The sequence below is a fragment of the Pilosibacter rotomagensis genome, from assembly GCF_045062245.2.
Classification (GTDB): domain Bacteria; phylum Bacillota; class Clostridia; order Lachnospirales; family Lachnospiraceae; genus Pilosibacter.
The window spans coordinates 900,172-957,842 of sequence record NZ_CM170323.1 but is presented as its reverse complement, the minus strand read 5'-3'; the positions used below and the strand labels follow the sequence as shown (position 1 = coordinate 957,842).

Here is a 57,671-nt window from a genome sequence, read left to right as displayed (position 1 = left end):
GCGCACAAGGTCACTTCGACCGAGCGTATATCCGGCCAGGTCCCTTACGATCTGCATAACCTGCTCCTGGTAGACGATACAGCCGTAGGTCGGCTTTAAGATCGGCTCCAGCTGCGGGCAGGTGTAGGTGATGGATGCCGGGTCATTTTTTCCCTTTAAATACTTCGGGATGAAATCCATTGGACCCGGACGGTAGAGGGAGATTCCGGCGATGATATCTTCCAGTGTTGTCGGCTTCAGTTCCTTCATGAAGGTCTTGAAGCCGCCGCTTTCCAGCTGGAACACGCCCTCGTTCTTTCCGGTCCCGAGAGAATCCATGACTTTTTTATCATCATAATCGATGTGTTCCAGATCAAGTTTCACACCATAGTCTTTCTCGATCATCTTCACAGCATCCTGGATCACGGTGAGCGTGCGCAGTCCCAGGAAGTCCATCTTTAAAAGTCCCAGTTCTTCCAGCGTCGTCATTGTAAACTGGGTCACAATCGTTCCGTCGGCGCCTCGCGATAACGGGACGTACTCATCGATGGAGGTCCTTGAGATCACGACGCCAGCCGCGTGCATCGAGGTGTGGCGCGGGAGTCCTTCCAGCCGCTTACTCATATCGATGAGCTTTTTCACCTGCTCATCCGACTCATAGAGCGTCTTCAGCTCTGGATTCTTCTGCAGCGCCAGATCGAGCGTGATGTTGAGTTCTGCCGGCACCATCTTCGACACCTGGTCACACAGGCTGTACGGAAGGTCCATGACACGGCCCACATCGCGGATCACACCGCGGGCCGCCAGGGTACCGAAGGTCACGATCTGCGCCACCTGGTCTTTTCCGTACTTTTCCACGACATAGTCGATGACTTCCTGACGGCGCTCGTAGCAGAAATCCACGTCGATATCAGGCATGGAGACTCGTTCCGGGTTTAAGAAACGCTCAAAGAGAAGCTGGTAGCGGATCGGATCGATGTCCGTGATCTTTAAGCAGTATGCCACGATACTTCCCGCCGCGGAACCTCGTCCCGGTCCCACCGCGATCCCGTGGGATTTCGCGAAGTTGATGAAGTCCCACACGATCAGGAAGTAGTCCACATATCCCATGCTCTTGATGGTTCCGAGTTCATAGTCGAGGCGGGCTCGGAGTGTCCCGTCATCATCCGGGTAGCGCAGTGCAAATCCTTCATCGCAGAGGTGGTTTAAATAGCCCCAGGAATCGTATCCATCCGGCACATCAAACCGCGGCAGTTTTGTGACGCCGAACTCGATCTCCACGTTGCAGCGTTCCGCGATCTTATGGGTGTTCTCGATCGCTTCTGGGGCATACGGGAAGAGCTGCCGCATCTCCTCCTCGGATTTTACATAGTACTGTCCGCCCTCGTAGCGCATACGGTTCTCATCGGAGACTTTCTTTCCCGTCTGGATGCAGAGCAGGATGTCGTGGGCCTCCCAGTCATCGGCGTTGATATAGTGGCAGTCGTTTGTCGCCACTAACGGGATGTTCAGTTCTTTTGAGAGGCGCATGATCCCCTGGTTGACCTGGCGCTGCAGCGGGATACCGTGGTCCTGGAGTTCCAGGAAATAGTTTCCCTCACCGAAGATCTCCAGGTGACGTTTTGCCGCCTCCTTCGCCTCCTCGTAGAGTCCTTTTTCCAGATATCTCGGAACTTCACCGGCCAGGCAGGCGCTCAGCGCGATGATCCCTTCGTGATACTCCCGCATGACCTCCTCATCAATCCGCGGTTTGTAGTAGAAGCCGTCCACAAAGCCTTTGGAGACGATCTTCATCAGGTTCTGGTAACCGGTATTGTTTTCCGCAAGAAGGACCAGATGGTAATACCGGTCCTCACCGTGAACGGTCTCCCGGTCAAATCTCGATCCGGGGGAGACGTACACCTCGCAGCCGATGATCGGTTTGATCCCCGCCGCGCGGGCCGCACGGTAAAAATCGATCACACCGTACATGACACCGTGATCGGTGATCGCCATGCTGTCCATGCCGAGTTCCTTCGCCCGGGCCGCCAGCTCTCCGATTTTACTGGATCCGTCCAGAAGACTGTACTCTGTATGGACGTGCAAGTGTGTAAATGCCATCTGTCTCCTCCGTTTCTTTCTCATTTATCAGAAAAAGACCGCCGCCCCGAAAGGCGGCAGTCCCGTTGTTTGAATATATTTTTTTACGGACTTATTCCTTAGTTATTACTCAGATATTTTTCAATATCGTTTACTGCTTTTTCTTCGTCCACTCCGTCCGCTGTCACGATCACCTGCTCGCCGACCGGAAGATCAAGGGTCATCATGCCCATAATGCTCTTCGCATTGATCTTTTTGTTATCGCTCTGGACGTAGATCGTGCTCTCGTAGCTGCTCGCAAGCTGTACTAACATTGCGATCGGACGAGCCTCCAGACCAGAAGCAAGTTCAATGGTTACCGTACGTTTTGTCATAATAATCCTCCTCAATTGCACAAAAGAATGGAAGTAACCAATTTCCATTCAGCTATCTGTCCCCTGGTCCCGCAATTTTTCCGCCATCTCACCAAGCTTTCTCAGGCGGTGATTGACACCGGATTTTCCAACCGGCGGTTCCAGGTCTTCGCCCAGTTCCTTCAGTGTCGCATCAGGTTTCAGAAGTCTTGCCCGCGCGATCTGCGCAAGACCATCCGGGAGACTTTCAAATCCCACCGTGTCGCGGATAAATTCGATATCCTCGATCTGTTTCACGGCAGCAGACACTGTCTTGTTAATATTTGCCGTCTCGCAGTTGACCTGGCGGTTTACATTTCCGCGCATTTCTTTTAAAATGCGGATGTTCTCCAGCTCCATCAGTGACAGATGGGCTTCCATCACATTCAGGATATCTACGATCTGGCTTCCCTCTTTAATATATACCACATAGTAGCGTTTGCGGATGACAATTTTTGCATCGATATCAAACGTCGCCATAATGGACTGGATCTGGCGCGCTTTGGGCTCTGTCGCGCAGACGATCTCAAAATGGTAAAACTTCTCCGGATCACTGATCGATCCTGATGCGAGAAAAGCGCCGCGCAAAAATGCCCTGCGGCAGCAGGGGTTCTGGACGACCACATTTCCCACCACAGAAAGATTCTCCCCAATCTCCCCGTCTTCCGATAGAAGTTTTGTGGCTTTCAATACACGGAGCGCGTCCTCATGCTGTTTGACACAGACTGAATAGATCCTGTTTTTCCCAAGATGCGCGTTCCTCCGTATAGAAATGTCAGTTTCTATATTAAATGTTTTTCTCAATAATGTAAAGCACTTTCTGGCAACCGTCACATTTTCTGTATGGATCTTGATGCTGTAATGATCGTCTCCGGAGATCTGGATCCGACCGCAAAGACTTAAGATCGCTGCGATCTCAGCGATCTGGCAGTGCCTTGCTGCGCTCATATGCCTGGAAAGTTCTTCCTTGATCCTGGAAGAGAAAGACATGACTACTTTCCTCCATCCTTCCCCGCGTCTCTGTGTTCCAGCCGGATCTCATACCGCCCGGACTCCGTCAGACGCTTAAATACTTCTCCTGCGATCGTCACCGAACGATGACGTCCGCCGGTGCACCCGATCGCGATCACAAGCTGCGTTTTTCCTTCCTGTTCATACTTCGGGATCACAAATTCCAGAAGGTCATTCAGTTTCTTCAGGAATTCTTCCCCGGTACCGCCCTGCATCACATAGTCCTGCACCGCTTTTTCTGTTCCCGTGTGAAACCGCAGTTCTTCCACATAGTAAGGATTCGGGAGGAACCGCACATCAAACACGAGGTCCGCGTCCGCCGGGATCCCGTATTTGAAGCCGAAGCTCAGGACCGTGATAAACATGCTGCTGTGTCCGTCGTTTCCCCGGTAAAGATTCTCCAGCTCATGGCGCAGCTCCTTTGTCAGAAGTCTGCTGGTGTCGATGACCTGGTCGGCCTCTTTTTTCAGGAAAGCGAGTTTTTCCCGCTCCAGCTCGATCCCTTTTTCCACGCGCCCCGTCCTTGAGAGCGGATGGCTCCGTCTCGTCTCCTTAAAACGCTTGATCAGGACTTCATCGGAGGAGTCCAGAAACAGGATCGAGAACGGATATTTGTTCTCTCTCCATTTCCGGATGATCGTCTCAAGATACGGCAGTTCCTCACCGCTGCGCACGTCTACCCCTAGGGCGATATCCTGTTTTTCGCTCTGTCCGTTCATGACCAGCTCCGCAAATTTTTCGATCAGAAGGACCGGCAGGTTGTCGGCACAGTAAAATCCCATGTCTTCCAGTGTTTTTAATGCCGTTGTCTTTCCGGCTCCCGACATTCCGGTCACGATTACAAGTCTCAACGAGATCTTCCTCCCTGTATTCTTAGAAAGCTGCTGTACACAGAATCTGCGAACGCAACTATATCCCGCAGGATTTTCCATTCGGAAAACTCCTGCCCGTAAACTCTCCTAGAAATCCCCTAATAATTTTACTTCCATCTCCAGATCCACGCCGGAATTTTCCTTCACCCGTCGTTTCACCTCATTGCAGAGTTCCAGGATATCCGCCGCCGTTCCATGATCCTTATTGATCACGAAACCTGCGTGTTTTTCGGAAACTGCTGCGCCTCCGACAGAAAATCCCTTCAATCCGGCATCCTCGATCAGCTTTCCGGCAAAATATCCCTCCGGCCTCTTAAAGGTGCTTCCGGCGCTCGGATACTCTAACGGCTGTTTTTCTTTTCGCTTTGCCGCGAGTTCTTCCATCTTTTCCCGGATCGCGCCCGGATCCCCCGTTGTCAGGCTAAACGCTGCGCGCACTGCGAAGAGACCACGGCGCTCCAGCGCACTCGTTCTGTATCCGAGCTCCAGCTCCTCATTCTTCAGCCGCTTTACCATCCCGTACCGGTCCATCACGTCCGCCCACAAGAGCACGTTCTTCATCTCGGAACCATATGCACCCGCGTTCATCATGACTGCGCCGCCGACGGTCCCGGGAATGCCCGCCGCAAATTCCAGACCGGTAAGCTTCTCTCTCGCCGCCGTGTTCGCAAGCTTTGAGAGCATCACACCGGCTCCGGCGATGATACTGTTTTCGTTTTTCTGAACTTCCAGCTCTGTCAGCCGCTCCGTGCTGATGATCGTGCCGCGAAAACCTTTATCTCCCACGAGAAGGTTGCTCCCGTTTCCGACCATGTACCACGGCTTTCCGGACGCTTTACAGTCCAGAACTGCCTCGCGGAGTTCTTCCTCTGATTCCGGAATCATGAACCGGTCTGCCGGGCCGCCGACGCGGAACGATGTGTGCCGCGCCATCGGCTCATTTGTTCTGATTTCCATGAATGTTTCTCCTTCTTATATAATTCCACCTGCACTTTTATCCAGAGCAGGCTGTGCGATCATTCGCTGCGTTTCGCGATGTTCGCCTGCACGCGGTTGTAGAGTTCCTGGGCCGCATTGTATCCCATCTTTTTCTGACGGTAATTGACCGCCGCAGACTCTACGATGACTGCCAGGTTACGTCCTGGACGGACCGGAATGTTGTGGCAGATCACTTTATTTCCAAGGAATTCCGTGTACTGGTCTTCAAGACCGAGGCGGTCATATTCCTTATTCTTATCCCACTCTTCGAGTTTGATGACCATGTCGATGGACTGGGTGTCCTTGACGCTCTCGACGCCAAACAGGGTCTTTACATCGATGATGCCGATCCCGCGCACCTCGATCAGGTATCTTGTGATATCCGGGGCAGAGCCGACAAGTGTCTCGTCGCTGACCTTGCGGATCTCCACCACGTCGTCGCTGACGAGACGGTGACCTCGTTTGATCAGCTCCAGAGCCGCCTCACTCTTACCGATCCCGCTCTCACCTGTGATCAGGACGCCTTCGCCGAATACATCGACAAGAACTCCGTGGATACTGATGCACGGAGCAAGCTTTGCCTTTAACCAGCGGATGACCTCCGCCATCGTGTCGGATGTCGGTTTCGAGGAGAGAAGGCATGGAACACCGTAGTGGCTGCAGAGTTCTGTAACCTCCGGCTCCGGAATCTGATTTCTGCAAAATACGAGGCACGGGATCTTGCTGGAGATCAGCTTGTCATACATCGCAATCCTGCGCTCTCTGGAAAGTCCGGAGAGATATGCGATTTCCACATTTCCGATCATCTGCACGCGCTCGTTGTCAAAATGCGCGTAAAATCCGGTGAGCTGAAGCGCCGGACGATTGACATCCGGGTGGGAAACGACGATCTTTTCGGAATCCAGCTCCGGTGTCAGGTTTTTGAAATCCATTTTTTCTATTAATTCGGCTATGGTAACTCCGTACATGATGAAGTTCTCCTTTCTGTATCTGTCTGCTGACATACATAACCTGCGATTGTTCTTTTTGTTCCTGTTTTAACTCCAAACCGGCAGTCCCGCAGAGTCTGACGACTTCGCATCGTGCTGACTTTGAACACTTCTCTTCAGTCTTTTTCTCTCTGCGCACAGTTATCTTCATCCTATCATATCACGGGCAGAATGTCACGAAATTGTTACTTCTCACGGGTAGGAATTTTCTGAACTGAAAATTCCGTATGATACAGTTTTGGGGGCACGAAATTTTCATCTACTCTGAGATCTGAGGCATACGGTCTTTTTCACGGAAATACGTATACACACTCTCCGCCGCGCGCTTATTCATTCCCTCTGTACTCTCAAGTTCCTCCAGGGAGGCGTCCCGCACCGCTTCCAGTGACTTAAATCTCCGCATCAGCGCCTTTCTTCTCGCCGGACCGATCCCTTCAATATCATCCAGGATCGAATGGACCTGCGCTTTGCTTCGCAGACTCCTGTGATATTCGATCGCAAACCGGTGGGCCTCATCCTGGATCCTCGTCACAAGCTTGAATCCCTCGGAATGGCGGTCGATTGGGATCTCCACATTATTATAGTAGAGACCTCTCGTCCGGTGGTTGTCGTCCTTTACCATGCCGCAGACCGGGATATCGAGCCGCAGCTCATCGAGGACCTTCAGTGCGATATTCACCTGTCCGCGTCCGCCGTCCATGAGGATCAGATCCGGGAATCTCGTAAAGCTTCCGAATCTTCCGTCCAGTGCTTCCTCTCCGTCTTCCCGGTTCTTCCTTTCTTCTTCCAGCTCCTCCATCCCGTGGGTAAACCGGCGCGTCAGGACCTCCTCCATGGACGCGTAATCGTTCGGGCCCTGGACCGTCCTGATCTTAAATTTCCGGTAGTCATTCCTCTTCGGTCTTCCATCCTCAAACACCACCATGGAGCCGACCGACTCAAACCCGCTGATGTTGGAGATATCGTAGGCCTCCATCCGGCGGACTTTTCCAAGTCCCAGCCACTCGCCCACCTGGTTCATGGCGCCGATGGTCCGGAGCTCCTCCCGCTTGATCTTATCTTTATCCTGATCGAGCACAAGCTTCGCGTTCTTCTCTGCAAGCTCCACCAGGCGCTCTTTCTGCCCTTTTTTCGGGACCAGGAATTTTACCGCCTGTCCGCGGCGCTTCGTGAGCCATTCCGCGATCAGGTCCATCTCCGGGAACTTTTCCTGAACCCAGATTTCTCTCGGGATAAACGGAGTTCCCGCGTAGAACTGCTTTACGAAGCTTCCGATGATCTGATAATTATTGTCCGCCGTAGACGCGGAGACACGGAAATGTTCCCGTCCGATCATCTTTCCGTCGCGGACAAAGAATACCTGGACCACCGCATCCGCCTCATCCCGCGCCATGGCGATCACATCGCGGTCCTCCATGCTCTGGCTCGTGATCTTCTGCTTCTGGGCGACCTGCTTCACACTGTTTAAGAGTTCCCGGTACTCGATGGCCTGCTCATACTCCATCGCATCGGAGGACGCCATCATCTTCTCCTCCAGCATCGTCAAGACCGGCGTATATTTTCCGTCCAGGAACTCGATGACCTCGGAGACGGACTTTTTATATTCTGCCTCGGAGATATAGCCCTGGCAGGGTGCCGAGCACTGTTTAATGTGGTAATTCAGACACGGGCGGTCCTTTCCGATATCTTTCGGAAGGTTCCTGCTACATGTCCGGATCTTCCAGAGCTTGTGGATCAGATCGATCGTGTCCTTTACCGCCCCGGCGCTGGTGTACGGTCCGAAATACCGGCATTTGTCCTTCTTCATCGTTCTGGAGAACAGGACTCTCGGGAACGGCTCGTCCGTCGTGACCTTGATATAAGGATACGTCTTGTCATCCTTTAACATCGTATTATAACGAGGTCTGTGTTCCTTGATCAGGTTGCACTCCAGAACGAGTGCCTCCAGCTCCGAATCTGTGATGATGTACTCAAACCGGGCGATCCTCGAGACCATCTTTTCGATCTTCGCAGTCTTGTTGCGGCTGCTCTGGAAATACTGGCGCACACGGTTCTTTAAGCTGATCGCTTTTCCTACATATATGATCTCATCGTGCTTATCATGCATGAGATAAACTCCCGGCGATGCTGGGAGTTTTTTCAGCTCTTCTTCTATATTAAAGGTCGGGCGCTCATAAGAATTTTCCTTTTCTGTCAACGCAATCTCTCCCCGTCAAACTTTCTGATCATCGCCAGGTGGCGCTTGATGAACATGATCTGAGACAAGCTATCATCACAGCCAGCCGGCGGATTGATGTCCAGGACCAGACAGATGTCATCGAGTTCCTTCCGGGTCGCATGCGCGGAAAGCTTCGTCAGACATTCCAGCATCCGGTCGTAATTCTTCTCGTCCATCGCATCAAAGAAGTCCAGAAGATCCTGGCTGACCGTCGGTTCTTCCTCCGGCGCCTGTCCGGCTGTCATCTGCACGTTCCTGCTTTCGCTGGCCGCTGCTGACTGTTTCGCTGCCGGATTTTTTGCGTCCTGATCAATGGTTTTCGCATCATTTTTTTCCGGCTGGGCATTTTCAGGAGCTGATTTCGTTCCGGACTGACCTGCATCTTTCGGTTTCACGAGACGTACTCTCTCAAACCTGTATTTCTGGGCCGCATCCGGGTATTTCTCCCGGTCGACCTCCTCTAAAAACATCGATAACGGGCGCACCCACACCTTGAAATCCCCGTACAGAGCCTGGTAGACGACCATCTCCTCCCCGGTCTCCGAGTGGGTTGCGACCGCAATGATCTGGTATAACTTATTTTTAAAGTGCCGGTAGAATTCTCCCGGCACTGGTGTTTTACGAATCTGTTCCATTTTTTGTTCTCCATTCTGCCGGGTCCGGCCGCCCCTTTCAGGACGGTGTCTCCTTTGGCATAAGGTTCTATGACTTTACTCTCTGCTCTGTCAGGCCGACAGGCGTTTTTCAGACGCCGGCCGGTCCAGACATAAAGTTTTGTGACTATATTTTTCGATTTCTGCTGTATGTTGCAGAATTTTCAGTTTAGGAAATTTCTGCCCGCGTACAATAACATACTTTTCTATTGCTGCGCGGTTTCTGCCGCGGACTCAGCCTCAGAAGTCCCGTCTGCATCTTCACCCGCTGTCTCGCCTTCTTCAGAAGTTTCTGTCGAAACTTCCGCCGCAGCCGCGCTGCTTCCGTCCGCAGAAAGTCCCTCTAAGTGGTATTTATTCGCAGCGCTCCACAGCATCCATTCCTCATATCCGGCATCCTGCACGGCGCGGACTTCCTCTGCGACCTCAGCGGCCCCGTAGGTGATATAATTGCCCTCTCCGAGGTATGTCGCCGTAAAGTCCTGAAGCCACGGGCGCACAATCGCCTGGCGGCTCTCATGGTTATCGGCTCTCGACGCGTCCAGCAGGACTTTTCCGGACTTCTGGAGCGCTCCGAAGATCGTCTTATAAGGTTCCATGTCCGGATGCTCCAGCCCGAAGTTTCCGGAGCTGTAGTGGGACGGATAGATCATCGGACAGATATAATCGAGGATCTTCGCCATCTCCGTATAATCCTGGCCGACAGCGCTGGAATCCACTCCGCTCCCGATGATCGTGCCGAACACATCTGCCGACACGAAAAGTCCCTGGGATGCGAGATTTTCATATAAATAATTGGCACACTCCAGGATCGTATCCGTCTTGGAACGTCCCCGGATCACCGCATCATCGTAGACGACCTGTCCGGCCGATGCCTCATTCGGGAATCTCAGATAATCGAACTGGACCTCATCAAAGCCAAGTTCCTTCGCCTCATTCCCAACTTCCAGAAGATAATCCCAGACTTCGTGGCGATACGGATCCACCCAGGCCATCCCCTGGCGATCCCGGTACAGACTTCCGTCCGGCAGTGTCAGACTCCACTCCGGCTTCTTCTCCGCAAGGTAAGAATCCCGGAAAGCCGCAACTCTCGCGATCACATAGAGATCCCGTTCCTTCAGGCTTTCGATCAGGCTTTTCATATCACGGACGTAAGGAATGCTGGCACCGATCTCATTCACGGTCGCAGCGCTCACCGGGCATGTGATCCTCCCCTGGTCCTCCTTAAAGTCGATGACCACCGCGTTGATCCCAGCCGCCAGGGCGCCGTCCAGAACTCCGTTTAAGACTTCCTCATTTCCGGCCACAGGACCTGTGATGTAGATGCCGCGGACTTTCTTCGCCTCACGCCCGGGAAGCGCCGGGTTCGAGGAATCCACGATCCGCACGGAGATTGTTTTGTTCTTATCTTCTCCGGCATCCTCGATCACCAGGACACCGCTGGTCTCCTGCGCACGCTCCGCTTCCGCTGTTGTCTCTGCCGCCTCTGTCTCCTCCGCTGCCGGTCTTCCGCATGCTGATAACAGCAGGATCCCCGCCATGGAGAACGCAAATAGCATTTTTTTCATATTTGTCCTTCCTGTTCTTCTCCCATAGTTATCATCATCATAGCATAAGTATATGGATTTTGGAAAGAAAAATTAAAAAACTACTGTTCAAAATGATGTTTTTGGTGGATAATAGATAGACGGGTACAATAAAACAATATGAAACCGATCCAGACGTCCACCCCATGACGGCTTTGTCCGCCCGGATGTCTTTCAGGAATGCCCTGAACCGGATCTTTTCATTTATCATGATTAAGAGGAGAAGAGAACAAATGATTAAGCAGGGTTTCGACAACGATAAATACCTCGCCATGCAGTCTGACCATATCCGTGAGAGAATCAGCAAATTCGGCGATAAATTATATCTGGAGTTCGGCGGCAAGCTGTATGATGATTACCATGCATCCCGCGTGCTTCCGGGTTTTGAACCGGACAGCAAACTCCGCATGCTGATGCAGCTCGCTGACCAGGCGGAGATCGTCATCGCGATCAACGCCGCTGATATCACAAAGAACAAAGTGCGCTACGATCTGGGCATTACATACGACCTCGACGTGCTGCGCCTGATCCGAGTATTCACCGACCGCGGACTCTATGTCAGCAGCGTCGTGATCACCCGCTACGTTGACACACCGGCGATCCAGCAGTTCAAACACAAACTGGAAAAGCTCGGTCTTAAAGTTTACCGCCACTACGAGATTGACGGCTACCCGAGCAATATCCCGCTCATCGTCAGCGATGAAGGTTACGGAAAGAACGATTATGTCGAGACAACACGTCCGCTCGTCGTTGTCACAGCTCCGGGACCGGGAAGCGGAAAGATGGCAACCTGCCTTTCCCAGCTCTACCATGAAAACAAACGCGGCGTAAAGGCCGGATACGCAAAATTCGAGACTTTCCCGATCTGGAACCTCCCGTTAAAGCATCCGGTAAACTTAGCTTACGAGGCCGCTACCGCTGACTTAAACGACGTAAACATGATCGATCCGTTCCATCTGGAAGCTTACGGAAAGACTACCGTCAACTACAACCGTGACGTTGAGATCTATCCGGTGCTGAGCGCGATCTTTGAAGGGATCTTCGGCGAATGCCCGTACAAGTCCCCGACCGATATGGGCGTCAACATGGCTGGACTCTGCATCTTTGATGATGATGCGTGCCGGGAAGCTTCCTGCCAGGAGATCATCCGCCGCTACTACCAGGCGCTTGAAAAAGTCGTAAAAGACGATTCCTGCCAGAACGAAGCATACAAGATCGAGCTCATCATGAAGCAGGCAAAGATCTCCCCGAATGACCGCCCGGTTGTTCCGGCTGCCATCGAACTTGCGAAGGAAACCGGCGCTCCGGCAGCTGCAATGGAGCTTCCGAACGGAAAGATCGTTCTTGGAAAGACAAAGGAACTCCTCGGTGCTTCCGCAGCTGTTCTCTTAAACGCTGTGAAAGAACTCGGCGGGATCGACCACTCCATCGACCTGATCTCCCCGGAATCCATCGCTCCGATCCAGGAGTTAAAGGTCCGCTATCTCGGCGGCGTCAACCCGAGACTGCACACTGACGAGGTGCTGATCGCACTCTCCACCTGTGCCGCTACTGATGACAACGCCCGGATCGCGTTAGAGCAGCTCCCGAAACTCCGCGGCTGCCAGGTCCACACGACCGTTATGCTCTCCAATGTTGATAAAAATATCTTTAAGAAACTCGGCATCGATGTTACATGCGAGCCGGTTCAGGAAGATAAGAAGATCGGGTAAAAGAATTACATTCCAATGATAAATCCATTGTTCCGGGGGACGAGCATCCGCACAGACCATTTATCACATTCATAAATTACATCTGAGATGCGCTTGCAGCTACTCCCACAAAAAGTTTATCTGGCTGAGACAAAATCCGCCATTCTGCCATGAAATTAGTTTTCATGACGGAATGACGGATTTTTTACTCTTTTTCCTTACTTCGCAGCCTGGCACTTCTCGTACGCAAACAATGCCGCACCGAGTGCTCCGCAGAGCTGCGCCTCATCGCAGATATAGAGTTTCGCGCCGAGTTTCTCCTCCAGCGCCTCAACGATTCCCTGGTTCTGCGCAACGCCGCCGGTCATCATGTACTCGCCAGGATTGTTCTGTCCGAGGCGGGCCGCCAGCGCGCCGACCTTGGAAGCAACGGACACATTCAGACCGTGAATGATATCTGCCACATCTTTATTCTGTGCCACGAGCGATACGACCTCCGACTCTGCGAACACGGTACACATACTGGAGATCACCACATTGTTCTTCCATTTCAGACCTCTCGTGCTCATCTCCTCCAGGGAAAGTCCCAGTGTTCTCGCCATCATCTCCAGGAAACGTCCCGTTCCGGCCGCACATTTATCGTTCATCAGGAAGTTCTTGACCGCGCCGTTCTCATCGATGCTGATCGCCTTGATGTCCTGTCCGCCGATGTCGATGACAGTGCGGACATTCGGATTCAGATAATGGGCGCCTTTCGCATGGCAGGTGATCTCCGTGATGCTGTCGTCACCACTGTCGATGTAGGCACGTCCGTATCCTGTCGTATCAATGCGGACGATCTCTTCCTTTTTAATTCCCGCTTTCTCCACGGCCAGCTCCAGGCTCTTCTCCGCGCTCATGGTCGCTCCGCCGCCGGTCGGGATGATCATCGTGGACTTGATCTTTCCGTCCTGATCCAGGATCACAACATCGGTACTTGTGGATCCGCTGTCAATTCCCGCTACATAATAAACTCCTGATGCCATCTTCTCTCTTGCCTCCTCGCTGATTCCTTTTCCCGGGTCCATGTCCTCCGAACCTTCGATCGTCTCCGAGAATGCCTGGATCCTCGTCAGAAGCTGTCCGGCACTCTGGCTCGTAAAGTCCGTCTCGATCTTCAAAAGCGGGACTTTGATGTTTTTCTTGATGCTCGCGTACTCAAATCCATAGTAATCGCAGAATTTGATCGTGTGATAAATGATCCCCTTTAAATTTGGGTCCAGATAGAGAGCTGTTCTCCTTGAACTCTGGTTCATGCGGAAGCACGGCATCTGCCCCAAAAGTCCGTCCGCATAGGCGAGGAACATCGCGTCCTCATCCATCTTTTCCAGTTCCTCCGGAGTCACTGTCAACCGTCTTCCTCCGGTACAGGTGAGGTTATCCACATCCATCCGGATGTTTTCCCGGATCATGTCTTCCAGGACACCGCTGACACGCACGCCGAGAACGCCAATATATGGTTTCGTCTCTGTGCGAAGTTTCGCGAAAGAATGGAAAAATGCAGCTTTATCAAATGTTTTCCCGGAATACTTCTCATACGCCTCTTTCAGGCGGCGGATCGCTGCCGCAAACTTTTCCTTCTCGCACTCATTGTCGTCATGCGGGAGATCCAGCATATACAGAAATTTGCATTTTCCTGTGCTCGCAGCGATATCGTACACGCGGCGCATGGAGTCACAGCAGTTCACCATGACAAGCTCATCCGCTTTTCCCTGCAGAACTGCCTGGATCACGGATTTTCCGAATCCGCAGAGATTTGCATGGGCGATCTGGTCCGACATCTCGAAGTTCTCCGGCATCTCCTCCAGGACCGCGCATGTTTCCCCGAAGCCCGCAAACAGCTCGATCGGGGTGTATTTACAGACATAATGTATCATGAAATTTTCTCCTTTTTGTAATCAATTCGTTTTTTGCAAGTCAAAGGATGTTCGCAATCCTCTTTCGCTGCTTGTCTGATCTTGTCAAATGTGTGTTTCATTCAGAATCGATTACTCACTTTTCGCCTTCTCCAACATTTCAATGAATGCCTGAAGTCTCGTTGAAACCTGACCGTCGCTGGTGTTGGCCGGATTGCATCCGTCCCCGTCGAGGATCATGGTCGGCAGTCCGTCTTTCTCCAGGGAGCTCTTGATCAGGCTCGACGCGCCGATCGTTCCCTTGCATCCCCAGTGGGCAAACAGGATCGCGCCGTCCACATCCGTCTCCTTTGCGAGGTTCTTTGCGGCCTCGATCCTCTGGTTCACATTCCCGTTATAGATGCAGTTTACCATCTTCTCCGCCATCGCCTCGTACGGATCCTCATGATGCATCTCCTGGAATCCATCGGCGATGAAATCGCAGGCGCGGATGTGCATCTTCTGATTGTAGTTGAATACTTCCTTCACCGGCTCCTGCAAAAACGGCATGATGTGCATCCAGAGAACATGGAGTCCTTCGCCCTTCGGGGCTTTCTTCACATCCTCAAGGAGAAGTTTCGTGTATTTCACTGCCTCTTCCGATCCGGCCATCAGATGGCACATGAAGAGTGCATACAATTCATTCGTCAGGGATGTGACAGGATCGTGGACCTTTCTCAGGGCAAGCTGCGCCCGATAGTTTTCAGATGCCTTCCTGCTGTTCGCGACCGCCTTTGCGACTGCTTCCTCCGTGATCTTCTTTCCTGTCACTTCCTCCAGGAATCCCTTCAGCTTTCTCAGCTGGTCCGCAACATATTTTACGGAGTCCTCATTTTTCTCATACGGAACATCGATATAAAAGCCCTCGCATCCGAAATTATCTTTCAGATACGGAAATGTCATCATGTTGCCGTCACACGCAAGGTTCGTGTAGACCGTGCATTTCGGTTTCGGGAGAAGTCCGCTGAGCGCCGCTCCGAGGAACACCCTATGGTACGAGCACATGGTCTCGGGGAATCCCTCTTCCTCCGTTCTTCTCAAAAATGCCTGCTCACATTTCGTTCCGGCGATAAAGCAGGACAGCGCCTCCACCGAGTACGGGGTAAGGCCTGCTGCCGCCACGAGCTCGCCCGGGACAAAAATGCTGACCATCGCCGCCTGCTCCGGTTTTGCAAGCGCTTCAATGATGTTCTTCATGACAATCTTCGCCACATACTGTCCGGATTCCGGCAGTGCGCGGTCCGGGAAAAGCTGCAGCTTTTTCTCCTGCATGCGGTAACCGGTGAGGAGGAGTCGCCGTGCTTTCTCCGGATCCTTCATGGCCTCTGTTCCCACGATATTTCCGAATTTGTCTACGATATTCATTGTAGTTCACTTCCTTTGATGTCTTGTTGTGCGGGTCCTGAATCTTACCCGCTGTCTTTTATCTGATGAACTGCATTTTGCAGAACATTCATAATCCGCTCACTTTGCGTAACTGTTACCATTTTGTTAATAAAAATGACTGCTTATTCATGTTTTATCGAGGCTGGGAATTCAGGGATCCGGCATCTGTAAACCGATATCGGATCCCCGGATTTTGAGCCCTGATATTTTATTATAGTCATTTTTTTCGAAAAGTAAAGATTTTCGAACGATTGGGGACTGCGTGAAGTCCATGTAGCAGGATTTTCAGAAAAAGGATTGATTTTTTCCAGTGATATACTTAGAATAAAAAGCGAAGCTGTTTCGGTTCCTCTGTGTGGAACGCGAGGCAGCTATATTCATGTGAAAAAGAATTTTATTTTTACCTTCAGGAGAACCTCATTATGAATCAGAAAACAAAATATACACTCCGCACCTGCCTCGGCGCAGCCTTCGCAGCACTGCTCATCAACCCGTTGGCCTCCTATGCAGGAACATGGTCCAATCAGGGAGGACCGAACCAGTGGAAATACGATCTCGGAGACGGCTCCTACGCCGCAGACGGCTGGTACTGGATCGATTCCGACCAGGACGGCATGGAAGAATGCTACTACTTTGATAAAAAAGGCCAGCTGCTGGCCGGAACAAGAACTCCGGACGGCTTCCAGGTCGATTCCGATGGCCGCTGGACTGTAAACGGCATGGTGAAACAGCGGGAGACTCCGCCGGAGGACCTTACGACCGGGATTCATGAGACGGCTGACGGTCTGATCTACCGGAATGAGAGCGGTGAGCTCACGAAAAATGGCTGGCAGAATGCAAACAACAACTGGTACTACTTTGATTCCGACGGATATGCCGTCAAGAGCTGGCAGTATATCGATGGATACAAATTTTATTTTGACGAAACTTCCTGCTCACTGATCCAGGATCTTGAAGGAATTCTCGCCGCACCGTCCTTCCGGATCACTGTTGACCGTTCCCGCTGCCAGGTTACCGTATATGCACCGGATGGAGACAACGGTTACATTATCCCGTACCGCACCTTTATCTGCTCCCCGGGAAAATCGAGCACTCCGACTCCGGTCGGAACCTTTAAACTCACGAACAAGTACCGCTGGCATGCTCTGGTAGAATCCACTTACGGACAGTACTGCTCAAGACTCGGAAATACCAGCATTCTTTTCCACAGCGTTCCTGGAAAGACCACCAGCATCTATAATATTCCGGCAGAGGAATACAACAAACTCGGGGAACCTGCATCCCACGGCTGCATCCGCATGACCGTAGCTGACTGCAAATGGATCTACGATCACTGCGCATCCGGAACAGTCGTCACCGTTGGCGACAACCTCGCCGCCCCGTTTGAGCGCCCGGCGGCAGAAAAGATCCCGGCTGAGCAGAACTGGGATCCGACGGATCCGGATGTTGAGAAGTAAGTGAGGGAAAACAAGAACCTGGCAGCCGCCAGGTTCTTTCTCGATTATATGTTTATATGAGGATTCCATTGCAGTGGTCGATCTCATGCTGAATGATCTGCGCTGTCCACTCGGAATATTTTCCATGCCTCTTGACGAAATTCTGGTCCAGATAATCCACCTCGATCTCCTGGTACCTCGTGCATGGTCTCACACCGCTCAGCGAAAGACATCCCTCTTCCGTCTCATACGGTCCACTCTTCTTCGTGATCACCGGATTGATCATTGCAAACTGAAACGGTCCCACTGCCACAACAATAATATTCTTCTTCACCCCGATCATATTCGCCGCCATCCCGACACACCGGTCCAGATTCGCCCGCAGGGTGTCTAAAAGGTCTGTCACCACCTGCTTATCGGCTTCGGTCGCGTCCACAGACTTCTGCCTGAGGAACATGGGGTCATGAATGATCTTTTTTACCATATGTTTTTCCTTTCTTATTACGATTCACGATTAGCTGTTCCGCAGAGTCTGATCTACATACTAACAGCTGGCTACACTATACCATCCTTTATCGTTTTCCATATCGAGTATACCATTCTGCCTCTCATCGAGTTACAGTACATGGTCACTCCTTTCCCATGCACCACAACAGGATTTTGCAGATGAAAACCCGTTTCAATAACTAATCCAAAAACTTTAATAATCCCTCACACCCGGCCGTCACATCCCGCCAGGTATCATCAAAATTCCCCGTATACCACGGGTCCGCCACATCCGGCACCTTGTCCAGGTTCCGCTTTCCTGCTTTAAGCTCCTTCCAGCCGTCCCCGGCAAATTCCAGCATCTTATAGATCTTCTTCTCCGGATCACCGCCCGCGATCTGTGTTATATTCCGGATATTTGCCTGATCCATCCCGATCAGATAATCGAATTTCCGGTAATCCTCCCTCTCCATACATCTCGCAGTCTTCCCCGCGCAGGAGATGCCTGCCGCTGCCAGCTTCTTTCTCGTTCCGGGATGTACCGGGTTTCCGGTCTCCTCATAGGAGGTCGCCGCGGATTCGATATAAAATTCAGCGGAAAGGTTGTGTTTTGCCACGAGGTCTTTAAAGTAGAACTCGGCGAGTGGGCTTCGGCAGATGTTGCCGAGGCAGATAAATAATACTTTTATCATAGTTTTGTTTCTCCTTGATTTACCCCGGGATGCCCTGTTTTGTGAGGGATTTCGGGGATTATGGTGATATGCTCTGAAATTACAGATTGTGGCAAATCAGAGCAAGATTGAGCAAGTTGTTACTACCTGTTAGTAGTAAATTTGGTAGTAAAATGGGGTTATATTACTACTAAGGATATTTAATTTTCATTTGTGGCTTACGCTCTTTATCTTGAATTTTTTGATGTGTTCCATCAATTATAATCGCAAATTCTTCTGTCTGATTATAAGCCCTACATAATTTGTGCAAGAGCCTATTGCTCAATTAACTGCATTTAATGCGAATGAACCTGTTGCTTTCTTTGAATTTCCGAAACACTGTTTCAGGAACCCATGTCTTAACTAATAATATATTTTGTACCCTTGCCTTTTCCTTCCACTGTGATCACACCTTTTTGACACATTTCTTTCAGCAGCTTTGTTGTCTTTGATTTACCAAAAGGTACATACGGTGCAACTTCGCTGATCGGCTTCAGCATCGTCTTGCTCAAAAGCTTATAAACTACAATTTCATCTTCTGTCAGATCAGCATTTTTTTCAAATATCGGAAGCACAATTTTTATAGCATTTTCCGAAACTTCAAAATCCGGTTTTATCAAAGCTTCCGCATAGAGTTGTTTTATTCTTGTACTTCCCGTTCCAAATATCTCTACAAATCCTAATCTATAAAATACATTGGCAAGATTTCTATTTCTTAAAACATAAAGCTTTCCAGACAGATATTCTTCCTCTGTGATTCCGGACGGTAATCCACCAGGAGAAACAATATCGATTCGATCATCAAACATCGAAACTCTGATTTGTGAATCCACATCCCATACTCTATGAATCAGAGCATTGGCGATTGCTTCTCGAAAAGCAGCTTCCGGTATTTTCTCCATTTTCTTTCGATCAGCACCTTGTATTACTTCGTATTGATAATAGTCTCTGAATACCTCGATTGCCTTTTCATATACCTCTAAAACCGATATATTTTCAAAGGTTGATCTCTTTTGAATGATACTGATGTTTTCTCCGAATTTGACAATATCAATTCCGGGGAAATGATTTTTATCTGCCAAAAGTCCTGCCGCATTATTGAATCCATTTACATCGTCATATAAGTTCAATGTTTTCAGCGTATCCTTATCAAAATTTTCAATCCGGACAGTTTCTTTCAGTTTACGATGTAAAATTTCAAAGGACAGTTCCTGATCTTTGCAAGGCAATTCTTCAAATCGAATGTTCTTTCCATCCAGTACCAGCCTTGAAAACTCCAGAGTGTCTACTTCTATCGTTGCTGTATCATTCCGCTTGTAGGCTTTCGATTTATATAGATACGGCTTCTGAAGTCCACTTTTCACAGTAAGTTTTATCGTCTGGTCATTATTCTGTATTTCAAGCGTATAGTCCGGCTGCGGTGTAATGTTGTCATTGATTTTATTTTCAATATCCAGACAAGCTTGCTTGACATCCGGCAAACCTTTTATATTTCCATCATCATCTACACCAAAAAGAATAGTTCCGCCATCATAATTTGAAAAGGCACTGACTGTTTTTAAAAACGTGTTCGTAATCGTTTCCTTGAACTCCAATATTCTTGTTTCACGCATATCAATCGCCTCCATTTTGCTCTTATTGAATATATTATATGCAGAAATACGCAAAAAAGCAATCGTATTTTTTTACGATTGCTTTTTTGATTGTCTTGTATTCACCCTTACTTTTATTTTGCCGTTTTTTTGTCATCCTTGTAGATTGATGTCATTAAATCACTAATTTCCCCCCATCCTGTTTTTATTTCTCAAAAACTATGATACAATCATTAGAAATAGCCGACAAAATCCAAGGAGGAAATCAACGTGGAGAAAAAACGGATTCGGGACTTCGGAATTGTACCCGGAAGAGTGAAAACAGGAAAAAGAAATGCGATTACGGATGTACCTGGTGTACTGGTAGGACACTGTACTGTGAACACGGAAGAAAATCATACCGGTGTGACTGTGATCGTCCCTGGACCGGATAATGCATTTGCAAATCACTATACGGCGGCAGCCTATGTCCACAATGGCTTTGGGAAAAGTGCCGGTCTGGTACAGGTAGAAGAGCTTGGGACTCTTGAAACACCGATTGCCCTTACAAATACGTTAAATGTCGGAAAGGTTTGGGATGCACTTGCCGGTATCGTGATCGAACAGTGTCAGAACGATGGGCTGGAACCCATGAGCATCAATCCGGTCGTTGGCGAGTGTAATGACTGCCGGATCAACCAGATCCAGAAACGTGCAGTTGGTGAAAAAGAAGTGCGGCAGGCTTTTGAGGCTGCTGCCGAGGAATTCGAAGAAGGGGATGTCGGTGCCGGTGCCGGTACCATCTGCTACGGCATGAAGGGTGGAATCGGCTCTGCATCCCGCGTGATCTGTATTGGCGAAAAGGAATACACCATCGGCGTTCTGGTTCAGTCAAACTTTGGTGCAACCGAAGATTTTGTACTGAACGGAGAGGCTGTTGGTCCAAAAATCCTGGAATGGAAGCAGGAAAAGAATGATATGGCTGCATCCGAAGAAGATAAAGGTTCGATCATGAGTATTCTGGCTACCGATCTCCCATTGACAAGCCGTCAGCTCAAACGGATTCTGAAAAGAACAGGAGTTGGCATCGCACGAACCGGCGGTTATACGGGACATGGAAGCGGAGAAGTCATGATCGGCTTTACAACCGCAAACCGGATCCCGTCCGGTCGTGAGGAGGAACTGCTCCAGATATCAGCAATTCCGGAGCATGTGATCAACCGGGCTTTTCTTGCTGCGGCGGAAGCTGAACAGGAAGCGATCCTAAATTCCATGACGGCTGCAAAACAGACACGCGGAAGAGAGGGGGAGCTGTATTACAGCCTTGCAGAATATCTTAACGACAGGGAAGTCGAAACCTCAAAATAGACTTGAAGCACCATTTCCGGCATATCACCGGTTCTGGTGCTTCTTTCTTTTGACATGCTTTGCATAAGAAAGCTATCTATGCTTCCAACATCTTGTCTCCATTTCGTGCACCTCCGTTACCAGTATCATAACAGAAAACCGATACTACGGAAAGCAACGCGCTGTTTCCTACTCCTCAGCCTCCACATCAAACATACTTATCTGTTCCATCTTGAAGTCCGATAATACCATCCTTTTGGGATCATCGCCTTTCACGTGGGTCACGTCAACTCTCTGCACTCCATTTCGGATGCTGGATTCGATGAGTTTCAGTACATAGATGTTGTCAAACCGGTTATAGATGGAATCGCCTCCGAGCCCAGAAAGGCAGATCAGCTGCGTATTCGTCTTTTTCGCCATCTCGATCAACGGTTTCAGAAGATGTTCCGCGTTTGTCTGCGCAAACGGGTTGTCCATGATTAGGACCTTTCCTTCCTCGCCGGAATTAAAGATGTCGGTCTCATCCCGCCTCATATAGCTTAAGAGACAGGTCAGGATCACAAATGCGGACAGGAAACCTTCGCCGCCGGAGTTTGCCGATACCTCGGACCAGGAGATCGCAACCTCCCGTTCCGCCTCGATTTTATACAACCGGATCTTCACATTCTGGATTCCTACGATGTCATCATACAGCTTTTTCGTCGTGATCACCCGTCCCAGGAACTCCGTCAGATTTTCATTCTTCTCGATCGTCTCGATTCCCATTTTCACCACATGTTCAAAATAATCATGCAGCTTCAGGCGGAAATGCTCTTTTTCCGTCTCCCAGTCCGGTACCTGGATTCGCAGCATTTTGAGGCTTCTGCCGCGCACAGAGATCGTAGAATTTTTGTCAATCATGCCGATATTCGCATTGATCTGCTCAATGTATTCCAGGAACATCATTTCCAGATTTTTCTGCTCATCATCGATATGCGCAAGGTCGATCTTCAGTTTTTCCAGCTGATTTTCGTATGCCTGGCGGTTCAGCTCAAACTGACAGGACAGATTCTGCGGACTGGCAGTCTGCGAGAGCAGGCTGTCAAACGTTTTCCTGAAATAATCATCCGCGTACTCTTTACCGGACGCAATCTCGCGGATCATTTCTGACATGCTGAGTCTGCATTGATCCAGAGCTTTGGAAATCTCCGCCATTTTTCTGCGAATCTCTTTCTGATACGTTTTAACAGCCTCGATCTCCGCATTTCGGATATCCGGAATCTGTGCCTGGATGGCAGTCAAGGCATCCTCTTGCCCCTCTTCTGTCTGCGTGAGCATTTTAGCTTCCGGAAGCATCTCATCCTCATATTCCGCTACAACCGCAACCTGTGCAGACAGCTGGATATTTCTCTCCTGAAGACGCGACTGCTTCTGCAGCTCTGTCCTGAGATCATATTCTTGTAAATTCCAGCGTTCTTCAAAGTTTATGTCTGTAATCGTCTTTCGATCGACCGGCTGATCAAATCCCGTTTCCTTTTTCAGGTTTTTCATATTGGTCTCGATCTGATGTTTCAAAACACCCAGTTGTTCTCCCAGACTGACATTCTTTTCAACTGCCTGATTCAGCTCTTTTTCTGTCTGCTTTTTCTGACATTTCCAGCTGTCATACTGTTCTTCCGGGCAGATCAGTTCCCGGTACTCCTCCTCCGGAATCCGGCTGTCCTCATTTTTCTTTTGAATATCTTTCTTTTTCCCCTGGATTCTTCCGATCCAGTCATTCTGCGCTTTTCGAAGTTCATCGACACTATCCGATATTTCTTTCGTCAGTGCATAATATCTCGCTTCCAGTTCTGCCGGATCCGCAGATTCCTGACCGGTACGTTCATGATTTCCGGCTGTTTCAGCAAAAGTTTCAAATTTTTCTTTTTGTTTCTGCACACGGTCGATCTGCTCCGAAATTTCCTTCACCAGCGCCCGGAGTCCAATCTCCTGTTCCTGAAGCTCTATCATTCTGATCTTAAGAGCACTTTCTTTCGCCGTCAATTCTGTATTTTCCTTGTTCAGGCGTTCCAGACTCGTCCGCTCTGTCTCGTACTGCTCATATTTTTTGCAGAGAATATCAAACTGGTGCTTCTCCCTGTTCAGCTTATCGATCTGCCGTTTCACCGTCTCCGCAAGCTTTTTCGTCTCTTCTTTTTCTTCATCCAGTCTGCCCTGCTCCCGCCGGATCTCCTGGAGACGTTCTTTCACTGATTCACTCTCTTTTTTCTGATCCGTAATCTCTTTTTCTGTCTGCTGATACAAAGTGGTACTGAACGTCTGACTTTCAATTTTACTCCTGTAGTTTCGGTAAGTTTCCAGGTCCGATTCCTTGTCCCCGATTGACTTTTTCAGACTTTCAATCTTCCTCCTGATCGTCTCCAGAATCTTTTCCAGCTCCTCCCGATCAAGAAGATGTGTATTGAACATGACATAAAAATGCACATTTCCATAGACTGCAAATCTCGCATCCACAGATTGCCGCTCCTGTTCCAGTTCGTCTTTTATGATGATCGGGATCGGAAAGCTCGTATACAGTTCCTCCTCATTCTTTCTGAACCGTTCAAAATCCGCCCGCTCCATCACAACAGAATACGGAATAAACGGATTTTTCTTTACAAGCTCCGCATTCTCTGCCGCCGTCCGTCCGTTTTTCGTGAGCCATTCCATTCCGTATACCGGGTCGATTCCGTTCTGTTCCAGGTAGGTCCTGATATTTTCCGGAAGCTCTGTCGTTTTTCCTTCCTTCAGCTGCCGGAGCTGTTTCTCCTGAGCGGCTTTTTTCTGGATCAGACTGTCTCTTTCCATGTCCAGCTCTTTCATCTTTCCGTCCAGCTGATCCAGAATCAGATTTTTCTGATCCATATGGGCTTCATCCATGCCGACATACTTCATGATTCTCAGGCGTTCATTCTTCTGTTTCTCCAGATCCAGAAGTTTCTTAGAAAGACTGTCCAGCTGATGTGCGAGATCGTTGGCTTTTAAATTTCCATCCACTATTTCCCGGGAAAGTCTTTTTTGTGTCTGTTCCTGCTCGAGAAGTTTTCCGGCATATTTTGCCGATTCATTTTTCTTTTCCTGATGCCCTGCTTCCATTTCTTTCCGAAAAATCTCCAGTGCACCATCCACATAAAGACCTACGATATTTCGTCTCAGATCTGCACTGAATTCTCTGTTAAAGGTGTCTTCCACCTCATCAAAGCTTTTCACTCTTGAAGTCAATGCACCGATATCTACGCCTAATTTTCGGATCTTCTGCTCATTTTCACCGAATTCCTTCTCTACTTCCTTTTTCGTATTTTCAGTCTCGACACGATTTTCTTCTTCCCGCTTCTTCTGTTTCTCCAGCTTCTCTGCCTTCCCGGAATACAGCGCATACAGCTGACTTCCGATCTTTCCGATCTCATCCTTTGATTCTTCCGTCTTCTGTAAAAGCACCTGCAGCTTTGCATCTACCTCGGCCTTCTGACGTTCAAAATCCTTTAATTCCTGATAGAGCTTATGAAGATCATACCGGTCGATCTCCCGTGTCAACTGATTTTTCCGATAGGTCAGCTCTGTGATCGCCGTCTCCTGCTGCGTTCTCTTCGCAAGGAGTGCTGTCTTCCGGTCCTCATCAATGTAAATTCCATATGAGAGCTTCTCATAAACGATCCGTCTCTGTTCCCTTTTGATCTGGTCTATTTTCTCCTGTCCGGCAGCAATTTCCGTCTCCAGCCGCTTCAATTCTCTCTGCAGCGCCTTCACATAAAGGATCATCTCTGTTCTGAGAGCCGCTGCATCATGATCTTTCTGAACATAATCATCGATCTGGACTTTCAATGGCTTCGTGTCCTCAAAATACTGTTCAATGATCCCTTTCCGCTGAATTTTCGACTGATTACTCTTGTATTGTTCAATAAACTGGAACGCAAGTTTCCGGAACTCATCCGTCTTATTCTTTTCCTGGTTTAATTTATCTTCAATAGGGCGAAGGAACCAGTTTTCCACCAGATTCTTCTCATCTTTGGCATTCTGGAAAAGCTCTGAAAGTCCCGACTCCTTCTGGTTGACCTTTCGGATGATGCTCTCCCATTCTTTATTGTTGACCTGATACTCGCGAAGTTTATTAAAATACTGGCCTCTTCCATAGGAGCTGGTCATGTCATACAGCCGAAAGTTTCTCGACTCACTTTTACTGATCTCCTCCAACAGGTTTTTGCATTCAGAAAATCCCCTCAGGATCTTTTTGCTACCTTCCTGTCTGATGACCGGAAGATTCTCAATATCATAGCTGCAGGCTTTTGAATAATTGCCGGTAAAAGTGTACATTTCCAGCTCTTCCGCGTCATTGTCTTCCCGCTGGCTTTTCCTGACCATCATACCTGCCAGGAAACGATCGGCTTTATTATCCAGGATCCATTCTGTCATGATAAATGTCGGCCGGTTCGTCGTAAAATAGCTCTTAAACGGCCGGTCTCCGAAATCACGATATGAGCGGTTGACAAAAAGGCTCACAATCATCTGTACCAGCACGCTTTTTCCGCCGCCGTTTCTCAGGGAGATGAGTGTGTTCTGACCATTGAAGTCAAACATCTCGTCATCAATTTTGATGGTGTTATTGTTATAGTTCAGGTTTAAAATACGGATCCTCGCTATCTTACTCATATGTTTCCCCCAATGCCTCCATGATCCTTGCATAGTTTTCTTTATTCAGGATCTTATACTCCATCACGTTGTCCAGCTTTGCCGTCGTCTTGATCATCTCATCTTCCCGGACGAAAACGATCAACCCTTGCCGATCGAGAAACTCACAGATAATGCTCACATAGCCTTCCTTTGTATATTTTGACCGGCTTCCCGTTTCCGCGCTTTTTAAGGACTCATAGGCCTCGCTCATACTCTTGTAATCCAGGACATTTTCATACATTTCTGTGTAAAGATTTGTTCCATCCTGTTCCCGCTCCTGTTCAAGCGCAAGTCCTGCTTTCAGACGCTCCGATACGAGATTCTGCAGCTCCCCGAGTTTTAAAAATTCCCTGGATTTACTGGTACTTCCCTGTCCGTCATAAAATTCCACCAACAGCGTCAGGATTACGAACTGTGCCAGATAATAATCCCGGTCTGTGGCATTCGGTTTACATAATTCTTTTTTCAGGTCTGCCTTCGTAAAACCGAGGTATTTATTGTCGATATCCGGCATCAGATAGATCGTCGTCCCGTACCGCTCGATTCTGCAGTCTGCAATTTCCGCCTGATTTTTCACGAGATTCATGATCTCTTCATGTTCCACATACGCGCGGTACAGATCATTGACTCCCACATCCAGGTCACTCAGTGCCCCGTGGCACAAAAGATAATAAAATATTTTCTGGCTGTATGTGATCATCTCTGCTTCGTATGCCATCTTCTATCTCTCCTCATACCGGAATCCCACGTTGGAACATCTGAAATTTCTTCTGTTTCCGTTTTCATCCATTACATTCTTAAAGTACACATGCGCACTGTCTTCCATCGGGAAAATAAACATCTTTCCGATTTTCCGGAATTCCCGGTCTTCCATCAGACCAAGTAACATCTCATTCAGTACAAACCCATCTGACGCATCCATGAGATAATCCGATTGTTCATTTTGAAGTGCTCCGATATCGATTGTGCCCGCTGTCAGGAATTCGATGATCACCTCGCGAAAAATCTCTGCAGTCGGAAGAAGCTGTGTCCGTTCTTCTTCTGTACACACCGTATTTAAGATTTCCAGCGTCATTTCTTTATATTTGAGAAGCTGTTCCAGGATTCCCTTCACACAGCCCTCATATTTTTTCATCCGTTCTTTCCTGCGCTCTTCTTTCTCCCGGTTGTACTCCTCTTCATCAAAATCCAGCTCCACGGTCTCGTCTTCCACATCCGCTTTTTTTAACTTTTTCTGATATTCCAGCATTTTCTCCGGATTAAAGATCTTCCCCACCCGTCCGGTAAATAACGGACTAAAAATTTTATCAACATTTTTCAGGAGCGAGACATCTTTTAATACCTTATCATACACATCACTCCGGAACGGAAATCGCTGGACCAGTGTCATGTTCGAGTAATTTTCCAGCTCTTCATCATATAATTTCTTCAGATCAAAATGCTGACCGAGGATTCTCTGGTGTTCATCCAGAGTCTGCGTCAGATATCTTCCGATCACACGAAGATTGTTCAGGTTGCCCTTTTCTTTTTCCGTGAATGTTTCCGCATTCATCTGTTTTTCTTCAAATTCTTCAATTTTCTCGTCGATAAACTGCCTGTGAAGATTGAATTTTTCTCTTGTCTCGACTACAGTGTTGATGTTGTCCTCCACCAGCTGCCCATATTCTTCTACTGAATAAGCCAACGCATTTCTCCGAACCGACAGGATTGCCTCCTCGATCTTCTGGCTCTGTTTTCTAAGCTGACTGAAGATATTTTTGATATCTTCCACAGCCCTGTTATAATCTGCCTTTTCCAGATGCAGCTTAAAGAGCATTTCATGGACCGAAAGTTTCAGATTATTTTCCATTTCCATCGTGGAGAGCATCATATTGTAACCCTCGTCCGTCAGGTAATAGGATGTTCTTCTGACGCCACTCTCCAGATACACGACCTTGTTGTCGATATAACGGATGTTGATTTCCTTATATGTCCGTTTTTCATAGTCAAAAGCCTTAAAATACATGGAAGAACCGCTGTTTCCAAGGATATCCTCCACCATAAACCTCGCAAAGTCCCGACTCTGCTCAAAGCTCAGCTTTTTCGCATGGTACTCGTAACTGATGTCCTCCACGAACGCCGCAATATCGTCCATCGTGCAGTTTTCTTCCCGCAAAGAATACTCCATGATAAAAAGCAGCAGTGTAAACAACATATTCATCTGCTCATCCCGCGTCTCTATGCCGTAATCCTTCCACTGCTGCTTTCCAAAGCTATTGCTGCAGAGCAACGCATACCTCCCGACAAATTTCATTCGCTGCTCAAAATTCTTTAAAAAATCTTTCTCGATCATCTTTTATCACCAGTTTTGTTCATTTATCATAACCTTTCCGTATCTCTTCTGTCGGTTGGCTACCAGTCATGCTCATTTAGAATTTCCTGTGGAATATATTTTCCTGCTGACAGGATTTCATGGATCTGTCTCCTTCTCTCCTCATCAAACACATCCAGAAATACCGTTCCAATATTCGAATTCTGCTTTTCCTTCATGTCAGGAAGAGCTGAAAAACCAATCTGAAGCTCCTTATCCAGCATCGCCTCGTATGCTTTCCGGAAAAGTTGGATCATTCTGGCACTGCCATTTCCCTGCCTGTCCCATTGGTACTCTTTCTGCTCCAGAAGATGTTCATAGATCAGAATCCCCTCATAATCAAGATCTCCGAAATAGAACAATTCATTATCCCCAAGGAAATAGGATTCTGCCCCATTCACATAATCCGCAAACGTCTTCCAGATTCCTTTTCCTGCCCCGTAGATCACAGTACCAAACTGTTTTCCAAGGATCCGGTCATGCCCCGCATTCATACAGCGCCGGATATCAAAAAATGTGTCTTTATTCTCCACGATCAGAATGTTCTGAGGGGTCTGTTTGGACCGGGAATAATAAGAGAGCGGCTCAGAAGTCTCATAAAATGCCAGCTGTTCCCGACTGATCCCAATTTTCCTGCAAAATTCGAGACCGCCCTCTCTCTGGAAAAACTTTTCCCGACGGAAGATCTCGAAGCTCCGCTCATTCATCGTCTCCTCGGTATCAAGCAGTTTGGAATGATCTTTCAGATAATCACTCAGAATCTGAAGTTTCTCCTTGTCCGTCTCATAGCATTCCGGATGGTTCCTGTAATAGGAAGTATTGATCAGAGGATGATACTTATACTTCAGTTCCTCATAGATATCCGTATAATCCGGTTTGTCTTCATATTTCCAGAAGCTGAGCGGAAGCGCCGGTCTCCGGCCGTTGCTCTTCGCATTTTTCATCGGAACAAGCTCGTCTCTCCTAATCAGCTCCATCACATATGTATAGAATTTCTGATAGTCTTCCGACTCCGGATACTCATTGAGCAGGTCCTGCAGGTATACTTTGTGTTTCTTCATTCAGAGATTCCTTTGCATTTTTCTTTCCATATTTTCTGAATCCATCACCATCTGCCCGATCGGGTTATCCGCAGATTCGCAGGATCCTATGGATATTTTCCATATGTTTGACTTTCTGTACCTCTTTGAGACACAGTATATCACATTAGGTGTCCTATAATTTGGTCTTGCATATCGAAAGCAAAAAAATTTATCAGATTTCTTTCTCCATCCACTTCTCAATCTTCCCCACAACTCCAAGATCCGCCGGCAGCCAATCCACGCTGTATGGCTGCCCTGCAGCATTCTTCTCTAGTCCCTACAACTGATCATACTTCGCAGACTTCCCCCGCGCCTTTTCCACCGGATACTTTTTCTCATTCATCCCCATTTTCATATTCACGATCTCATCTGCATCCAGCCCCAGCTTGTCTAAAAGGTTCTGTGAGTAGACGATCACATCTGCCAGCTCTTCTTTCACATGCTGAAGATCATACTCCTCATCACTCCACTGAAAGCATTCCAGAAGTTCTGCTGCCTCAATGACAATGGATTTTGCCAGATTGGCAGCAGAATGGAACTGGTTCCAGTCGCGGTCATCGGTGAATTTTCGGATCCTGTCTATGGTTTCCTGTCTCATTGTATTGCTCCTCTATTTTCGATTGTGCACGCAGCTCCCTTAATCCTCCAGCCTCGGTCCGATCTCCTTCGGGATCGGGCATTCGTAGATGCCGTTTGTCTCGGCCAGCCATTCGTCGTGGGCTTTCTTTAAGATTTCCGGGCTTTCCATGGTCTTTAAGGCAGCCAATGCTATGGCCTCACCCGCATTTAACATTGCCTTGTGGGCGATCTCCGTGTTGCCGTGTGCGGTCATCTGCCAGGTGTGGGCGGCAGTGCCGAGAGTCGCTGTCGCCGTGGTACACATCGCCGTTGGGATCACATAGCTGGCATCGCCGACGTCGGTGGAACCCGCCTGGACCTTTCCAGTCCATACAAGCGGAGAGATCCGGGTGTGGAGCGGGCGGGCTTCGATCTCATCCAGATGATCTGCACCGAAGAGTTTCCGCAGGGACGCTCGCTTTGCCTCCAGTTCCTCCAGCGTCGCGGTCTCATGGAAGAATCTGGATGCCAGCGCAAAATCCGCCTCATCGTAAGCCGGAGCGCCGATCTCCTCCATGGACTCATGAAGAACTTCCGAGAGTACATGGTTCGGGATGTAATCGGAAAGACCTGCATAGAGCTCATATGTCATCTCAGTCCCTGTCATCTTTGCGGCGCCTTCTGCCACATCAACCACACGCCTGTAGATTTCCTTTACCTGCCAGGACTTTGGCGCGCGGATGAAATAGTGGACGCGGCTGTGTCCCTGGACAACATTCGGGGCGATTCCTCCGACATCACGGTACGCGTAGTGGATCCTCGCGTCAGAGATGATATGTTCCCGAAGATAATTGACGCCGACGCTCATGAGTTCCGCCGCATCCAGCGCAGATCTTCCGAGTTCCGGAGCTGCCGCTGCATGGGAGGTCACACCTTTGAAGTTAAAGAAGACGCTGACATTCGCCAGAGTGGACTCCGACCAGATTTCGTTCTTATCGCCCGGATGCCAGGTGAACGCCGCATCCACGCCGTCAAAGATTCCCTCTCTTGCCATGATCGCCTTGCCGTCGCCTTTTTCCTCGCTCGGGCATCCAAAAAGGACCACGCTTCCCGCTTCCGGATGCTCCTCAAGATACGCTTTCACTGCAAGCGCTGCCGCCATGGCTCCCGCACCGAGCAGGTTGTGGCCGCAGCCATGTCCGTCCGGGTTCTCCCCTTCGGCTTTCTTTCTCATCGTGCAGCCGCCTTCCTGGGACAGCTCCGGAAGAGCGTCATATTCCGCTAAAAATCCGATCACCGGCTTTTCTGTTCCATATGTAGCTTTAAATGCCGTCGGCATGCCGCCGACTCCCATTTCCACCTGGAATCCTTCTTTTTTCAGAACATCCTCGTAGAGTTTTGCGGTCTTAAATTCATGAAAGCCTGTCTCCGCATAATCAAAAATTTTGTCACTCACCTCGACGATCAGGTCTTTTTTGTCCGCAACTGCTTTTAAAACAAATTCTTTTTTATCCATCGCTTCTGTCCGGAATCCGGATCTTCCTTTCATTATTTTTTTGTCTGACTGCTCTTCACGAGCAAAAATTTTTCAAGTCGTATTTCCATCTGTTGCAGCGGTAGCAGCAGACTTTACTGCTGACTTTCCACATCTCTCCTGTTTGACAGATTCATTGTTTTCGTATAGACTTAATTATACTATTTTTATGATTTTTTTACAACAAAGGAGCTACCTCCAAATGAACCTTCAAAACATGCAATATCTCCTCGAGATCTCCGACTCCGGCTCTCTATCGGCGGCCGCAAAGCGGCTGTCTGTGACCCAGCCGTACCTGAGTAAAGTTCTCCGTGAGACAGAAAAAGAATACGGGATCACGATCTTTACCCGCGGAAAAACAGGGATCATCCCGACGGAATCCGGACGTCTGTTTCTCGATATGAGCCGGGATCTCCTTGAACATGCAGAGCAGTTCCGCCAGACATTCCGGGAGCACCTGGACTCCTGCCGTCTTCGGATTGCTGCAGACTGCTGTTTTCCCGAGAATGATGCCCTGAGTAAGACGATCCATGCCTTTTCTGATCAGCACGATCGGACATTCCGCCTTTTTTACCGCGAGCTGGCAGGACACGAAGTCATCCGGGAACTCGATGCCGGACATGCAGATATCGGTTTCATCGTGTATCCGGAATCCCAAAACGAAAAGGTACAGGAGCTTCTGGCTCTTCACAGTCTGGAAGAACAGATCCTGTTTCACTCTTCCCTTCAGCTTTTCTGCCGGAATGCCCATCCGGTTCTGAAGGATCCAAATGCACTGACTCCGGAGCTTTTCGATCAATACAGTTTTGTTCTGCATTCCGCCGAAGCGGCATCCCAGATTTCTGCAGAAAGCAGCATTCTGAACGGAATCCAGTCTCTTATCCGTCAGGATCAGCTCTCCGGGATTACCTTTGTGAACAGCCGTGCTTCTTTTTACAGCATCATCGAGCAGACGGATTCTATCGGGATCGGCATTGCTCCGCTTCATGACCGTGAAAATTCCCCTGAGATCACCGCGCTTCCGGTTCCGAAGTGGTTGTGGCCCGAGAGCGGGCACGATCGTGAGCTTGTTGCTTCCTGCATCTTCCGCAATCGTGTACGCCTCTCCCCGGCAGCCCAGATGTACCTTGCTGAACTCTCCCGCCTGTAAAGGAAACAAAGCCTGGCACCTTCGCGTACCGGGTGCAGTCGTTTGCGATAAAAAAGCTCCCGAAAGAACCACATCATATCTATAACATGCGGTTCCCATCCGGGAGCTTTTCCTTTCTGCCCAAGTCTCACTGCTTTTCACAGCCAGATCCTCAGGCACTCGATCTTAATTGTTTCGCAGCATCTTCCCTGCGCTTATCCCCACACTATGGGATCTTACATCATCTTATCCACCATGCCCATCAGCTCATCACCGACGGCTTTGGACTTCGCCTCAGCATCATCAAGGGAGGTTCCCTTAACGCCATAGTAGAATTTGATCTTCGGCTCGGTTCCGGACGGACGGATGCAGAGCCATGCGCCGTCATTCATATCATAGTAGAGAACATTGGACTCCGGAAGACCAGTCTCTTTTACTTCGCCCGTCGCAACCTCTGTGATCGTGTTCTTCTTGTAATCACGGATAGAAGTTACCTCGTAACCGCCAAGTGCCTTCGGCGGGTTCTTGCGGAAGTTCTCCATAATTTCCTGGATCTTCGCAAGTCCCTCAATTCCTTTTAAGCCGATGGATTTTACGGTATCCTTATAGTAACCATACTTCTCGTACATTGCGACCATTGCATCCCATAAGGTCATGCCCTTTTCCTTGTAGTAAGCGGCAGCCTCACAGAGAGCGGCAGTTGCGGAGATCGCGTCCTTATCACGGGCATATGTGCCGATCAGGCAGCCATAGCTCTCCTCCATACCGAACATATAGGTTCCCTTGCCGGTTGTCTCTTCTTTTAAGATCTGCTGACCGATATACTTGAAGCCGGTCAGAACCTCGACAAGCTTGCAGCCATAGTGTTTCGCAACGGCGTCAACCAGATTTGTGGTAACGATGGACTTTACGACCTCGCCGTCAGATGGGATCTTTCCTGCTGCCTGTTTCTGGCTTAACACATAGTCACATAACAGGGAGCCGGACATATTTCCGGTAAGCGGGATATATTCACCGGACTTTGTATCTTTTACATAAACACCGAGACGGTCTGCATCCGGGTCCGTTGCAAGAACAAGGTCCGCGTTCTTCTCTTTTGCAAGCTTCAATCCGAGTTCAAATGCCTCGGCAGCTTCCGGATTCGGGTAGCTGACGGTCGGGAAATCTCCGTTCGGAAGTTCCTGCTCCGGCACAACATAGACATTCTCGAAGCCGATCTCTTTCATAACGCGGCGGGCCGGGATATTTCCGGTTCCGTGAAGCGGTGTGTAGACGATCGTGATGTCTTTCTGCATGCGGTTGATCGCTTCCTGATTTACGACCTGGGCTTTTACCTGGGCGATATATTTGTCATCGATCTCTTTTCCGATCACCTGGAATTTTCCGCTCTTTAACGCCTCTTCCTCGGTCGTCGTTTTCACGGTGGAGAGATCCTCGATCGCAAGAACTTCAGCCGTTACCCCTTTATCATGCGGCGGTGTGAACTGTGCGCCGTCCTCCCAGTATACCTTATATCCATTGTATTCCGGCGGGTTATGGCTCGCGGTGATGTTGATGCCGGCAATGCAGCCTAACTCACGGACTGCGAAGGACAGTTCCGGTGTCGGGCGCAGGGATTCGAATTTATACGCCTTGATGCCGTTTGCGGCGAGTGTCATTGCAGCCTCCATGGCAAATTCCGGGGACATATGACGGGAGTCAAACGCGATCGCAACGCCCTTGTCTGCTCCGCCCTGTTTGATAATATAGTTGGCAAGTCCCTGAGTCGCGCGGCGGACTGTATAGATATTCATACGGTTGATTCCGGCACCGATGATTCCGCGAAGTCCTGCGGTACCAAACTCCAGATCCATATAGAAACGTTCCTTGATTTCGTTTTCATCGTTCGCGATTGCGCGAAGCTCTTCTTTCGTCTTTTCGTCAAAGTACGGATTGGCAAGCCATTCCTGGTAGATCTTCATGTAATCCTTCATGTTTTGACTCCCCTCATGCATTATTTTCTTTTGGCAGAAACGGTAATTTCTGCCGCCTGCAATATAAATTTATTATATTACATCTTGGACGAAAAATAAAGTTGTTTCCGATCCGAAATGTGAAGGATCGGATCATGCATTCAGAATAAAATATATTTTTTTCTGATATGATCCATATCCATTCAATATCATAACTCTCAATAATCTACTTGTTTCATACCGAAAAAACTCCTATAATGAACATATATGGTATCGTTCATGTTTTACCGAAAATATTATATAGTGAGGGATTACATATGGAAAATTTTAAAAGTAAATTTGTGACTGCAGAAGCTGCCGTTGCGGCTGCTGTAAAAGACGGTGACTGGGTCGACTATGGATTCGGCGGCGGATATCCGGAGCTTCTTGACAAGGCGCTCGCCGCAAGAAAAGGTCATTTAAAAGATGTGAAAGTTCGCGGCGGTCTCGTGATCCGCCCGCGCATCGAAGTCGTTGAGGCTGATCCGGAACAGGAAAGCTTCTCCTACTACAGCTGGCATATCGGTGACTATGAACGGAAACTCCAGACCCGTGGTCTCGTAAAATTCATGCCTGTGGTACTCCGCCTTCTCCCGACGCTCTACCGCCAGCGCTATATCCGGACAGATGTTGCCTTCGTCCCGGTATCTGCCCCGGATGAGAACGGCTACTGCGGTCTCGGCATCTCAAACTTCGCATGGAGAACCATGTTTGAGAGTGCAAGAACTGTGATCTTTGAGATCAATGAACATTATCCGAAGCTTCAGGGTGTGGACGGTTCCCACCGTGTCCATCTCTCCGAGGCGGATTATATCGTAGAGGGCGAACATGAACCGCTTCCGGTAAGAACCTACAAAGCTCCGTCTGAGACAGATATCCAGATCGCAAAGCTCGTCGTAAACGAGATTCCGGACGGCGCGGTTCTATCTCTCGGCGTCGGCGGCGTTCCGTTCACTGTCGCGAACATGTTGGCGGAATCCGATCTCAGGGATCTCGGCTGCCATACCGGAACCATCAGTGATGCCTACTTAAACCTCTGGAAGGCGGGAAAGCTCACAAACGCAAAGAAAGAATTTGACACCGGTCTCTCCACATGGAACCTCGCAATGGGCTCCCAGGAGTTCTATGACTGGATCGCAGAAAATCCGAAGCTTTTCCATCCGGCTGACCTCGATTATGTCCATGATCCACAGCGCATCGGAACCATGAAGAACGTCATCAGCATCAACGGCGGCGTACAGCTTGACCTTATGGGACAGGAGAATGCAGAGTCCGCGGGAACCCGACAGCTCTCCGGCATCGGCGGTCAGATGGACTTCCTTGAGGGTGCCTACCGCTCCATCGGAGGAAAAGGATATATCTGCATCAACTCCGCGAGAAAGGCAAAGGACGGCACCTTAAAGTCCAACATCGTTCCGTTCATCCCGGGCGGCTCCACTGTCTCCGCACCGCGTACCATGATCCAGAGCGTTGCGACCGAGTATGGTATCGCAAATCTCTCCGGAAAGACCTTAAGAGAGCGCGCCGAGGCCATGATCGCGATCGCGCACCCGGATTTCAGGGATGAACTGGAGCAGTATGCGAAAGAGGCGTTTCACTAAAAAATAAAAAGTTCCATATTGAAAAAATCTGCGGCAGAATCCGATGATATTCCACTCACCGGATTTCTGCCGCAGATTTTATCTCATCCATATAAGACTCCTGCCTCATTGACAAGGATCTACCTAATCCATTACAGACGTTTTTTCTGTGTATCCTAAAACTTCTCATCCCTGCACAAGATGTCAAAATCCTGCATGAGTTGTACTTTCAGGACAGTAAAACTTTGTTATAATGGAACATATAGAAACGAGAGGAGGTTGTTGAGTATGAACATCCCATTCTGGTCCCTTGTCATGCGGTATTTTCTGGAATTTTTTTCAATGGTGCCCTGTGCGGTCCTCTGCTTTCTTCCGGTTCAGGACCGGCTCCGCATAAAACCGCTGAATATTTTTCTCACCGGTATCCCGCTCTCGATCCTCTGGGCTTTCGCCGGAGGCCTCGTCTGCGCAGACTTCGGGATTGCGAGAGACTTCTGGATCCTGCCGTCCTTTATCCTGTTTGCGGTATTCTTCCATCGGGTCTGTGATCTCGCCCTCTGGAAGCCGTTCAGTATCCTGATCGCCGTCTGCGCGGTCTTCTCCTGTATCACAAACCTGACACTCGTCGCAGATGCCCTCATTGACCGGACGAACACCTCCGGTCTGTTCACGCTTCCGGGCGCAGGGATCCACCTGCTGCTCTCCGTTCTCATCGTGGCCATCGTATGGTATCCGGCAACCCATGCCGCGAAATGGCTGGTGGACGATATCGAAATGGCGAAGACCTGGTATATATTCTGGGTATTCCCGGCGGCATTCTTCTTGCTGAACCGTCTGATCCGTCCGCGCTACTACGAGACGCTCTACACGAACCGGGTCATGAAGTTTTATCCGATTTTAATTCTGGCGCTTCTGACATTCCTCCTGCTCTTCTATTTTATGTTCTACCTGATGGCATCGGAGATGAACCAGAACACGAGACTTTTGAGGGAAAATGAGCTTTTGCAGCTCCAGAGCGCCCAGTACCGCAATCTCCAGCGCTCCATCGACGAGACGCGGATCGCCCGCCATGATCTCCGTCAGCATCTCACGGTGCTCTCGGGATACGCAGCGAACAAAGATCTTGACGCGATCTCAGACTATCTCGCGTCCTTCCGGAAACATATGATGCCGGAATGGCTGCCTGCTTACTGTGAAAATCAGGCTGTCAACGCGATCCTTAGCTACTACGCGCAGATTGCAGAAAACGCCGGAACTGCTCTGGAGATCCAGGCACAGATGGAAAAGGAAATACCGGTCCCGGAACCGGAATTCTGCGTGCTTTTGGGAAATTTACTGGAAAACGCGGTGGACGCATGTCGGGAAAACAATGAAAGCGGCGCGATCAAGGTCCACATCCGCCAGACCGGCACCTCCCTCATTGCCATCACAGTGGACAATCCTTGCCGGAAGCCGCCAGCTCTTGAAGGAAAGCGTTTTCTCTCCACAAAGCACAGTGGCCCCGGCATAGGCACCCAGTCTATCCGTCTCATCGCTGAACGGCACCATGGAGATGCACGTTTTGAATGGAAGAACGGGATGTTCTACGCATCGGTGATCTTAATTCCGTCTGCGGAGTCATGATAGAAATAGCAAAATGTTTCCGGGCAATTTCGATCGTTCACTGTAATTTTTCAAACTTTTTCTTGACTATCTTACATTAAAGCAGTAAAATGATATCGTAAAAAATCGAAATACGCGTAGACGAAGAATAGTAGGCTGCAGGATTCCCCACAGAGAGCCGTGGTTGCTGGGAGCACGGCGGGATGAAACAGTTCGAACTCGCTTCTGAGCGGTTCCGCTGAAATTGAACGGTAGGCGGAAACGGGTTCTCCCGTTACAGGGAAAGGGTATCCGGCCGGTACCCTGTAAAGCAGCGTCTTCTATGGACGAATCAGAGTGGTAACGCGGTGAAAATCATCGTCTCTTCATGCAGCAATGCATGGGGAGATTTTTTTTTCGCTTAAATATCGCATAAATGCCGGAAGTGAAGCGTATTATGGCTTCATTTCACACGAATTTCGATTGCAGAAAAAGGAGGTTCTAACATCATGATTGCAGTTGCATCTTTAATCGTTCTGATCGCGGTTATCGCCTTCAGCGCAGTCACAAAAAAGAATGCCGGCGTTGTCGGTCTTGTCGCGGCATACATTTTCTCCATCGCAGCGGCAAAATGCGGCACCGACATCAATGTCTCAAAAGTCGTGACCGGAAACTGGCCGACGAGCGTATTCTTTATCGTTCTCGCCACCACATTCCTCTTTGGTATCGCAACCTTAAACGGCACCACGCAGGCACTTTCCAGGAACATCGTATGCCTCGCAAGAGGAAACGCGAAGATTCTGCCGGTGATCTTCTTTCTCTTCGGCGCGATCATCTCCGCGGCAGGCGCAGGCGGACTGATCGTCGCAGTCATCATGCCGATTGCCCTGTTCGTCGCAGTTGAAAACGGAATCTCGGTTTTGATGATGAGTCTTGTCACCATGGGCGGTATTATGGTCGGAGGCCTGTCCCCCCTCGCCATCAACGGAATCGTGGCACAACAGCTCTCCGTGGAAAACAATATCATCGGTGAAAGCCTTTCCGGTTACCTTCCGCTCTGGGGCGCATACGCCACAACCATGACGCTCTTTTCCATCGGTGCCTACTTCCTGCTCGGAGGTCTTCACCCGAAAAAGATGGAAAACGCTGCGACACCGCACTTTACGGGATTTGATAAGAATCAGACTCTGACACTCGCCGCGATCCTCGTGGTCCTCATCGGCGTAATCTTTTTTGGACAGAATATCGGACTGATCTCCTTCGCGTGCGCGGGTGTTCTCTTAATGCTCGGCGCTGTCGACCAGAAAAAAGCCATCGCTGCTGTTCCGTGGAGCACGATCATCCTGATCTGCGGCATGTCCGTCCTGATCAGCGTTGTCAATACCTGCGGCGGCATCGCATTCTTATCTGACGGTCTTGAGAACATCATAGGCGAGAGAACTGCCCAGCCGATCATGATGGTACTCGGCGGACTTATGGGCGCTGTCTCCAGCGGTACCGGAGTCGTTATGCCGACCCTGATCCCGCTCTCCGCGGAGCTGAGCCAGACCTTAGGCATCTCCTCCATGAGCATCGTGATCGGTGTCATCGTCGGAACCAACGGCGTCGTCATCAGTCCGCTGTCCACGGTCGGCGGCATCTGTGTCGGCTGCGCGCCGGAGTCTGTTGATAAGGACAAGCTTTACAACCAGCTGCTGCTTGCAGCCATCAGCTTTATTGTGATGAGCGTTGTTCTTTCCTTTATCGGAGTGTTCCGGATCTTTGGTTAAAGCTTCCGCGTTCCGTTTTACGTATTATCCGTATAAACATGAAGATCCGCAGGTTCCCATTTTTAGGATCCTGCGGATCTTTTTTGTTCATGTCTTATTTTTCTTTTGTTTCAAGTCCATCCCATACACCGTCTTTGTCGACATAATATCCATCCGGTGTCCTGATTTCTCTGTACATGGAGCCAAGCGGCACAGCTCCGGATATCTTTGACAAGTAGTACCATTTTCCATTGATGAACTGCCATCCTGTGAGCATTGCTCCGCTCGCCGGATCGAGATAGTACCAATGCTGGTCTGACTCATCGTAATGCCAGCTTGTCTGCATTCCGGTGTTCTCGTCGATCAGATACCACTTTCCGCTGGCGTTATCCTGTGCCCATCCTCTCTTCAGATAGCCGTCAGAACCGAAAGCCCACCATTTTCCGTCTTTCTGAATCCAGCCCAGCTTTTCACCGTTCTGATCACTGGTCTTTTCTCCTGCCGGATAGGTGCCGTCCTTGAATTCGAACCACCAGCCCTTATTATCGCGTTTCCAAGTTCCCTGTGCATCGTTTTCGGAAGAGCTGCTGTTAGAAACATTCTTTCCGAAGTTCGTTGCCGCCGGATTCTTTGTGCTGCCGGAATTGTCGGAATCATCGGATCCGCTGCTTGCTCTGCGGACTGCATGAAGTGTTCCGTTCTCAAAGTGGATCTCGTAATTCTCAGATGTCAGGCCGGACGGCAGGATCGAGTAATCGCCCGCCGCGCTGTCTGGCGCGTATTCACAGGTAAACTTCAGGCTGCCGTTCAGCACATCCGCGGTATCTGTTCCTGCAAATCCTTCATAGAGGACTTTGTACTCCGGAATCGCATCTCCGACTGTGACATTCTGATCCACTGCTTTTACGCTGAGCGGTGCTTTTTTGATCTCAAAGGAGAATGTCTGGTTTCCAGCCTCATAGTTCTTTCCGGCTTCCGTATGAACTTCCACCGTGTACGTTCCGGCATTCATCGGCGCTTCCGTTAAGATCTCGCTGCCCTTTTTGATCGTCACGGTCATGTTTCCATCGCTGTCCGTCCATGCCTCCGGCGCGGTGTTTTTCGCGTCATAGACACGGTTTAACTGATCCAGATTCCGAAGTTCGAACTCCGGCTTCGCCTGGGATACGGTCAGTTTTCCTGGCTGATATGTGATCACATAGTTTCCATTTTCCGCTGTGAGGCCCGACGGAATAATCTCGTACTCATCCACATCGCTGCCGACCGCATACGCGCACTCGTAGGAAAGTGTTCCGCCGAGGACTTCTGTGTTTTCTCCGTTTACGAAACCTTCGAACGTGCTGCTGTATACCGGCGGTTCGTCCTTATAGGTCACGTTTCTTGATTCTGCCGTCACAGTGAGCTGTGCCGGGGTGATCGCAACGGTTGCGGAGCCGCTTATGGTGTCAAAGTTTTTCTTTGTCACAGTGTAGTATACGGTATAGCTGCCTGTGTTCTTGTATACAGGGCTTTCTGTGAGCGTGCAGTTATCTTCGGACTCACCGTAAAGGATCTCACCGTCTCCAGCGTTTCCGTTAAGAGTGATTTTGATTCCGTGGGACTGTCCGTCGTAGATTCCTGTATATCCGGCTGCGTCAACGCCTGTGATCGAGGCATTTTTGATCTTGATTTCAAAGCTGCCGGATACGGAATCATGGTTTGCTGCGGATGCAGTGTAGTATACCGTATAGGTGCCGGCATCGGTGAAGGCAGGAGCATTTTTTAATGCCTGCGTTTCGTCCGCGGCCTGTTCTGCTGTGAGACCATAGCGGAAGGTGATAGCCGTGCCACCGATCGTACTTCCTGTTGCCTCGACTTCTGGCTTCTGTTCCCTTCCATTGTAGGTCAATTCCATCATCTGCCGTACAGAAACGTTCTGAATTTTGGCATTTTCGATCTTTGCACCGCTGCAGGAGACATTGAAAAGCTCACTCGTTGTAAGTTCATAGCGATCCTCAAATTTGGAATCCAACGCAATGCTTGTAACATTCACAGTGTTTGTTCCAGCGTTCTCGGATGTCCATGTAAAGGTTCCCTTTGCCTCTAATGCCGCCGCATCCTCTGAGAGAATCGGTTTTCCGTCAGCAGAACTGAGCGTGAGCGTTCCCTCAGCCTTTGTATCTCCATCATAGGTCTTTGACTGAAGAGTGTTTACAGAAGGAACGAGCTGCGCTTTGGAGACTGTAAATGCGACCGGGGTGCTTTCCGCTTTCTTGTAATTCCGGCTCTGGCTTACGGTTGCCTTTACATACCAGAGTCCAGGTTTATTCTCTGCATTCCATTCCTTATATTCACCGTTTTCGGTACTACTGTAGGTGTATTTAATTTCTCCTGTGGTGTCCGCTGCCGTGAGCTCCGGCTTCGGTGTTTCTCCGTAGCGGATATCCGGGCATGTTACTGTGGAGATTGTGTTTGAAGCGCGATAGATCTTTAAATCTGTCCCTATGCGTACGGGATTTTCCTGCACTTCCACATTCTTTCCACCGCTACTGGTAATTCCCATATAATAAGTTACATATTCTTGATCCGGATCTGCATTGACCTCATAATGTCCTTCTGCATTTCTCGAAACCTTCTGGGTCAACTCTGCGTCACGATACAGTTCAAACCGGATTTCTCCATAACCTGTCACCGTATGTCCGCCAACGGAATAAGCATCCTTTATTCCCGGTTTAAGATAGTCCTCTTTATCGTTGCCATAGTTGATGCTTGTTACAGTCTGAAACCAGTCAGGATTGAACGTGGCTTTCTTGATCGTTATCTCTCCAATTCGTAAATTTGTAACACGTTCAACTCCATTTTCACTATTGGTGCTTACATAGATTCCATAGGTTCCTGCTGCCGCTGGGGCACCGATGAAATTATCCGCATCCTCTGCACCAACTTTTTCTTTATATCGAACTGCGTCAATGCCAAACATTCCGCCTTTTCCCTCTACCGGCTGTACCTTCACGTTATGCACGTCACCATTATTTGTATAGGTAAATTCGGTGTCTCCAACTATCTTGAAATCATCCTTTGTCAATGTACGCTTAAGAGTCATAAATTTGACTGTCTGCATTTCCGACACATCATTATTATCATTCTCTGCTACAAGATAATATGTATATGACGTATCAACAGAGAGATTATTCAATTCAATAGAAAATTTACCATTTTCTACATCTACTGTTGCAAAGCTCGCCTTACTATCCTCTTTCTTTGCTTCTGCTCTGAGCGCTTCTCCAGTGTATCCTTGATAATAAGGGTTGTTTGTATAGTATACTTTTGTTCCATCTGAAGTTCCCTTTATAGTCGCAGAATTCTCTTTGATATCATCAGATGATATTGCTGCGGCAAACTTAACCTGATATCCTGCGTAAAGTTCAATTTCAGGTATTTGACCTTGTGGATTTAACATATCTTCGACAAGTTGATTCACTGTTGCGCTTGTATCTGTCGCAGTACCATTTCTGTTTGACTTTTCTTTATATCTCCATACTGAAAAAGCTGCGCCTCCCGGTAACCCGATATTGCTTAAATAGCTTCGATGACTATTGTCAAGATTAAGAAGATATTCCTCGTAAAATGGATTACTTTCATCTTTTCCACTATAATATTTCACATGAACTGTATAAGGATTCGGTGCGCTGAATGCATAAATCTCAGTGGTTGTCGGATCTGCAGAGACCGGATTTGCGTTATAAACTACGCAGATTGGATTAGATCCGCCAGTCAGCTCAATATGTTTGATGAGATTCTGATAATTTGAGGTCGATGCCTTAAAAAGCTTCGCATTCGACTCTGTATCACCTCCGACCCACGGGAGATTGATTTGGATCTTTTCTTCTCCTGTTACCGTTGCCTCTGTAAAATTGATTTCATTTTTCACAGATACATTTTCAATCAACATGGAGGAAAATGGGAAATCTCCGATAACCGTGAAGTCTGCAGTTCCGCTGGTTCCTGTTTTTCCATTCGCCATATAAACATCCGGCTGATTCTCACCACCGGAAATTGTTCCGCCTGACAAGGTAATTTCATTAAGTTGGGTATGCTTTAAGCCATACTCTCCGCCTTTGATCGTTCCCCCTGTCATCTCGAACTTAGCATGGTCTTCCTGTAATCCGCTGCTTCCAAGTCTGTTTATATAAACAGCTGTGTTATTTGTTGACTCAATCCGTCCATTTTTAATTGTTACTGATACTCCACCAATTGCACTGATCGCATATCGATTTTGCGAAGAATAAGCTGACTGATCTACAATATGCGCATTACCATCTACAATCAGATCTGCAGAGGTCAATGTGATAACAGACTCATTCGCATTATCTGCATTCACAGTTCCAATAATCTCCCCACCTGTAATATGGATCGTACTTTTTGTCTCTCCATTGAAACCGCTGCAGTTAATTTCAGATTCCAAAGTTCCCGTTCCAACAACATTTACTTTTCCAGTGATCTTTCCCTTAAGCAGAACCGGTTTATCGTCAGCGTTGCCTGAATCTACTGTAATATCTCCATCAATTGGATTTTCTGTTCTTCCCACACTGATTTCTAACCCATCCGTTCCAGTGTTTCTTAATAGAATTTCATCTATAATTCCGGATACTGTAACTTGGGCTTTAGTGTACTTGACCGTCTCTACTTTCTCAGTCCCATCCTCAGTTTTGTCATACGTAATCGTAACCTGATACTTTTCCGGATCGGAAGGTAACTGGATTTCCGCACTTTTAATATTTCCTTCCGGAATCAAACTGGATTCAGCCTTTGGATCCATAATACGGATATAGTTGCCCACCGCTCTCGCTTCGTAACTCTGATACTTGTCCGCATATCCTACATTAGAATTATGATTGACAATGCTTAAATGAATCCCTTCGACTAACGTCTCCATGTTCCCGGATGAACCTTTGATCCAGTTTTTCAATGATGAACTGGCCTCCATTGCAAGGTCACTTACCACAAATTTGAATGAGTCATTTATCGTTTTTAAATCCACTGCGACAATAGTAGCACAAGATTTAGCACTGTAACCATAATATATCGATCCATGCGTATTTCCACCTGCAGCAGATATATCAATATTATCTGATAATGATAATTTTGTCTTATCTGACATTAAAATCGCAAAAGCTCTTCCCGATGAATTAGTGTTCTTGGCATAAATTTCTCCACCTCTGATAGAAACTTCTTCGCTTTCGCTAATTGCAGTAATCGTACTCGTATCATCTTTTATATTATTGAGTTGTCCCCCACATATATCTATATCTTTTATATGTGCCAGTTGTCCATTCCATGTACCGTCTTTTATTTTAATACTGCCTGTTCCACCGTTTCCTCTGGCATTTCCATTAATTGTTCCTTCTTTTAGAGAAATCACATCATTTTCATACATATAAAAGCCACCTACTGACTCAACAGTACCGCCACTTTGTTCAAAAATAACTGTAGACTCCGGAGCACTTGACCTGCCAATAACATACGACTTTGTTGTTATATCAGCCTCATTGTGTATAATAAATGTGTCATTTGAGCCAATAATAAATGCTTCAGCTGCACTCGTATATGTGCCTTTCAAAGTCAATTCGCAGCTTTCCGTAAGTGTCGGCGCTCCGCTACTAATATTGACATTATCAAAATTAATATTTATGTTCGTATCTGTACCGAAACTCAAAATCTTGTTGAACGCATCTGTCAGACTATTTAAGTTTTCTCCATCTTCTGTCAAGCTTCCGCCAACAACCTTAAACTTCCCATCTGTCTGGCTGATCGAATACGTCTCTTCCGTAACTGTCTCCGCATTCATCACACGCTTAGCCATTTTTCTCTTCGTCTCCGGGGTCTCTTTCCCATTCGATGCTGTCGCGGTCTCCTTCTCAAGGTCGGACTCGGTCGTCTCGTTTGAATCCACAGTTGTATCCCGCTTCTCGTCCGCATTGGACGCGCTGGCTGTCTCGGCCTCGATTTTTTTATTCTCTTCTTCCAGATTTTCTTCCAGCGCAGTTATTGTCTCCGCTTTCGCCATAATTCCCATATCACCATGATTGACCAGAAGGACTGCAATCAGGACTGCTGCTGACATACGTTCATACCATTTTCTCTTTCTCATATTCATTTCCCCCTTTATGACAGGTTCTTTCGGATTATACTTGCAAAATTTCAGATCATTCCACAGTTCGTAGTTGATTTTATTATACGTTTTTTCTGTTCCACCCGCAATTCTTTCTGCACAAGATGTCAAATTTCCGCATAAGATGTCGAAATCAGGAATGATTCTCAGGAAATAACTCCCGTTTTTTTCATGTATAAACTGTCCTGTTTTCGTGAATCATTTTTCTATGAAAACAAATTGCGGAGGTTTTTATCATGGCAGGATATAAGGTTGAGATCTGCGGGGTGAACACTTCGAAGCTCCCGCTTCTGACGAATGAGGAAAAAACAGATCTTTTCAGGCGGATCCAGAATGGTGATACAGACGCAAGAGAAACTTATATCAAGGGAAATTTAAGACTCGTCTTAAGCGTGATCCAGCGCTTTTCGAGCAGCAGTGAGAACGTGGATGACCTGTTCCAGATCGGGTGCATCGGCCTGATCAAAGCGATCGACAATTTCGATCTGTCGCAGAATGTAAAATTTTCCACGTATGCGGTTCCAATGATACTCGGCGAGGTAAGACGATACCTCAGGGACAACAATTCCATCCGGGTCAGCCGCTCACTCCGGGATACCGCCTACAAAGCGTTGTCAGCAAGAGAACTTCTCACAAAGAAAAATTTACGGGAACCGACGATCATGGAGATCGCCGATGAGGTCGGGATCAGCAAAGAAGAGATCACTTACGCAATGGACGCGATCCAGAGCCCTGTGAGCCTCTATGAACCTGTCTACACCGACGGCGGCGACCCGCTCTGCGTCATGGACCAGATCAGTGATAAAAAAAACAGGGAGGAAAACTGGGTCGAACAGCTCTCGCTGAGCGAGGCGATGAAACATCTTCCGACCAGAGAACGCCACATTATCGATATGCGCTTTTTTGAGGGGAAAACCCAGACCGAAGTTGCCTGCGAGATCGGGATCAGCCAGGCACAGGTGTCGAGACTTGAGAAGAATGCGCTGAAGTCTATGAGAAATTATCTGTGTTGAAATTCAGTTGGTATCATCTTTTTGCTTACCAGGAAGTTTCTTAGAAATTTCCTGGTAACTGAACAAGTGAAAAAACGCTTCTGAGAAGATTCCAACATGAGAATCTCCCTCAGAAGCGTTTTTTGCAATCTTCGCCTTTATTTCGCAGTCTCCCCGTATCTTGTCAGAAGTTCCATGTAAAAATCGATGCTGTCCGCCAACTCTTCTACTCCCGTAAACTCATTGGCTGCATGGACATGGTGGTCTTCTCTCGCATAGATTGTGGAAAAACGATAAACGCGGTCACTCATATCATAGACGAAGCGCGCATCCGTTCCTCCGAGCATCATCTCCGGGCACGGGATCACATCCCCATAGATCTTACCGCCGATCTCGACAAGCAGATCCTTCATTGCGCCGTCATACAGAGATGTCGGTGACGCATCGCTGCCCTTCAGTACACGAACCTCCACCTCATCCGGCACGATCTCTTCCAGATGTTTCTTTACGCTCTCAACCGTATCTCCTTCAAGGACACGGCTGTTCACAACAGCAGTCACCTTTGCAGGAAGAATATTCGCCTGGGCAGATCCGGAAAGCATCGTCGGAACAACCGTCGTGTGGAACATGGCATCCAGCGCCGGATCCTTTTTCAGATACGGAACCAGCTTTTCCAGATTCTCATCCGGGTTCTTTAACAGCTCCGCAAGTTCCGGATTCTCCTTCGCCATGTACGGGGCAAGAACTTCGAACCGGCGTCGGATCGTATCGGTCACACGGTACGGCATCGGATGTTCCTGGATCGCGATCAGTGCCTTCGCGATCATGGTCGTCGCGAAATTCTCACCCGGACGGCTGGAATGACCGCCCTTTGCTGTGTAGGAAAGTTCAAAATCGACGTAACCTTTTTCGCAGAGTCCGATCGTGCAGAGTGCCTTGTCATCGATCCCGTAGTCGCTTCCCGGGCGGACTCCGCCGCCTTCATCGAGAACAGCACCGAAGCGGACCCCGGCCCCTCTGAGGGTCTCCGCAGGGATCTTTCCGCCTGCGACCTCTTCCATATATCCGTAAGAAAGATACAGATCATAATCCGGCTCATAGCCTTTTTCCAGAAGTGCCTCAACAGCCTCCAGCTGCCCGATCAGATTGCTCTTACAGTCGCTGGAACCGCGTCCCCAGATCTTTCCATCTGCAATAGTTCCAGAATACGGCGGATATGTCCACTTTTCAGGGTCACCTTCCGGGACAACGTCCTGATGTGCCATAAGGAGAAGTGGAGCCGCTCCTGATTTCCCGGTTCCTTTCCAGTGGAAAAGAAGTCCTGCCTGATCCGTATGTTCCAGTGTCAGGTGTTTATGTACCAGCGGATATGTCTCCTTTAAATACTCATGAAATGCGTCAAATTTTGTATAATCTGTCAGTGAATTGTCTGCGTTGGATACCGTCGCAAAGCGCACCGCTCCTGCGAGATGCTCCGCACTGACCATTGGATCAAGCGTGTGTTTTTCCATGTGTCTCTTCTCCTTTTGCTGTCATTCGGGCTGTATGATGTTTCATGCAGCAGCCTGCTGTGTCTGTCAGCATTTATGCTGATCCGGGCTGTTTTCTTCACATCCCGCCGCTTTATTCTGCCTTTTTCTCCGCTTTCTCACTCATCGCTTTCGAATTTACGATCACGCGAAGGTGGGAACCTTCTCCGCATTTGCCCTTTTCATCGTTCACTTCGATGTCAAACCAGAGTTTTCTTCTCTCGATGCTGCGGAGTTTTGCAGTTGCTGTCACTTTCATACCGACCGGTGTCGGTGCAAGGTGGCGGCAGCGGATCTCCGCGCCGACGGTTGTCTGTCCTTCTTCAAGGTAAGACTTTGCGAGTTCCAGAGCCGCATCCTCCATCAGAGCTACCATATTCGGGGTGGAAAGGATCTTCGAACCGGCGCTGCCGATACGCTTTGCAGTCATATCATCAGTGACTGTCCATGTCAGGCTGTAGGTCGGAGCGTATAAATCTTCCTTATCCGCTAAGATCGCTGCAACTGCTGTGCATGCCGGGCAGTCACAGTACTTTGCGCCTTCTGACTTGATCTTTTTCGCGTGATCCTCAATCCCGGCTGCCTTCTCTGCACCGAAGACCTTCTGTCCGTCCTCAGATCCTGCGAATTTGATCAGCCAGTCGATCGGAATGATATCTGCCTCGATCTCAGCGATCAGCTTCTCTGCAGCCTCGTCCCGCTTCTCGGTATTGACTGCCTCCAGCCAGTTATTTCCTGCTTCTTTTGCCTCCGCACAGCAGGACGGCGCATTTACAAGCGCTTTTACTTTTTCGATCATTGCATCTGTCTTGCTCATCATTCTTTCCTCCGTTCGTTTTTAACTGTAAACCAGTCATGCCTTGAAATCAGCAATTCTGTTCCCATTTTATCGCAGGCTTTATAGAAATTCAATTATATTTTTTTGCATTTTCAGAATTTTCTTCATGAGTAAAAAAACTTTCGCAATTATTCAGTGGAATATAAACGAATGTATCCTGACAGATCCATATTATTCATCCGTCTGGCTGCATGCCTGAAGAAGATGTTCATGCTCGTACTTCTCTTTCGTCGCAAGTCCGCCGCGGATATGGCGCTCCGCCTTGTTGATATCCAGAACCACACGCGCCTGCGCCGCCAGAGACGGATCGATATGAATCAACCGGTCAGTCACGTCCTTATGCACCGTACTTTTCGAAATTCCAAACCGTTTTGCTGTCTGTCTCACCGTCGCATTCTCATCAATAATATAGTTCGCGATCTGAATCGCCCGCTCTTCAATATATTCCTTCATAGGGGTTGCCCCTCGATGATATTTTTACCATCTTATTACAGGAGATGAAAATTTATACGCGCGGATGTGTATCATTCCCCGGAATCTCCTGTTTCGAAAAAAACAAATGTGCAGACCCGAGAACTTTCCGTAAAGAACTCAGATCTGCACATACCTTTTCCGTCTGTATTATTCTTTCTTCTTACTTCACAACGATCTGGCAGCTTCTCATAGTCTCCAGAGCCGCCTCATGTCTTTCCCTCGTAACGCCTGCCGCACATGCGGAATCCACAAAGACCGGTGTCTCCGGAAGGAACGCTTTGATCAGGAGCGCGTTTGAAACCACACAGATATCCGTGCAGAGTCCCACAAGCTCGATGGACTCGATCGGTGTCTTCTTATTTCTCTCAAGAAGATCTTCCGCCAGCTCCGGACATCCGAAGGTAATTTTCTCGTAAGTCGCCGCGTCACGCTCTATGGCGATCTTCTCAAGCTCCGGGATCAGGTCCCAGCCGTCTGTCCCCTTAATACAGTGAGGAACCGGAAGAAAATGTCCCTCCTGAGTATCCATATAGTTCTCGAAATGTGTGTCCTTCGTAAAGATCACTTCCCCGTCAAACGTTTCCGCCTTTTTGACAACAGCCGGAACGATTGCCTCCGCATCCTTACTGCCGAGACTTCCATTCACAAAATCCTTCTGCATGTCCACAACAATCAAAATTTTTTCTGCCATAACTCCCTTTCCTTTCTCCGAATCCGGATCTATCTGATTCCGAGGATACCCCAGATCACCCGGCATGTCAAGCCATTTTCTCCCGACGATCCCCTGATCAAAAAATGCTTTCCGGGCATTCTCCCAAAAAGCATTTTCTTTCTTCCAATCTACTATTATGGAGATTTCTCACGGTTCACTGATTCTCCTGGCTGCCACCACAAACCGACCATCCTTCGTGTGATAACTGCATGTGGACAACATCAGGATCTGCTCCCCGTATTCCGGGATGATCCCCGTTTCATAGTCAGAATTTTCCTGAAGCCATGTGATCAGCTTCCCGTATTCCTCCTCTGAAAGATCCCCTCCGGACCGGTAATAGCGGAATCCTTCCTCATCTTCGTAGAGGACTCTGCTCTCCGCAGCTGCAAACACCTCATACTCCCGCACTTCACCATCCACAAAAAACTCAATGACCGGATGTTCCGTCTGCCATTTCTCCGACTTGTAGTCATCCAGGGTCCCAAACATGGAACCATTTTTCATGTTGTGTCCATACACGATCATACAGGTGCTGTCCTTATCCGACAACTGCCCAAGGAACGGGGTTCCACCCGACGAGCGGGATCCGTCAAACGCTCTATGCAGGTAATATTCCGGATCGGATGCTCTGCTCATTACCGGATAATCGATCCGCGTTCCCGGGATTTTCAGCCATCCGACATAGTCCGGGTTCTGCTCCGCCAGAGACGCATAACCGGCAGCCTCCCTCAGGAGTTCCTGTTTTTCTTCTGCCTCCGCCGGATTTTCCACTTCTGTCGTGTGATCATCCGCCGGATCCACGATGGAGTCCTCCTGTTCCGCAGTCTCCATATAGTCAGAAGCGGCTTCACTCAGTTTCCTGAATGCCGCCGCCTCCTTTCGTGCCTCGAAGATATCACGACCTGCCATATAGGCGGAGAAACAGAAGATCCCGCCGAAAATAAGGACTCCGATCCGATACCACAACGGATTTTTCTTTCTTTTCATTTCTTAGCTCCTCATGTTCTGATCCGCCTGCAGTCCTGGATATCCACGGCCCTGCAGACTCCTCACTCCTGTTCTTTTTTCCTGGTCATAAAGAGGATTCCCGCAGCCGAGATCCCCATCATCAGGAACCAGAAATTCCGGTGTGTTTCATCTCCCGTCTTTGGAGCATCCGGATCCGGTCTTCTTAATTTCTTCAAAACTGTAGCTGTCACGAAAGTTCTTTTTCGATCTTCTTTATAACAAATAAATAAGAAATTCCTGTAAATAAAGCTGCTGCGATCCATGCCGCCGGATCTGCGAAGCACGCCAGCGGATAACTCAGAAGCTGGATCGCCGCCATTGAGACCAGCAGTCTCGCGATCAGTTCCGACACACCGCCCATCATCGGGAGAAATCCGTAACCGCATCCCTGCATAATGTTGCGGAAAATAAAGATCGTGCAGAGCGGCAGGAAAAAGACCGCCGTCATGTAGCAGTATGTTTTTGCCCACGGCATCATAGCCCCAAGGTCTACGTCTCCTGTAAAGAAGAGCCCGAGACACGGCTTTAAGAGTGCGCACATCAGTGCCGCTGCGGCAACGGAGTAGACAAATTCCGCGAGGAGCGCAGATCGCACGCCTGACTTGATCCGCTTGACATCTCCGCTTCCATAATTCTGACCACCGTAGGTCGCCATCGTCTGTCCCATGGCGATCATGCCCTGGATCACAAGACTCTGGAGCTTCGCCGCAGCCGTATAGGCCGCAACCGCCACGGAGCCGAAGAGGTTGATGGCGGACTGCATGATCATAGTCCCCGATGCAGTGATCGCGAACTGAAACGCCATCGGGATCCCGGCCGCAAGCTGGTTTCTCGTGTCATTTCCGTGGATCTTCCAGTGTTCCCTATCAGGCTTTAAGGATGGAACCTTAACCCAGATATATCCCACGCAGAGCACCGCCGAGATCGCCTGGGACAGATTCGTCGCCCAGGCAGCCCCCGCTACGCCCATACCGCCTCGGATGATAAAAAGCAGATCCAGTCCCACGTTCAGACAGGCGGAAAATATCAGGAAAAACAGCGGGACCTGACTGTTTCCGACCGCACGCAGGTACGAAGAAAACAGGTTATAGAAAATATTCGCCGTAAGTCCAATGCTGATCCCCATAATATAGGTATAGGCATCACGAAAAATATCTGCCGGTGTGTTCATCAGATGGAGCAGCGGATTCATAATGCACACGCAGAACACCGTCATGATGATCGCTGCGATCACAGACAGGAGAATTCCGTTTGCCACACTGCGTTTCACGCCTCTGGCATCATTGGCACCATATCTCTGCGCAGTCAGGATCGAGAATCCTGCCGTGATCCCCTGTGCAAATCCCGTTGTCAGGAACATGATCGTTCCGGTTGAGCCGACCGCCGCCAGCGCTCCCGCGCCGACATATCTGCCCACGATGATCGTGTCCGCCATATTGTAAAGCTGCTGGAAAACATTTCCGATGACCAGCGGGATCGTAAACCGCAGGATCACCGGCAATGGTCTTCCCTTTGTCATATCAAGCTGCATGGTTGTTGGTCCTTTCCTCTTAATCATAGTTACATTTCCGGTTTTATCTGATACTATTTCCGCCAGATCATGCCTACGCATACAGTTGGAAATTTCTGCAGGCGACAGTCGCCAAGTTCTCGCGTAAGCGCGGACTTTGGCTCGTTGTTCGCGTAAAAAGAATATGCCTGGCTCTGTGAAAGCCAGGCATGGAACCTGTATTTTCCGCCTCCGGTCGATTCACCGGCGGTGTTTTGCTCAGGTCACTATTCTGATTTCTTATCGTTCTTTTTTTCATGGTCACGCCCGATCATTCGCAGAATGAAATCAACGGTACCGTCGATTCCATAGCTTGCGCTGTTGATACAGAGATCGTAGTTGTTCGCGTTTCCCCAGCTTCTTCCGGTATAGAAATTGTAATAATGCGCGTGTTTTTTGTCAAGTTTTTTCAGTAAATGGCGCGCTTTTTTCCGGTCTAATCCGGAGTTTACCTCGATCGCGCGGTGGATCCTCTGTTCGATCGGTGCAGTGATATAGATACTGATATGCGGAATGCCGTTGTTCGTTAAGATCGCATCGGCACAGCGGCCCATGATAATAAAGTCTTCCTTTTTCGCCATATCACAGATCAGGTCGCTCTGGTTGAAGAAGACGGCATCCTGACGGTTCAGGCCGTGGTAACGGCTGAAATATTTGATATGATCCTTCAGGGACATATGGGTCACTGCCTCAAACTCGCTCGCCGGGCTCTGCTGCAGTTCCTCAGAGACGTGGGCATATCCCGCCGCGTCACGGATCGTCTTATCTTTCTCCGCGTCGAGGCGTTTTAATACTGCCTCGAAAATATCGGCATCGTAATAGTTAATATGAAGCTTATCCGCAAGTTTGAAGCCGACATCGATTCCACCGCTTCCGTATGTCCAGCTGATGCAGATAATCAGGTGGTCGTCGTTGGAGAAACGGTTCGCTACGTTGAAACTGTTTAATTTCGCGAGGATCGGGTCGATCACATCGCCGCTGGCGAAGCTTGTCGGAAGACTCATGACCTCATTGAGGATGCGGTTGTACTCGGTCATACACATCGCGCGTTCTTCTTTATCCTCGATGGTGCGGGCCATGTTCGCGATCAGTCCAAGCTCGCTGCGGACCAAATGTCCCTGCGGTCTTGTTGTGAGGAGCTCCGTAAGTTCGTTGACGCAGCGCTCTCTGTCACGGTTGAATACACGTCCCAGGGAGGAACCAAGGTGGACATAGACCTCCGCGTCCAGATCGTAGATATGTTCTGCCAGTTCTTTGATTTCTTCTTTCGTTGCAGCCATATTTCCTCCCCCTTCCTATAAAAAGAATACCAGAGTATCCACAATGAATACCGGAACAAGAATTCCAAAGGACCAGATCAGATATCCGAAGAACGAAGGCATCCGGATACCGTTCTCATCCGCAATGGATTTGACCATAAAGTTCGGCGCGTTGCCGATATATGTATTCGCGCCCATAAATACGGCACCGCAGGAGATCGCTTCCAGCATCTTGACCGGAACGGTTCCGAGGGCCGTCACCATACCCTGTGTAAGTCCCAGAGCACCGGCTGTCGTGAGGAATACCAGGTAAGTCGGTGTATTGTCGAGGAAGCTCGATAACAGACCGGTTGCCCAGAACATTTCAAACGGTTTCGTGATTCCGAGCTCCGCACCGTTTGCTTTTAAGATCATAAGAGCCGGCTGCATCGTGATAAAGATACCAACGAACAGAACAGCAACCTCATGGATCGCTCCCCAGGTAAAGTGGTTCTCACGGCGGATGGAAACATTCGTCGTCTTAAAGGACAGGAATGCGGATACAAGGATGATCACGCACTCAATAATCGCCGGATAGGATAATGTAACTTCTCCGAATACATGGATCCCGAGAACATTTCCTGCGGCATCCTGAAACATCGGCATGGACGGCAGAGTACCGCTTAAGATAACGGCGATCACGATCATAATGATAAAGATCAGGTTGTGGCCGCCGCGGATCTTCACTTCAGTACCCGGTTTGCTGATATCCGGTTTTAAGCCTGCCGCGATATCTTTTCTGTATGCCTTCATATCAAAATGATAGAAGATGAACAGCAAGATGATCATATTGAAGATCAGGATCGGTAAAAGCTTTAAGCTCCAGAAAAACGGGACACCCCGCATGAATCCCATGAGCAGAGGCGGATCTCCGATCGGAGTCAGGCAGCCGCCCATATTGGACACCATAAAGATAAAGAAGATCACGATGTGGCGTCTTCTCTTTCTCCACGCGTTCATCTTGATGATCGGACGGATCATTAACATACTGGCTCCGGTGGTTCCGATCCAGCTGGATAACAGGGTTCCGAGTGCCAGAAGTCCCACATTGATCCTCGGGGAACCAGCGAGATCACCTGACAGGGTAATATTACCGGACACACAGAACAATCCGAAAAGAAGGACGATGAATGTCAGGTAGTCGTTTATGATACATTCCAGTGTCGTCTCCGCCGCCTTCGGCACACCGTACTTCACGGCGAACGGGATCAGGAACAGCAGGGACCAGAACACGACCGCGTGCGGCTGGTGCGCCTCCCACCACTCTGCTTTCACAAGCGGAAGGACCGCAATGCAGAGCAGGAGTCCTGCAAATGGAATACAAAGCCATAACGGCGTCTGTGCTGCCGCCCCGGCAGCCTCTGGTTCTGCCGCAAGCGCTGTAACTGCAGTCTGGTTTAAGACCGCCAGAAGTCCTGCGCAGAATGCAAATAATTTCTTCATGGGTAAACCTCCATGTAATCAGCTTTTATGAGCCATTACTCTTTTTTTCGCTCAACACGGCTACTGATTATAACAACTTTCCCGCACAAATACAAGTACGATTCTTCCAAATAATTGCCAAATTTCCGCTTAGAAAATCAGCATTTTTGCTAAAATGGAATATATTTCGTATTGTGAAATTTCAGACAATGGGATTTTATCTCATTTATTTTACAACGTTAAAGCATTGGCCTGGCAGACCGCCGCATTCCGTTATTCTGCGCCATGTACTGCTTTTTTCGCGGGTTTTCATGCCCTGCAAGAATGCCGTAAATGGTATTCTAAAAAAAGCAGCACGATTCTTTGATGGATGATCAGGTACCGAAGCTGCTTTTGTTTTATTAAATATATGTGTTTTATATATTTTTACTACACTAAGAAAAATTCCGTAATGAATACCATCGCGCAGCAGATCACCGCAACGGACAGGAGACTTCTTCCGCACCACGCCGCGATGATTCCGATGACCAGCGCCAGCGCCGCCGACACCGTACTGTTTGTGGCGGAGAGGATCGCCGGGAACGTCATAACAGCTAACGTCACATATGGGACGTAATATAAGAATGACTGGATAAACTGATTTTTGATCGGTTTCCGGATCAATGTGAGCGGCAGGACACGGATCAGATATGAAACGCCCGCCATCACCGCAATATAGAGATAAATATTCTTTTCCATGTTTTTTATGTATTTCCTCTTAATTTAACGATACAGTTTTCGTAAATACTTCTTTTTCTTACAAATAGAACTGCTTTCTACTATATATACAGTTAAGCTCCCTGTTTTGCTGCACCTGCAGAAGAATTATTTTTTCCTTCCTGGTTTTCTTCTTGAACCTCGATCTCACTGTCCTCTGCCGGATGCGGGAAGAGAATCGCTGCTGCGGATGAGAGCACAACAGTCAGAATGATCGTTCTCGTGCCGCTGGAGATCGATGAGATCCCCGGCAGATGCTCCGCAAGGTAGCTCGCCGCAAAACTGATGGCGATAAGCCCCGCAAGGATCCGGCTCTTTCGCGCCGGCGGAATAATAATTGCCAGGAACATTCCATAAAGTGCCACACTGAAGGCGCTCACGAGACGCCACGGCATCAGGTTTCCTGCCAGTGCTCCAAGTGCTGTTCCCACTGCCCAGCCCGGAAGTGCTAATGCGATTGCCCCGTACATATACCAGGGATTTAAGCAGCCCGGTCTTGCGATCGTAATTCCAAACAGCTCATCGGTAATATCAAAGGCCATGAGAAGCCTGTGGAAAAACGGCATATCCGGATCCATTCTCTGACTCATGGCACAGCTCATCAGTAAATATCTCGCGTTCGCGATCAGTGTCACGATCGCCATCTCAATATACGCTGCCCCCGCGGCGATCATCGTAAAGCCCGCGTATTCCCCTGCGGACGCGTTGCAGAGTGCGCTTGTGATCATTCCCTGAATCGGTGTCATCCCGACATTCCGCGCCACGATTCCCAGTGAAAAAGATACCGCAAAATACCCGAGCGCGATCGGCACCCCGTCCCGAGCTCCATCCCGGAATGCCCGCCGGTTTCCAACACTGGCGATTGAAAACTTGTTGTTCCCCATAATATTCCTCCCTCGTATAATAAGTTCGTAGGCAAGAAATATCGCTTATGAACTTATTCTTTTTATGGGTATAGATGGTAAGGACATCCAAGAGGAACTCCCCTCATCCTGAATCCCATCCATACGGTCAACAGTTACTTTTTATATGATTCATCCTGTGTTATGATATCAGGCAGAGTCTGATGTCCGAAGGCACTGCTTTTCCTCCTTTCAGCCGGCTTTGGCCGTGACTGCTTTTTTAGCATTCAGCCTGGCACATATGGCACATTCCGCTAACACAGAATTTTCGTCCCCCGCCGTAGCTCCAGCAAGAAAGGCTGGCCGGGTGCATGCTCATTGCGCGAGGCTTCGGTCACCATATGCAGCACAGGATAAACCTTTTACTTCAGGCTCCACAAATCCAGATCGGAAAGGATGTGATATCTTGTTAAAGATCAACTATATGTCCACCTTGTTTGTAGGTATTGATGTAAGCTCAAAATCCAATGCGGTCTATGCCAT

Annotated in this window: 42 protein-coding genes and 1 other annotated feature (2 of these 43 only partly in view); of the genes, 9 read left to right on the top strand and 33 right to left on the bottom strand. The window is 48.8% G+C overall.

What is annotated here, in order from left to right; translation table 11 throughout:
- The 9 genes from ACI3EW_RS04275 to ACI3EW_RS04235 form a co-directional block, all read right to left on the bottom strand.
- Positions 1 to 2,079, bottom strand: the 5' portion of a protein-coding gene (locus ACI3EW_RS04275; RefSeq protein ID WP_118532312.1) for a DNA polymerase III subunit alpha. The gene continues 1,401 nt to the left of window position 1, outside the view; only the first 2,079 of its 3,480 coding nucleotides appear in the window; its start codon is at positions 2,077 to 2,079; its stop codon lies off the left edge, out of view.
- 98 nt (positions 2,080 to 2,177) lie between these two features.
- Positions 2,178 to 2,432 carry an HPr family phosphocarrier protein gene (locus ACI3EW_RS04270; protein ID WP_118298943.1) on the bottom strand — a complete coding sequence of 85 codons (255 nt, stop codon included), beginning with the start codon at positions 2,430 to 2,432 and terminating at the stop codon, positions 2,178 to 2,180.
- Positions 2,433 to 2,480: 48 nt separating this feature from the next.
- On the bottom strand, positions 2,481 to 3,440 hold the full coding sequence (whiA, locus tag ACI3EW_RS04265; protein WP_405579638.1) for a DNA-binding protein WhiA: 960 nt from the start codon (positions 3,438 to 3,440) through the stop codon (positions 2,481 to 2,483).
- Positions 3,441 to 3,442: 2 nt separating this feature from the next.
- Positions 3,443 to 4,312, bottom strand: a complete 870-nt coding sequence (gene rapZ, locus ACI3EW_RS04260) for an RNase adapter RapZ (protein ID WP_118298941.1) — start codon at positions 4,310 to 4,312, stop codon at positions 3,443 to 3,445.
- A 108-nt stretch (positions 4,313 to 4,420) separates the two neighbouring features.
- Entirely contained in the window at positions 4,421 to 5,290 is an 870-nt protein-coding gene (gene murB / locus ACI3EW_RS04255) for a UDP-N-acetylmuramate dehydrogenase (RefSeq protein ID WP_405579635.1), read from the bottom strand.
- 59 nt (positions 5,291 to 5,349) lie between these two features.
- Complete coding sequence (hprK, locus tag ACI3EW_RS04250) at positions 5,350 to 6,279, bottom strand: HPr(Ser) kinase/phosphatase (RefSeq protein WP_118532421.1); 930 nt, start codon at positions 6,277 to 6,279, stop codon at positions 5,350 to 5,352.
- 280 nt (positions 6,280 to 6,559) lie between these two features.
- Positions 6,560 to 8,497 (bottom strand): excinuclease ABC subunit UvrC, encoded by a 1,938-nt coding sequence (gene uvrC / locus ACI3EW_RS04245; protein ID WP_118532314.1) that lies wholly within the window; start codon positions 8,495 to 8,497, stop codon positions 6,560 to 6,562.
- Positions 8,494 to 9,153, bottom strand: coding sequence for a DUF1653 domain-containing protein (locus ACI3EW_RS04240; RefSeq protein WP_243022328.1), 660 nt, complete (start codon positions 9,151 to 9,153; stop codon positions 8,494 to 8,496). The genes uvrC and ACI3EW_RS04240 overlap by 4 nt, the downstream gene beginning before the upstream one ends.
- A 224-nt stretch (positions 9,154 to 9,377) precedes the next feature.
- Complete coding sequence (locus ACI3EW_RS04235) at positions 9,378 to 10,739, bottom strand: putative glycoside hydrolase (protein ID WP_118532316.1); 1,362 nt, start codon at positions 10,737 to 10,739, stop codon at positions 9,378 to 9,380.
- 251 nt (positions 10,740 to 10,990) lie between these two features.
- On the opposite strand from ACI3EW_RS04235, the gene ACI3EW_RS04230 reads away from it, so the two are divergent.
- The gene (locus ACI3EW_RS04230) at positions 10,991 to 12,469 is read left to right on the top strand and encodes a DUF1846 domain-containing protein (protein WP_405579630.1); all 1,479 of its coding nucleotides are present in this window, start codon (positions 10,991 to 10,993) and stop codon (positions 12,467 to 12,469) included.
- Positions 12,470 to 12,666: 197 nt separating this feature from the next.
- On the opposite strand, the gene ACI3EW_RS04225 is transcribed toward ACI3EW_RS04230, so the two are convergent.
- Positions 12,667 to 14,364: an acyl-CoA dehydratase activase gene (locus ACI3EW_RS04225; RefSeq protein ID WP_118532318.1), complete on the bottom strand. Its 1,698-nt coding sequence runs from the start codon at positions 14,362 to 14,364 to the stop codon at positions 12,667 to 12,669.
- Between the two features lie 111 nt (positions 14,365 to 14,475).
- Complete coding sequence (locus ACI3EW_RS04220) at positions 14,476 to 15,747, bottom strand: 2-hydroxyacyl-CoA dehydratase subunit D (protein ID WP_405579627.1); 1,272 nt, start codon at positions 15,745 to 15,747, stop codon at positions 14,476 to 14,478.
- 443 nt (positions 15,748 to 16,190) lie between these two features.
- Here ACI3EW_RS04220 and ACI3EW_RS04215 point away from each other — a divergent pair, with 443 nt between their 5' ends.
- Positions 16,191 to 17,225: a L,D-transpeptidase family protein gene (locus ACI3EW_RS04215; protein ID WP_405579624.1), complete on the top strand. Its 1,035-nt coding sequence runs from the start codon at positions 16,191 to 16,193 to the stop codon at positions 17,223 to 17,225.
- Positions 17,226 to 17,277: 52 nt separating this feature from the next.
- On the opposite strand, the gene ACI3EW_RS04210 is transcribed toward ACI3EW_RS04215, so the two are convergent.
- The 3 genes from ACI3EW_RS04210 to ACI3EW_RS04200 all read right to left on the bottom strand — a co-directional run bounded on the left by ACI3EW_RS04210 (position 17,278) and on the right by ACI3EW_RS04200 (position 20,013).
- Complete coding sequence (locus ACI3EW_RS04210; RefSeq protein ID WP_118298932.1) at positions 17,278 to 17,688, bottom strand: peptide deformylase; 411 nt, start codon at positions 17,686 to 17,688, stop codon at positions 17,278 to 17,280.
- Positions 17,689 to 17,890: 202 nt separating this feature from the next.
- Positions 17,891 to 18,382, bottom strand: a complete 492-nt coding sequence (locus ACI3EW_RS04205; RefSeq protein ID WP_118298931.1) for a low molecular weight protein-tyrosine-phosphatase — start codon at positions 18,380 to 18,382, stop codon at positions 17,891 to 17,893.
- Positions 18,383 to 18,759: 377 nt separating this feature from the next.
- Positions 18,760 to 20,013, bottom strand: coding sequence for an RNA-binding domain-containing protein (locus tag ACI3EW_RS04200; RefSeq protein WP_405579619.1), 1,254 nt, complete (start codon positions 20,011 to 20,013; stop codon positions 18,760 to 18,762).
- A gap of 249 nt (positions 20,014 to 20,262) precedes the next feature.
- On the opposite strand from ACI3EW_RS04200, the gene ACI3EW_RS04195 reads away from it, so the two are divergent.
- Positions 20,263 to 21,339 carry a P1 family peptidase gene (locus ACI3EW_RS04195; RefSeq protein ID WP_405579616.1) on the top strand — a complete coding sequence of 359 codons (1,077 nt, stop codon included), beginning with the start codon at positions 20,263 to 20,265 and terminating at the stop codon, positions 21,337 to 21,339.
- 168 nt (positions 21,340 to 21,507) lie between these two features.
- Here the strand turns inward: ACI3EW_RS04195 and ACI3EW_RS04190 are convergent, their stop codons facing one another.
- From ACI3EW_RS04190 to ACI3EW_RS04165, 6 genes are all read right to left on the bottom strand, one after another.
- The gene (locus ACI3EW_RS04190; protein WP_405579613.1) at positions 21,508 to 25,983 is read right to left on the bottom strand and encodes a coiled-coil domain-containing protein; all 4,476 of its coding nucleotides are present in this window, start codon (positions 25,981 to 25,983) and stop codon (positions 21,508 to 21,510) included.
- Positions 25,976 to 26,722 (bottom strand): DUF6063 family protein, encoded by a 747-nt coding sequence (locus tag ACI3EW_RS04185; protein WP_405579610.1) that lies wholly within the window; start codon positions 26,720 to 26,722, stop codon positions 25,976 to 25,978. Before ACI3EW_RS04185 ends, ACI3EW_RS04190 begins: the two co-directional genes overlap by 8 nt.
- Before the next feature lie 3 nt (positions 26,723 to 26,725).
- Entirely contained in the window at positions 26,726 to 28,336 is a 1,611-nt protein-coding gene (locus ACI3EW_RS04180; protein WP_118606767.1) for a hypothetical protein, read from the bottom strand.
- A gap of 59 nt (positions 28,337 to 28,395) precedes the next feature.
- A complete protein-coding gene (locus tag ACI3EW_RS04175; protein WP_485663304.1) occupies positions 28,396 to 29,415 on the bottom strand; it encodes a Wadjet anti-phage system protein JetD domain-containing protein in 1,020 nt (339 codons plus the stop codon).
- A 298-nt stretch (positions 29,416 to 29,713) separates the two neighbouring features.
- Positions 29,714 to 30,034: a nucleotide pyrophosphohydrolase gene (locus tag ACI3EW_RS04170; protein ID WP_215703533.1), complete on the bottom strand. Its 321-nt coding sequence runs from the start codon at positions 30,032 to 30,034 to the stop codon at positions 29,714 to 29,716.
- 39 nt (positions 30,035 to 30,073) lie between these two features.
- Positions 30,074 to 31,510 (bottom strand): amidohydrolase, encoded by a 1,437-nt coding sequence (locus ACI3EW_RS04165; RefSeq protein ID WP_118606789.1) that lies wholly within the window; start codon positions 31,508 to 31,510, stop codon positions 30,074 to 30,076.
- 220 nt (positions 31,511 to 31,730) lie between these two features.
- Between ACI3EW_RS04165 and ACI3EW_RS04160 the strand changes: the two genes are divergently transcribed.
- Positions 31,731 to 32,678, top strand: coding sequence for a LysR family transcriptional regulator (locus tag ACI3EW_RS04160; RefSeq protein WP_405579603.1), 948 nt, complete (start codon positions 31,731 to 31,733; stop codon positions 32,676 to 32,678).
- A 215-nt stretch (positions 32,679 to 32,893) separates the two neighbouring features.
- Here the strand turns inward: ACI3EW_RS04160 and ACI3EW_RS04155 are convergent, their stop codons facing one another.
- Positions 32,894 to 34,630 carry a phospho-sugar mutase gene (locus tag ACI3EW_RS04155; RefSeq protein ID WP_405579600.1) on the bottom strand — a complete coding sequence of 579 codons (1,737 nt, stop codon included), beginning with the start codon at positions 34,628 to 34,630 and terminating at the stop codon, positions 32,894 to 32,896.
- Positions 34,631 to 34,926: 296 nt separating this feature from the next.
- Here ACI3EW_RS04155 and ACI3EW_RS04150 point away from each other — a divergent pair, with 296 nt between their 5' ends.
- The 3 genes from ACI3EW_RS04150 (at position 34,927) to ACI3EW_RS04140 (ending at position 39,578) form a co-directional block, all read left to right on the top strand.
- Complete coding sequence (locus ACI3EW_RS04150) at positions 34,927 to 36,249, top strand: acetyl-CoA hydrolase/transferase family protein (protein WP_405579597.1); 1,323 nt, start codon at positions 34,927 to 34,929, stop codon at positions 36,247 to 36,249.
- Positions 36,250 to 36,516: 267 nt separating this feature from the next.
- A complete protein-coding gene (locus ACI3EW_RS04145) occupies positions 36,517 to 37,851 on the top strand; it encodes a sensor histidine kinase (RefSeq protein WP_405579594.1) in 1,335 nt (444 codons plus the stop codon).
- A gap of 108 nt (positions 37,852 to 37,959) precedes the next feature.
- Positions 37,960 to 38,198, top strand: a binding site (T-box leader).
- Positions 38,199 to 38,285: 87 nt separating this feature from the next.
- Positions 38,286 to 39,578 (top strand): SLC13 family permease, encoded by a 1,293-nt coding sequence (locus tag ACI3EW_RS04140; RefSeq protein WP_405579663.1) that lies wholly within the window; start codon positions 38,286 to 38,288, stop codon positions 39,576 to 39,578.
- Positions 39,579 to 39,672: 94 nt separating this feature from the next.
- On the opposite strand, the gene ACI3EW_RS04135 is transcribed toward ACI3EW_RS04140, so the two are convergent.
- Entirely contained in the window at positions 39,673 to 45,687 is a 6,015-nt protein-coding gene (locus ACI3EW_RS04135) for an MBG domain-containing protein (protein ID WP_405579591.1), read from the bottom strand.
- A gap of 257 nt (positions 45,688 to 45,944) precedes the next feature.
- On the opposite strand from ACI3EW_RS04135, the gene sigG reads away from it, so the two are divergent.
- Complete coding sequence (gene sigG, locus ACI3EW_RS04130; RefSeq protein ID WP_118298917.1) at positions 45,945 to 46,721, top strand: RNA polymerase sporulation sigma factor SigG; 777 nt, start codon at positions 45,945 to 45,947, stop codon at positions 46,719 to 46,721.
- Positions 46,722 to 46,858: 137 nt separating this feature from the next.
- Here the strand turns inward: sigG and ACI3EW_RS04125 are convergent, their stop codons facing one another.
- From ACI3EW_RS04125 to ACI3EW_RS04075, 11 genes are all read right to left on the bottom strand, one after another.
- Positions 46,859 to 48,211 (bottom strand): M20/M25/M40 family metallo-hydrolase, encoded by a 1,353-nt coding sequence (locus tag ACI3EW_RS04125; RefSeq protein WP_405579588.1) that lies wholly within the window; start codon positions 48,209 to 48,211, stop codon positions 46,859 to 46,861.
- A gap of 112 nt (positions 48,212 to 48,323) precedes the next feature.
- Positions 48,324 to 49,049 (bottom strand): thioesterase family protein, encoded by a 726-nt coding sequence (locus ACI3EW_RS04120; protein WP_405579585.1) that lies wholly within the window; start codon positions 49,047 to 49,049, stop codon positions 48,324 to 48,326.
- Positions 49,050 to 49,238: 189 nt separating this feature from the next.
- Positions 49,239 to 49,520, bottom strand: a complete 282-nt coding sequence (spoIIID, locus tag ACI3EW_RS04115) for a sporulation transcriptional regulator SpoIIID (protein ID WP_118598519.1) — start codon at positions 49,518 to 49,520, stop codon at positions 49,239 to 49,241.
- Positions 49,521 to 49,701: 181 nt separating this feature from the next.
- Positions 49,702 to 50,232: a cysteine hydrolase family protein gene (locus ACI3EW_RS04110; protein WP_142412440.1), complete on the bottom strand. Its 531-nt coding sequence runs from the start codon at positions 50,230 to 50,232 to the stop codon at positions 49,702 to 49,704.
- 168 nt (positions 50,233 to 50,400) lie between these two features.
- A complete protein-coding gene (locus ACI3EW_RS04105) occupies positions 50,401 to 51,240 on the bottom strand; it encodes a class B sortase (RefSeq protein WP_405579580.1) in 840 nt (279 codons plus the stop codon).
- Between the two features lie 62 nt (positions 51,241 to 51,302).
- Positions 51,303 to 51,437: an LPXTG cell wall anchor domain-containing protein gene (locus ACI3EW_RS04100; RefSeq protein WP_485663303.1), complete on the bottom strand. Its 135-nt coding sequence runs from the start codon at positions 51,435 to 51,437 to the stop codon at positions 51,303 to 51,305.
- A gap of 11 nt (positions 51,438 to 51,448) precedes the next feature.
- Entirely contained in the window at positions 51,449 to 52,819 is a 1,371-nt protein-coding gene (locus ACI3EW_RS04095; protein ID WP_346011293.1) for an MATE family efflux transporter, read from the bottom strand.
- 218 nt (positions 52,820 to 53,037) lie between these two features.
- Positions 53,038 to 54,090 carry a cytidylate kinase-like family protein gene (locus ACI3EW_RS04090; RefSeq protein WP_215703517.1) on the bottom strand — a complete coding sequence of 351 codons (1,053 nt, stop codon included), beginning with the start codon at positions 54,088 to 54,090 and terminating at the stop codon, positions 53,038 to 53,040.
- Between the two features lie 15 nt (positions 54,091 to 54,105).
- Positions 54,106 to 55,551: a sodium:proton antiporter gene (locus tag ACI3EW_RS04085; protein WP_405579576.1), complete on the bottom strand. Its 1,446-nt coding sequence runs from the start codon at positions 55,549 to 55,551 to the stop codon at positions 54,106 to 54,108.
- Positions 55,552 to 55,959: 408 nt separating this feature from the next.
- Positions 55,960 to 56,268: an AzlD domain-containing protein gene (locus ACI3EW_RS04080; protein ID WP_015552658.1), complete on the bottom strand. Its 309-nt coding sequence runs from the start codon at positions 56,266 to 56,268 to the stop codon at positions 55,960 to 55,962.
- A 92-nt stretch (positions 56,269 to 56,360) separates the two neighbouring features.
- Positions 56,361 to 57,170, bottom strand: coding sequence for an AzlC family ABC transporter permease (locus ACI3EW_RS04075; protein WP_015552659.1), 810 nt, complete (start codon positions 57,168 to 57,170; stop codon positions 56,361 to 56,363).
- A gap of 424 nt (positions 57,171 to 57,594) precedes the next feature.
- On the opposite strand from ACI3EW_RS04075, the gene ACI3EW_RS04070 reads away from it, so the two are divergent.
- Positions 57,595 to 57,671 carry the 5' end (the start) of an IS110 family RNA-guided transposase gene (locus tag ACI3EW_RS04070; protein ID WP_227117340.1) on the top strand. It continues 1,225 nt past the right edge of the window, so the window shows 77 of its 1,302 coding nt (coding positions 1-77); its start codon is at positions 57,595 to 57,597; the stop codon falls past the right edge of the window.

What these genes read in the sequence shown, in the direction of transcription:
- ACI3EW_RS04090 (WP_215703517.1), bottom strand. Translation starts at nt 54,090, where the DNA reads ATGGCTGCAACGAAAGAAGAAATCAAAGAACTGGCAGAACATATCTAC.
- sigG (WP_118298917.1), top strand. Translation starts at nt 45,945, where the DNA reads ATGGCAGGATATAAGGTTGAGATCTGCGGGGTGAACACTTCGAAGCTC.
- ACI3EW_RS04135 (WP_405579591.1), bottom strand. Translation starts at nt 45,687, where the DNA reads ATGAGAAAGAGAAAATGGTATGAACGTATGTCAGCAGCAGTCCTGATT.
- ACI3EW_RS04110 (WP_142412440.1), bottom strand. Translation starts at nt 50,232, where the DNA reads ATGGCAGAAAAAATTTTGATTGTTGTGGACATGCAGAAGGATTTTGTG.
- murB (WP_405579635.1), bottom strand. Translation starts at nt 5,290, where the DNA reads ATGGAAATCAGAACAAATGAGCCGATGGCGCGGCACACATCGTTCCGC.
- ACI3EW_RS04105 (WP_405579580.1), bottom strand. Translation starts at nt 51,240, where the DNA reads ATGAAAAGAAAGAAAAATCCGTTGTGGTATCGGATCGGAGTCCTTATT.
- ACI3EW_RS04225 (WP_118532318.1), bottom strand. Translation starts at nt 14,364, where the DNA reads ATGATACATTATGTCTGTAAATACACCCCGATCGAGCTGTTTGCGGGC.
- spoIIID (WP_118598519.1), bottom strand. Translation starts at nt 49,520, where the DNA reads ATGAAGGAATATATTGAAGAGCGGGCGATTCAGATCGCGAACTATATT.
- ACI3EW_RS04220 (WP_405579627.1), bottom strand. Translation starts at nt 15,747, where the DNA reads ATGAATATCGTAGACAAATTCGGAAATATCGTGGGAACAGAGGCCATG.
- ACI3EW_RS04175 (WP_485663304.1), bottom strand. Translation starts at nt 29,415, where the DNA reads ATGAAGAAACACAAAGTATACCTGCAGGACCTGCTCAATGAGTATCCG.
- ACI3EW_RS04180 (WP_118606767.1), bottom strand. Translation starts at nt 28,336, where the DNA reads ATGATCGAGAAAGATTTTTTAAAGAATTTTGAGCAGCGAATGAAATTT.
- ACI3EW_RS04205 (WP_118298931.1), bottom strand. Translation starts at nt 18,382, where the DNA reads ATGATAAAAGTATTATTTATCTGCCTCGGCAACATCTGCCGAAGCCCA.
- ACI3EW_RS04230 (WP_405579630.1), top strand. Translation starts at nt 10,991, where the DNA reads ATGATTAAGCAGGGTTTCGACAACGATAAATACCTCGCCATGCAGTCT.
- ACI3EW_RS04145 (WP_405579594.1), top strand. Translation starts at nt 36,517, where the DNA reads ATGAACATCCCATTCTGGTCCCTTGTCATGCGGTATTTTCTGGAATTT.
- ACI3EW_RS04080 (WP_015552658.1), bottom strand. Translation starts at nt 56,268, where the DNA reads ATGGAAAAGAATATTTATCTCTATATTGCGGTGATGGCGGGCGTTTCA.
- ACI3EW_RS04150 (WP_405579597.1), top strand. Translation starts at nt 34,927, where the DNA reads ATGGAAAATTTTAAAAGTAAATTTGTGACTGCAGAAGCTGCCGTTGCG.
- ACI3EW_RS04165 (WP_118606789.1), bottom strand. Translation starts at nt 31,510, where the DNA reads ATGGATAAAAAAGAATTTGTTTTAAAAGCAGTTGCGGACAAAAAAGAC.
- ACI3EW_RS04185 (WP_405579610.1), bottom strand. Translation starts at nt 26,722, where the DNA reads ATGGCATACGAAGCAGAGATGATCACATACAGCCAGAAAATATTTTAT.
- ACI3EW_RS04190 (WP_405579613.1), bottom strand. Translation starts at nt 25,983, where the DNA reads ATGAGTAAGATAGCGAGGATCCGTATTTTAAACCTGAACTATAACAAT.
- ACI3EW_RS04210 (WP_118298932.1), bottom strand. Translation starts at nt 17,688, where the DNA reads ATGGTAAAAAAGATCATTCATGACCCCATGTTCCTCAGGCAGAAGTCT.
- ACI3EW_RS04155 (WP_405579600.1), bottom strand. Translation starts at nt 34,630, where the DNA reads ATGAAGGATTACATGAAGATCTACCAGGAATGGCTTGCCAATCCGTAC.
- ACI3EW_RS04200 (WP_405579619.1), bottom strand. Translation starts at nt 20,013, where the DNA reads ATGCGTGAAACAAGAATATTGGAGTTCAAGGAAACGATTACGAACACG.
- ACI3EW_RS04240 (WP_243022328.1), bottom strand. Translation starts at nt 9,153, where the DNA reads ATGGAACAGATTCGTAAAACACCAGTGCCGGGAGAATTCTACCGGCAC.
- ACI3EW_RS04215 (WP_405579624.1), top strand. Translation starts at nt 16,191, where the DNA reads ATGAATCAGAAAACAAAATATACACTCCGCACCTGCCTCGGCGCAGCC.
- ACI3EW_RS04095 (WP_346011293.1), bottom strand. Translation starts at nt 52,819, where the DNA reads ATGATTAAGAGGAAAGGACCAACAACCATGCAGCTTGATATGACAAAG.
- ACI3EW_RS04270 (WP_118298943.1), bottom strand. Translation starts at nt 2,432, where the DNA reads ATGACAAAACGTACGGTAACCATTGAACTTGCTTCTGGTCTGGAGGCT.
- ACI3EW_RS04235 (WP_118532316.1), bottom strand. Translation starts at nt 10,739, where the DNA reads ATGAAAAAAATGCTATTTGCGTTCTCCATGGCGGGGATCCTGCTGTTA.
- hprK (WP_118532421.1), bottom strand. Translation starts at nt 6,279, where the DNA reads ATGTACGGAGTTACCATAGCCGAATTAATAGAAAAAATGGATTTCAAA.
- ACI3EW_RS04085 (WP_405579576.1), bottom strand. Translation starts at nt 55,551, where the DNA reads ATGAAGAAATTATTTGCATTCTGCGCAGGACTTCTGGCGGTCTTAAAC.
- ACI3EW_RS04160 (WP_405579603.1), top strand. Translation starts at nt 31,731, where the DNA reads ATGAACCTTCAAAACATGCAATATCTCCTCGAGATCTCCGACTCCGGC.
- ACI3EW_RS04125 (WP_405579588.1), bottom strand. Translation starts at nt 48,211, where the DNA reads ATGGAAAAACACACGCTTGATCCAATGGTCAGTGCGGAGCATCTCGCA.
- whiA (WP_405579638.1), bottom strand. Translation starts at nt 3,440, where the DNA reads ATGTCTTTCTCTTCCAGGATCAAGGAAGAACTTTCCAGGCATATGAGC.
- ACI3EW_RS04170 (WP_215703533.1), bottom strand. Translation starts at nt 30,034, where the DNA reads ATGAGACAGGAAACCATAGACAGGATCCGAAAATTCACCGATGACCGC.
- ACI3EW_RS04120 (WP_405579585.1), bottom strand. Translation starts at nt 49,049, where the DNA reads ATGATGAGCAAGACAGATGCAATGATCGAAAAAGTAAAAGCGCTTGTA.
- ACI3EW_RS04075 (WP_015552659.1), bottom strand. Translation starts at nt 57,170, where the DNA reads ATGGGGAACAACAAGTTTTCAATCGCCAGTGTTGGAAACCGGCGGGCA.